We start from the raw sequence: 56,115 nt of genomic DNA on the forward strand, positions 1-56,115 counted from the left end.
GGGTGCCGAACACGCATCACAAAGCTGATGAAGCGGCACTTCCGCGAGTCGGCTGCCGACTGGCTCGCTCCGGTGGCGACGCGCCCAGGGTGAGGGTGGGGGGTGGGATGGCGTGGTGGGCGTGTCAGTCTGCTCGGTAGCCGGTGTGAAGGAGTGAGCGGTGAGTGGTGTGCTGGTGGCGGCGGTGCTGGCCGGGCCGTCGGTGACCGAGCTGGATTCGGCGGTGACGGCGGTGCACCGCGGCGGTGAGCTGATGGGCGTGATCTCGTTCGCGGCATCAGGCGCGCTGGTGGCCGTGCGCAAGCGCCTCGACCTCTTCGGAATCGCGGTGCTCGCCATCGCGACCGCGCTCGGCGGCGGCATCGTGCGCGACCTGCTCATCGGCCGCACCCCGCCCGCCGCGTTCACCGACCTGACCTACCTGTGCGCGGCCCTGGTCACCGCACTGATCCTGTTCTTCATCGCGCCCTCCCCGCGCCTCACCAAGGGCCCACTGGAAATCGCCGACGCCATCGGCCTCGGCCTGTTCTGCGTGACGGGCACGGTGATCGCCGACTCGGCGGGCGTCGGCGCCCCGACCGCCGCCCTGCTCGGCATGACCACCGCCATCGGCGGCGGCGTCCTGCGCGACGTACTCAGCGGCGAAGTCCCCAGCGTCCTGCGCCCGGACCAGGACCTCTACGCCATCCCCGCCCTCTTCGGCGCCGCCACCACCGCCGCCCTGCTCCACTTCGACCTCTACCACGCCTGGACCGGCCTGCTCGCCGCCGCGGGCGCCATCGGCTTCCGCCTGTTGGCCCGCCACTATCAATGGCACGCCCCGTTGGCCCGCCATGCCCGCGACTGACCCCACCCCGACACACGCACCGCACCGCACCGCACCGCGGACGATCGCTCAGCGCACCGCGATCCCCGCGCGCAACCGGCGCACGCCTTCGTCGATGGTCTCGTCGCGCTTGCTGAAGGTGAAGCGCACCAGGTGTTTCCAGTCCTCGGCGTGGTCGGCGAATACGCTCACCGGCACCGCGGCGACGCCGAGGCGGGCCGGGAGGTCGCGGCAGAACGCGAGTCCGTCGGTGGCGCCGAGGGGGCGGATGTCGGCGCACACGAAGTAGCCGCCGGAGCTCGCGTGCACACCGAAACCGGTGTCGCGCAGGGCCGCCGAGAGACGCAGCCGCTTGTCGGCGAGCCCGTCGCGCAGGGCACGCACCCAGTCCTGTTCGGCATTCAGCGCGTGCGCGACGGCGGGCTGGAACGGCCCACCGCCCACGAAGGTGAGGAACTGCTTGGCCGCGAGCACGCCGTCGAGCAGCGGCGCGGGCGCGCACACCCAGCCGATCTTCCAGCCGGTCACATTGAAAGTCTTTGCCGCACTGGACACCACGACGGTGCGCTCGCGCATTCCGGGCAGGGTGGAGATGCTCACGTGTTCCACCCCGTCGTAGACGAGATGCTCGTAGACCTCGTCGGCCAGTACCAGCAGATCGTGCTCGCGGGCGAGTTCCGCGATGGCCGTCAGGTCGGCGCGATCCAGCACCGATCCGGTCGGATTGTGTGGCGAATTCACCACCACCATGCGGGTTTTCGGGGTGATGGCGGCGCGCAGGCTGTCGCGGTCGAGCACGAAACGGTCGCCGTCGGGGACCAGCCGCGCGGTGCGCCGTTGCGCACCGGCCAGCGCGACCGAGGCGGCGTAGGAGTCGTAGTAGGGCTCGATGAGGACCACCTCCTGCCCCGGCTCCACCAGTCCGAGCACCGCGGCGCTGATCGCCTCGGTGGCCCCGACCGTCACCAGCACCTCGCTCGCCGGGTCGTAGGTGGTGCCGTAGCGGCGGGCGCGATCGTCGGCGACGGCCTGGCGCAGCACCGGCATCCCGCGCCCCGGCGGGTACTGGTTGAGCCCGTCGGCGATCGCCGTCCGCGCCACCTCGAGCATGCCAGCGGGCCCGTCGGTGTCCGGGAAACCCTGGCCCAGATTCACCGCGTCGTGGCGGACGGCCAGCTCGGTCATCTCCGCGAAGATGGTCGATCCGAACGGGCGCAGGCGGGCGACAGTGGGAGTTTCCGGCGGCATCTCCGCAGCGTATCCCACTTTTCCTCAGCGTTGCCGAACGATAGCGAACACCTATGTTTCACAAACGTTTTTCACCTTTGACCTGCGCTATTGTGCGGTGACCCAACCTCAGCTAGCCTCGCCGTGTTCTACCTCACACACCACGTCGTGGTGGCATATCGAAAGGGGCTCCGTATGGCCTCACCTCTGCTCGACTTCATCGCGCACCCGGCGGCGTCGGAGGTCGCCGGGTCGGCACTGCAGTTCATCCACGATCATCTGATCGCCAACCCGATCGTCGACTACTTCACCGGTTCGGCGACCCCGGACAACAACATGGGTTCTTCGACGGGCGATTTCAACCTCGGCTCGTCGACCGGTAACCACAACTGGGGCTCCACCTACCCGTAAGCCGGGTTTCGGCATCGGACCGGATCGCGCGGGTCCGGTCCGATGCTGGCCTCAGCGCAGCCGCGCGCCCGACAGCTTCGCCACATTGGCGAAATCGTAAGCAGCCCAGATCTTTTCCTCGCGCACCGTGAACCCGAGTACTCGCACCGGTCGCCCGAACGGTGAGTTCGGATCGGTGAGTACCAGCCCCGCCTGCCCGTTCACGGTGGCCGATCCCAGTTCCAGCGCCTGTTCGGCGAGGTGCCTGCGCCACAGTCCCAGCGCCAGGCGGGCGATCGTGTCCGCGCCCGCGACGACCTCCAGCGCCGTCTCGACGGTGCCGCCCGCGTCGCCGGTGAAACTCGCCTCCGGATGCAGGGTGGCCGCGACCACCGCGGCATCGCCGGTGGTCAGCGCGGCGAGAAAACGCTGGACCACCAGGTCGTGCACGTCGTCGACCACCGCTTCCGGTGCCCCGGCCACGGCCGTGCGCGCTTCCGCCGCCGCCTGCTCGGCCGAGTCCGGCGCGCTGTCGAGAATCCCGGCGATCTCCGCGAACGGCAGCCCGAGCCCGTCGTGCAGTATCAGCGCGACCCGCTGCGGCGGGGTCAGCGCCTCGAGCGCGACCATGGCGGCCATCCGGCACTCCGGATCCCGCACCACGTGATCCAGCGGACCCGGTCCGCTCCCGGTGACAATCGGCTCCGGAAGCCATTGCCCCACATAGTTTTTCCGCCGCACCACCGCGGCGCGCAGATGATCGAGGCAGATCCGCGCGACCTCCGAGGTGAGCCAGGCGCGCAGATCATCGATCTCGGACTGGTGCACCCCCGCCATCCGCAGCCAGCTCTCCTGCACCGCGTCCTCGGCGTCGCCCGCGCTTCCGGTGAGCCGGTAGGCGACCGAAAGCAGATGCGCTCGATGCGATTCGAACAGGTCGGCGAGAAGTGGGGAAACCATCGCGGCCGATCCTACGGAGCAGGCCACGCGCGTTTCCGACCGGCCCGTGCCACCATGGAGGGATGGCCGAAGTCGCGATGCGGGGCTGCTGATGGTGGACGACGCGCGCTTCGACTGGCTCGCCGACCTCATGGACCTCCGGCCCGAGCACCAGGTCCTGGAACTGGGCCCCGGCCCCGGCGCCTCGCTGACCCACCTGGCCACCCGCCTGCGCACCGGCCGTGTCGTCGGCCTGGACCGCTCCACCACCGCTACCACCCGGGCCCGCGCCCGCTGCGCCGAACAGATCGCGGCGGGCCGGGTCAGGATCGTCGACGGAGTCATCGGCACGACCCCACCCGAACGCCTGCTCGCCGAACTCGACCACCCCACCGCCGCCTTCGACCGGATCATCGCGTGCAACGTCAACACCTTCTGGACCGGCCCCGCCCGCGCCGAATGGACCCTGATCCGCCACTGCCTCGCCCCCACCGGCAGCCTCTGGCTCTGCTACGGCTACGGCGCCCCCACCGACCCACCCACCAGCGCCAAACCCACCCCCACCCAGCTCACCGACCGCCTCACCGCAGCGGGCTTCACCCCGACCCTCGTCACCTCGGGCGACCTCCTCGCCGCCCACGCAACATACTGAGCCGATTGCCTCGCTAGGTCTCGCGCGTGCGGCGGGCGGTGCCGCGGTGCGGGATGACGGTGGTGGGGTCTTCGGGCCAGGCGTGTTTGGGGTAGCGGCCGCGCAGGTCGGCGCGGACCTGGGGCCAGCCGGTGCGCCAGAAGGACGGGAGGTCGGCGGTGACGGCGACGGGGCGCTGGGCCGGGGAGAGCAGGTGCAGCAGGATGCCTGCGCGGCCGTCGGCGAGGGTGGGTGAGGCGGTCCAGCCGAAGATCTCCTGGACCTTCACCGCCAGCACCGGCTGGTCGGCGCTGTAGTCGAGCCGGATCCGGCTGCCCGAGGGGACCTCGAGGCGTTCCGGGGCGAGCTCGTCGAGGCGGGCGGCGGCGGGCCAGGGCAGCAGGCGGCGCAGGGCGGTGCCCGCGTCGACGCGGGCGAGATCGGCGCGGCGGCGGACGGTGGTGAGGTCCGGGGCGAGCCAGTGGTCGAGGTCGGCGAGCAGGGTGTCGTCGTCGACGGCGGGCCAGGGATCGCCGAGGGTGCGATGCAGGAAGGCGAGGCGTTCGCGCAGGCCGCGGGCATCGTCGTCCCAGCGCAGCAGCGCCAGCCCCTCCGTGCGCAGCCCCTCGCGCACCGCTCGCTCCAGCAGCGCTGGATCCGGTTCGCGCAGAGGCTTTTCCGACAGCACGATCGCCCCGAGCCGTTCCACCCGCCGCGCGACCACCGCCCCGGACTCCCACCGCACCTCCTCGGCCTCGGTCACCAGCCCCGGCGCCGCCGCCCTGGCCAGCCCCTCATCCGCGATGGCCGCCAACCGAATTCGCCCCTCGGCCCGCCCCGGATCCCGATCGGCCACCGCCACCGCCAACCACTCCGCGTCGGCCAACCCGGAGCCCGGCGACAACGTCACCGCGGTTCCCCCAGCCATCAGATACGAGGCCCCACCCGCCCGTCGCCTAGCCAACCGCTCCGGCTGCGCCAACGCGATCATCACCGCCGCGACCTCGTTCACCGCTCCCGCCGACCCGGACACCTGGGTGGCATCGCCCGCTTCGTCCGGGCTGTGCGGGGGATCATCGACCGCCCCACCCTGCGCGGCCAGCAGTCGGACCAGGCGTTGGACCTCCTTGACCCAGCGCGGTGGGCATTCGGTGCGCAGAGCGCGGAGGGCGGCGGCCGCGTCGGGGGTGCGGGCGAGGGAGTCGTCATCCATGAGGACGACCATTTCGGCGGCGGCGCGGGGCCCGACGTGGGTGGCGCCGTCGAGCAGGGCGCGGGCCAGGCGCGGGTGCAGGCCGAGGGCCGACATGGCGCGACCGCGCTCGGTGACGCGACCGGATTCATCGAGGGCGCCCAGGGCATGCAGGACGGAGCGACCGGCGGCCAGCCCGCCTTCGGGAGGCGCGTCCCACCAGGCCAGACCGGAGCCGTCAGGAGTTCCCCAGCAGGCCAATTCCAGTGCGAGACGGGCGAGTTCGGCGGTCCGGATCTCCGGTTCGGGGTAGGCGGGCAGGGTCTGATGCTCATACTCGGGCCAGCACCGCCAGGCCCGACCGGGTGCCTCACGCCCCGCACGACCCGCCCGCTGCTCGGCGACCGCGGCCGAAACCCGCACGGTCGCAAGGCCGGACAGCCCGCGCCGATGATCGATCCGCGGCACCCGCGACAGACCTGAGTCCACCACGGCCCGCACCCCGGGCACAGTCAGACTGGATTCCGCGACCGCAGTCGACAAGACCACCCGCCGCCGCACCCCCGCCCGCAATACGGTGTCCTGCACCGAACTCCCGAGCCGCCCGTGCAGCGGCACCACATCGACACCCCGCAGATCCCGCAACAGCCCCGCCGTCCGATTGATCTCCCCGACCCCGGGCAGAAACACCAGCACATCCCCCTCGGTAGCCTCCAGCGCAGCCCGAACAGCCCTCCCCACCTGCGCTTCAACCCGTTCCCGCGCCAGCGCGGGCACATACTCGACCTCCACGGGATACGCCCGCCCCCGCACCTCGAGCACAGGAGCCGAGTAGGCCGACCGAGGATTCGACGCCGCACGCACCGACGAAGCGTCTGGGTTCGAGCGCCCGGACGAAGCATCCGAGACCTGGCCCGACGACAAAGCATCCGACGCCGAGCGGGCCGACAATGTGTCCGAGGCCTGGCCCGACAACAAGGCATCCGACGCCGAGCGCGCCGACAAAGCGTCCGAGGCCGAGCACGCCAACGAAGCATCTGCGGCCGAGCTCGACGGCGAAGCATCTGAAGCCGAGCTCGCCGACCGAGCATCTGACCCTGAGTCCGCCGACGCGGTATCCGGATCGTCCGCCGACACAGCTGACTCCCCGGGGCCGAGGAGCGCCGCGAGGCGCCCCGCCGCGACCGTCGCCGACGTGGCGAGGACCCGCAGATCCGGCCTTAGCCCGGAGCGTGCGTCGAGGAGCAATGCCAGCAGCAGATCGGCGTCGAGATGCCGCTCGTGGCATTCGTCGAGGACCACCGTGCCCACCCCGGGCAGCTCCGGGTCCTGTTGCAATCGCCGGACCAGCAACCCCGAGGTCACCACCTCGATCCGCGTCCGGGCCCCGACCTTCCGATCTCCGCGCACCGCGTACCCGACGGTCTCCCCCACCCGCTCCCCGAGCAGCGCCGCCATCCGTGCCGCCGCCGCCCGCGCGGCCAGCCGCCGTGGTTCGGCGACCACCACCTTTCCCTCGGTCGCGGCCGCCAAGGCCAACGGAACCAAGGTCGTCTTGCCGGTACCCGGCGGCGCGACCAGCACCGCGACACCCCGCCCGGTCAGCGTCTCGACGATCTCGTCCAGCGCCGACCGCACCGGCAGTTCAGGCAGTTCAGGCAGTTTCATCGCTCACCAGTCTGCCTGCCCGCCTCCCCGGCCCCGCCCTCGACCAGCCCACGCACCGCCCAGGCCGGTGCCCGCCGCGGGACGCGGCACTCGAGTTCGCCGTCGGATCAGCGAGGAGGCACCGTCGGGGTCCTCGACACCAACGCTGGGCGATCCCGTTGCGCGGAAGAACCGCCTCGTCTCCAGGTCGGCGGGGAGATAGGCCTCGATCGCGATCTCATCCAGCGCCGTGTCGAAGGCGGCGCCGAGGGTGGTGACAGTGTTGACGAAGCACAGGTCGGTGCCCCGGAAGGTGAGGCGCAGGGACAGGGCGGCCTCCGTCGGATCGGGTGGTCCCGGCTCGGGTTCGGGGCCGTACGTGATCAGTTCCTCGTACAGCGCGTGCAGGTGGGGATCTCCGCTGCGTGCGGCCTGGTGGGCGAGCCGGGGTAGCAGGTAGGAGCGGACCTGGTCGAGGTTGCGCAGGCGGGGTGCGAGACCGTCCGGGTGCAGGCCGAGCCGCATCATGTTGATCGGCGGACGGGTCAGTTCGGGAGCGGCGCCGTCCAGGAATACCTCGACCGCGCTGTTGGCCAGCACCAGATTCCAGCGCCGGTCCACGGCGAGCGCGGGATACGGTTCGTGGGCGAGCAGCACCCCCTGAGTCTGCGCCGGACCGCCCGCGACGGCCACTACCTACCGGGTAATCGACGCACCCACCCCACCTGGGCGACAGTCACCCCATGACATCCGACAAGCACCGCGTGGTCGACGCCTTCCACCGCTTCGCCGCGGGCGACATCGAGGTCCTGCGCACCCTCCTGCACGAGGACTTCCTCGAACACAGCCCCGGAAACCCCAGCGGCCGAGACGCTTTCCTCGACTTCATCCGCACCGCCCCGTGGCAGGCGCCCAGCTGAGCCTCGAACGCGCGATCGCCGAAGACGACCTGGTCGTCCTGCACTACCGAATGACCCCACCCGGCACATCGAACAGCCTTGCCGTAGTGGACATCTGGCGCCTCGACAACGGCCTCATCGTCGAACACTGGGACGTCGTCCAACCCGTCCCCCACCCGACCCATCCGCCCCCGGCATGTTCTGAACGGGCCGAACCGGATCCGAAAGTACTCGAATCACGCCAAGCCATGAAGCGTGCCGGGATTGAGGAACTGGCGTCCCCACAACGCGGCCCGTTCAGCATTGGTGAGCCGCGCCTCATCGGCGGCGCCCGCCCACCCATCCCGGATGATGTCGATCATCCGGTTCACGATCCCGACGGCACGCGCTCGGGTGAGCCCGTAAATGTGTGCGCATTCGAGCAAACCCGCCAGCTGGCTTTCTCGCTCGCCATCCGGACCGTACGCAAGGGCCTGGTAGGCCGTCTCGCCACTGCGGGGGATGGGCGAAAGATCGTAGGCCGGTGTCAGCGCCAACATGCGGCCGTCCCAGAATGCCGCGTGGTTCCTCAGATGATCATCTGTATTCGAGATCGCCATATTGAACGCGATGCGCGTGAACAGCTCCTCGCCCGCGTCGGTGCCGTGTTCGCGCAAGCTCGCGAGCAGCATCGGGTAGGTGCCGTACCGCGCGGTCATCTCGCCCAGGCCGGACAGCGTCAAGCCCGACACAACGCGGGAACGCCTACCTCCGCCCGGTCGATCGAACCGTTCGACCAGCAGGACTCGTCTCCCCAGTGACGACACGACCTCGAACTCGGGCACAGTGATTCCGACGCGACGCGCCAGCGCGAGAGCGGCGGCTTCAGCGGGTACTACCGGGAAAGGGTCCGATGATGTCGAGAACTTCGCCAGATACTCGCGCGATTCACTCTTGATGAGCGCTTTCGGTCGAGCACCGCCCATCGTTGTTCCATCGACGAGAGCTTCGGCCAAGGCAGGTGGCAGCCACTCTCCGTCTTCTACGATTCGCGCGGCACGATGCAGATCGTCGAGCGATGCCGTGTCGTCCCGCGCGGCGTATTGGGCAGGGCTGGACTGAAAATCGTTCGCGCCGAATCGGTTCGATCCCGATCGAAGCAGATAGGTTTGTTCATCCAGTCGGGTGACGTCCGCCTGATACCCCCGCTCACCGGTGAGCGCGTTGAGCAGGACTCGTCGACCCCAGGCGTCGGGCGCACCGTCGCGCAGCGCCCCCGGCATCGCCAGATCCTCAGTCGGCGGGTAGGCCACAACGTCGAGGGGCAGCGTCGGCGACAAGCTCACCGCGTCCGGTCGCTCCAGGTATCGCCGACCGTATTCGAACCACAACCCATCGGGACGTCGGCGCAGCCTGCCGGCAGGGATGGGTTCCACCGCGGTGGCAAGCCAGGTCCAGACATACACGTACTCAGAAGTCGAGGCCATCATCGTCGCCCTTCGTTCCGGCAGCGCGGACTCGTACAGGAAGCAGCGCGAGGCGTTCCTCGCCGCGGAGCCGCATGCGAGTCAACTCGGCCTGGTCGGTGACCCCGTACAGGGCGACACCGGCGATCACCGCAACATTCAGGACGTTCCCGATCGACACGGCCGGCGACCCGGTCTCGATCGAACTGACGGTGCGCGCAGATACCCCCGCGGCCGAGGCAAGCTGTGCCGCGGTCCATCCTTTGACGATCCGCGCCTGCCGTACTTGCTGGCCCAGCACCTGCACCGCGTCGTCCGCCGCTGGATGTAGACCGATCCGCTGCCTTGGCATAACGAGACACTCCAGTCCGAGCCGATGCAATACTTCGTATCTAATGGTGAATTATTCTAAAAGTATTGCACACAGCACTGTGGCCCCGGAGTTCTTCGGGGCCACAGGGTGGTGGGTCAGGCGCCGCGGCGGGTTTCGATCGCGGCGGCGAGGCGGTCGAGCTGGGTGGCGGTGGTGGTCCAGTCGAGGCAGGCGTCGGTGATGGACTGGCCGTAGGTGAGGTCGGCCGACTTGCCGAGGGTCAGGTCCTGGCGGCCTGCGACGAGGAAGGATTCCAGCATCACGCCGACCACGCCCTGCTCGCCCGCGGCGAGGCGGTCGGCGATGTCGGTGACGACGTCGACCTGGCGGTTGTGGTCCTTGTTGGAGTTGCCGTGGCTGGCGTCGACCACCACGCGCTGGGCCAGCGAGGACTTCTCCAGCCGCAGCTTGGCCTCGGCGACCGAGGCGGCGTCGTAGTTGGTGCCGTTGCTGCCGCCGCGCAGGATGACGTGGCAGTCGGGGTTGCCCGAGGTGCGGATGAGCGCGGAGCGGCCGTCGAGGTCGGTGCCGGGGAAGACGTGGCTGGCGGCGGCGGCGCGCACACCGTCGACCGCGACCTGCACGTCACCGTCGGTGCCGTTCTTGATGCCGACCGGCATGGACAGCGCCGAGGACAGCTGCCGGTGCACCTGGCTGGCGGCGGTGCGGGCACCGATCGCGCCGTAGGAGACCAGGTCGGCGATGTACTGCGGGGTGATCGGGTCGAGGAACTCGCAGGCGACCGGCAGGCCGAGGGCGGTGATGTCGACGAGCACCTTGCGGCCGATGCCGAGGCCGGTGTTGACGTCGAACGAGCCATCCAGGTGCGGGTCGTTGATCAGGCCCTTCCAGCCCAGCGTGGTGCGCGGCTTCTCGAAGTAGACGCGCATCACCACGTGCAGCCGGTCGCCGAGCTCCTCGGCCTTGGCGGCCAGCTTGCGGGCGTAGTCCAGGGCGGCGGCCGGGTCGTGCACCGAGCACGGGCCGACGATCACCATGAGGCGGTCGTCGTCGCCGTTGAGCACATCGACGGTGGCCTTGCGGCCCTTGCGGACGGTGTCGGCGAGCGCGTCGGTGAGCGGGTTGACCAGGCGCACTTCGGCGGGGGAGCGCAGGGGGCTCACGCTCAGAGTGCGCTGGTCGTCGAGATCGGAATGCCGCGAATCGATATCGGCTGCGGTGGTCATGTGGGTCCTTTTCGTTGGAAGGCCGACCCACGGAGTTCGCTACCCGTCGAGCCGGTCAGGTGTCCGGCTCGGGTGGAGGAAGTCAGCGCGCAGGGTCGCAGACCGGCCCACCCAGGGCCGGGTCGCTAAACCAGAAATATGCGCGCTGCATGTCAGGGACTGTACCACCGGCGAATCGGCGCGGTCCCGGACACAGTCGCCGGAAGTGTGGACGATCACACCCGCACCGCCGCCCTCCTGAGCTCGGCGCCACCACGGTTCGGGCCCGCGACCAGCACTGTCCCGCGCTCGGCCGGGCGAGGGGCGGCCGAGCACGGGATCGAGACTCAGCCCAGCTGGCCGGGCACGTAGTGACCCGCCGGGGTGTGGGCGATGGCATTGAGGCGGTTCCAGGCGTTGATCATGGCGATCGCGGCGATGAGGGCCGCGATCTGATCGTCGTCGTAGTGCTTGCGGACCTGCTGCCAGGTGTCGTCGGTGACCTTGCCGCCGTCGGCGACGCGGGTGGCCTCCTCGGTCAGCGCCAGCGCGGCCCGCTCGGCCTCGGTGAACACGTCGGCCTCGTGCCAGGCGGCGACCAGGTGCAGCCGCACCGAGGTCTCGCCGGCGTGGGCGGCGTCCTTGGTGTGCATGTCGACGCAGAAGCTGCAGCCGTTGATCTGCGAGGCGCGGATCTTCACCAGCTCGTAGGTCGCCTTGGGCAGCGGCGACTCGTCGATCACCTTGCCCGCCATGACCATTCGCTTGGCGAAGCTGGCGGTGACCTTGTTGGCGTAGAGATCGAAGCGCGGTTCCATGATGGCTCCTTCGTCGTTCGGCGTGGGTTCACAGAGACGACGACGCGGCCCCGCGCCGTGTGACATCGGCGCGGGTGAGCCCGGTCACAGCAGGCCGCAGAGTTTCTCCGACAGCTCCCACAACGCCCCGGCGAGCCGCTGATCGCGTGAGGCGGCCGAGCTGGTGACCCGCTTCGGATACCCACGCAGTTCGAACAGCCCGTCGGGACCGTAGAAGGCGCCCGGCTCGATATCGGCGGTGGCGGCGAAGAGGGTGGGCAGCGCGCCCTGCTCGGCGCTCTGGGCCAGCGTGCGGTTGCCCAGGGCCATGAACCAGTCCTGGATGGACTCGGTGTGCGACATGAGCTCGGTCGCGGCGTAGCCGGGGTGCGCGGCGACCGAGACCACGGCCGAGCCCTCGCCCGCGAGGCGGCGCTGCAGTTCGTAGGCGAAGATCAGGTCGGCCAGCTTGGACTGGCCGTAGGCGAGCCAGCGGTCGTAGCGGCGCTGCTCCCAGTTGGGGTCGTCGAGGTTGATCTTGCCGATGCGGTGGGCGTTGCTCGACACCGTCACCACGCGATCGGTGATCCGGTCCAGCAGCAGGTTGGTCAGCGCGAAGTGGCCCAGGTAGTTGGTGCCGAACTGCATCTCGAAGCCGTCGGTGGTGCGCCGCAGCGGCAGGGCCATCACACCGGCGTTGTTGACGAGCACATCGACGCGCTCGACCGAGTCGGCGAAGGCGCGCACGGATTCGAGGTTGGCCAGGTCGAGCGCGCGGACCTCGGTCTCCCCCGGCAGACCCGCCGCGACCTGCTCGGCCTTGGCGACATCGCGGCAGGCCAGGATCACCCGCGCCCCCGCTCCGCTCAGCGCCCGGGCGGTGGCGGCACCGAGCCCGCTGTTGGCACCGGTGACGATGATCGTGCGGCCGGTCTGGTCGGGCATGTTCGCGGTAGTCCACTTGCTCACCCGCGGAATTCTAGTTACACCAGGCAAAAGCGCGAATCGGCAAGAGCCGGAGCGCAGTTCACGGTATCGACTCCTGAGCGGCGACACCCTACCCTCTATGGGATAGGGTTGCCTAACCTACGACGGACGCGAGTGAGGGCAGTACATGACGTCGACATCGGCCGCGGCAGACCTCCGTGAGGGCTATGTCCCGTTCCCGGCGGAGGCCGCCCAGGCGTACCGGGGCGCCGGTTACTGGTCCGGCCGCACTCTCGGTGACCTGCTGCGCGACTCCGCCGCGGCGAACCCCGCGCGCCCGGCCGTCCTGGGCGACACCCCGCTGACCTACGCCGAGCTCGACGCCGCCGCCGACCGGATGGCGCACGGCCTGCTCGCCCTCGGCATCGCGCCCGGCGACCGGGTGATCGTGCAGCTGCCGAACATCCCCGAGTTCGCGACCGTGCTGTTCGGGCTGCTGCGGGCGGGCATCGTCCCCGTGCTGACCCTGCCCGCGCACCGGCGCGCCGAGATCGAACACCTCACGGCGCTGTCCGGCGCGGTGGCCTACCTGATCCCCGATCGCCTCGGCGATTTCGACTACCGCGAGCTGGCCGAGACCGTGCGCGCGGCGGTGCCGGGTCTGCGGCACGTGCTCGTCGCCGGGGAGCCCGGTGCTTTCACCGCGCTGGATTCGGTTCCGCGCGAAGGTGATTCGCTACCCGAGGTGGATCCTTCCGAGATCGCGGTGATGCTGGTGTCCGGTGGCACCACCGGTCTGCCCAAGCTGATCGCGCGCACCCACGACGATTACGTCTACAACGCGACCGCCAGCGCCGAGGTCTGCGGACTGAGCGCCGAGGACGTCTACCTCGCGACGCTGCCCGCCGCCCACAACTTCCCGCTGGCCTGCCCCGGCATCCTGGGCACGGTGGCCACCGGCGGGGCGATCGCCTTCACCCTCGACCCGAGCCCCGAATCCGCCTTCGCCGCGATCGAGCGGCACCGGGTGAGCGTCACCGCCGTCGTGCCGCCGCTGGCCCAGCTGTGGAGCGCCGCGGTGGAGTGGGAGGACGCCGATCTGAGTTCGCTGCGCCTGCTCCAGGTGGGTGGCGCGCGGCTGGCCGAGGTCAATGCCCGCGATGTGGAGCCCGCGCTGAAGTGCACCTTGCAGCAGGTGTTCGGGATGGCCGAGGGGCTGCTCAACTTCACCCGCCTCGACGATTCCACCGAACTGGTGTGCACCACCCAGGGCCGCCCGCTCTCCCCCGCCGACGAACTGCGCGTGGTCGACGCCGAGGGCAACGACGTGGCGCCCGGCGAGGAGGGCGAACTGCTCACCCGCGGCCCCTACACCCTGCGCGGCTACTACCGCGCGCCCGAACACAATGCCCGCGCCTTCACCCCCGACGGCTACTACCGCAGCGGCGATCTGGTGCGTCAGCTGCCCAGCGGCCACCTGGTGGTCAGCGGCCGGATCAAGGACGTGATCAACCGCGGCGGCGAGAACATCTCCTGCGACGAACTCGAGGAGCACCTGCTCGCCCACCCCGCTGTCCGCCACGCCGCCGCCGTCGGCCTCCCCGACGCCACCCTCGGCGAAAAGGTCTGCGTCGTCCTGGTCGTCACCGGCGACCTCCCCACCCTGGTCGACCTGAAGTCCTTCCTCACCGACCGAGGCCTGGCCACCTATAAACTCCCCGACCTGGTCCGCCAGGCCGACGCCCTCCCGCTCACCGCCGTCGGCAAGATCGACAAGAAGGCCCTGCGCGCGACGTCGTAGCCCCGACGCCTCAACCGGGTGGAAGCGCCACCGTCCTCCGCGAACCGCCAGGGCGCGCATCGGGCTGTGACGTGGCCGAAGCGATCGTGTTCCGGCCCCGCGTCAATACCGCCGTGTCGCCGGTCATCGGGGTCGGGTCCACCGGCCCCTTCCATCCGCACCAGCCGCCGCACTCGGCGATCGTCCGGCTCTCGACGCCGCCGTCGTCGAACCGTGCGGTGATGTGGCGGGCATGGGCCGGGTGGTCACAGATCGGGCATCTGCCGAAGTAGTTGAGAACGATCTGGACGTCCGAGGCGACGACGGTCCGTGTGCGGTGGGTCATGATCGGGTCCTCCCTGTACCGGGAGCCTAGAGCGGCGGTGCGCTGATTCCGGTCGAACCCACCGTGCGGTCGATCACAGGTGGGTGGTCAGTTGTTTCCGTCGAGGAGGGTTCGGAGGGTGTGGGCGAAGGGTTCGGGTTGGCCGGGGTAGCCGGATTCGGGGCCGGTGAAGCCGCCGTGGTGGCTGGGGAACAGGACCGGCTGGTGGCCGAGCCGGGCGGCGACGGCCGCCGTGGTGCGGTGGGTGACGGTGTCCGTCGACTCCTCGCCGTAGCCGAGGACGATGCGGGTCGGGGCGGCGGTCAGGGCGGGGACGTCGGGGCGGTAGCCGAGGACGGGACGGAAACGCCGCGACAGCAGTGGGTGGTCGCGGGCGCCGTCGTCTTCGGCGGGGAGGCCGAACATCGCGGGGTCGGGGGCGGGGGCGGCGAAGTAGTCGTCGGTGAATTCGCCCTGCCAGGAGGTCATGGCGATGAAGGTGGCCATGCCCGCACCGAAACCCTTGGCCGCGTAGGCGTCGCGGTAGCCGTCGGCCGCGCGTTCGGCCGCCGCGGCATCCGGGAGGGCGGTGAGGAGCGGGGGCTCGTGGGCGACCAGGGTGGTGACGTCGTCGGGGTGGGCGGTGACGAGGGCGAGGGCGACGATGGCGCCGCCGCTGCTGGCGAACAGGTCGACCGGGCCGGAGCCGAGAGCCTCGATGACCGCGTGGACGTCTTCGGCGTGCACGGCGGGCACATTGTCGACCTGGCCGTCGGTGCGCACGCTGCGGCCGAGCCCGCGCGGGTCATAGGTGACCACCGTGCGCTCGGGGAAGTACGAGGCGAGCGCCGTGAACCCGCCTGCCTCCATCGGCAGGCCGATCATGAGCAGGGGTGCCCGGCCGGCGGCGGTCGGCAGCGGCCCGTGGACGTCGTAGGTGAGCGTCGCGCCGGGGACTTCGAGCTTGTGTGTCGTCATACCGGTAACGACGAGTCCCGCGCCGCGAACTCATTGGCGCCCGCCGGTTTGGTCACCACGACGGCCCCGCTACCCGCGCGACCGCCGAGCATGCCGACCGCCGACGTGATCCTCGCCGGGCGACGTCACCTTTCCCCGGTGGTAGCGACGGCGAACGGCGACTCGCCGCGAAGGATGAGCCGCCGTTCTCGCCGGGTGGTTTCAGGCCTTGACCACGTACGGGGCCACGCTGCCGAGCTTTTCGCAGGTCTCCTCGAATTCGCGTTCGGGGCGGGACTGGCCGACGACGCCCGCGCCCGCGCGCAGCCAGGCGCCCTCGCCGGTCTGGTAGACGGCGCGCAGCACCAGGGTGGCCTCGAGGGCGCCGGTGGGGGCGATCCGGACGACGGCGCCGGAGTAGAGGCCGCGGGGGTCGTGGTCGTTGCGGAAGACGGAGTCGACGCCCGCCTGCTTGGGGATGCCGGAGGCGGTCACCGAGGGGAACAGGACCGCGAGGGCGTCCCAGCTGGTGCGGCCGGGGGCCAGGGTGCCGCGGACGGTGGAGGCCAGGTGCTGGACGCTGCCCCGCTCCCGCACGGCCATGAAATCGGAGACGGCGGGCGTGCCGGGCACCGACACCGCGGCGATCTCGGCGAAGGAGGTCTGCACCGAGATGGCGTGCTCGACGATCTCCTTCGGGTCGGCCAGCAGGTCCGCGCGCGCGGCCACATCGGCTTCGGCGCCGAGGCCGAAGGCGCGGGTGCCCGCCAGCGGTTCGGTGGTGACGACGCGGTCCTCGTCCACCGAGGCCACCAGCTCCGGACTGAACCCGGCCGCCTCCAGCCCGCCCAGCCGCAGCAGGAACGAGCGGGCGGGGGTGTTGTTGGCGCGGCCGAGCCGGTAGGTGGCTGGCACGTCGACCGCGAACGGCAGGTCGACCTTGCGGGACAGAATCACCTTCTGATACCCGCCGGAACGGATCTCGGCGACCGCGGTGGCCACCCGCTCCTGGTAGCCGGTGGGGTCGAGGCGCACGTCGACCGGGGTCGCCTCGGGCAGCTCGGCGCCCTGCGACTCGGCGATCAGATCGTGGATATCGCAGGCCTCGGTGGGGGTGGCGCCGCTGATCCGCACGCCCGCCGCGTCGATGCGCACCTCGATGCGCGGGACCATGAGATTGACCAGCGGGGTGCGCTGGTTGAGGTAGGCGGTGGCGGCCAGCGTGTAGGCGCAGAACTCGAAACCGATCCAGCCGTAGGCATGGCGGCCGTCGAGCGGGAGTTCGGCCAGCGCGGCGTCGACGACCTCGGCGGGACTGCCGGTCCAGGCGCGGGCGGTGGTCTCGCCGTTCCAGTGCACGCGCAGTTCCCCGGCGTCGAGCTCCACCCCGCCGAGCGGATCGGCCGCGAACACCCACTCGCCCGGCTGCTCGTACATCACGTACTCACCGAATCGATCGGCCGCGGCCAGCCGCGCCATCGCTGCCGCCGGATCGGTCACATACTCCACCCGCACGGGCTGTTCCGTCGATGACACCGATCCTCCAAGGTAACGCTGACCTAACTTTGCCGAGTTAGGTTAGCATTACCTCGTGGGTTGACCAGCTCCATAATGGGTATTCTTCGCCACTCTCCAACGACGCAATGCGCTGTGGTCGAAGTTCGGTGCGCCGAGGCCGAACTGCGGCTTGAATGGAGGGATGATCGACAACGGTGGGCGGCGTGGCCGACGTGCGGGATCGTCGGCGGACTCGGTGGTCGCCCTGGTCGACGCGGCCTCCGGCGTGGAACGCGAAGTGATCGGCAGCTGGATCGCCGAGGGTGGGCTCAGCACCGAGATCGGCGCCACCGCACCGGTGACCCAGCTCGACCTGGACGCCAAGGCCATCACCAAACGCCTGGTCGGCAGGCAGGACGACCCGCTGGTGGTGCCCGTGCGGGTGCTGTGGCTGCCACCCGAACGCGACGGCGTGCGCCGGGTGACCTTCGCCGACCTGGCCATGCTGACCAACCCGCGCAAACCCAACCGGCTCGTCCAGCGCAGGCTGCTGCGCACCGAACCCGACCGGCACCGGGTGCTGGTGGGCGCGCCCGCCCGGCTCAGCGAGCTGCGCGCCAACAATCCCGAGGCGGCCGCGCTGCTGCGGGCGGGCACCGCCGACCCGTTCGCGCGCGCGGTGGTGCGCGCGGCGGTGGTGGCGCTCGAGCGCGCCGAACGCACCGTCATCGGGGATCGCTACAAGGTGCCCCAGCTGGTGGCCGAGGAGATCCTGGACTCCCCCGAATTCCAGCGCAAGCTCGACTACATCGCCGACGAGATCGGCTCCGAGCCCGACCAGGTGTATCGCAATGCCGAGAAGGCGCTGCGCGAACTGGTGGCCGCGCAGAGCAGGCTGGTCTCGGATCTGTTCACCCAGGCCATGCGCCCGGTGCACGCTTCGACCTGGAAGGTCGACACCGACCTGGGCGGCCTGGACGCGCTGCGCACGCTCAACCGCAAATACCCGTTGGTGTTCCTGCCCTCGCACCGCTCCTATGTGGACGCGTTCGTGCTCGGTGATGTGCTGGCCCGCAACGACTTTCCGCCCAATCACGTGATCGGTGGCGCGAATCTGAGTTTCTGGCCGATGGGCCCGATCGCGCGGCGCACCGGCACGGTGTTCATCCGCCGCAGTTTCGGCGACGACGAGGTGTACAAGGCGGTCGTCGAGGAGTACTTCGCGTATCTGCTGGCCAAGCGCTTCAATATGGAGTGGTACTTCGAGGGTGGGCGCACCCGCACCGGCAAGCTCCGGCCGCCGCGGTACGGATTGCTCAATTACCTCGCGGCCGCGGTGCGTTCGCGCCGGGTCGAGGACGTGATGCTGGTTCCGGTCTCGATCACCTACGAGCGGCTCAACGAGCTGGGCGCGATCGCCAGTGAGCAGTCCGGCGGCACCAAGAAGGCCGAGGGTATCGGCTGGCTGGCCAGATACGTGCGCAGCCAGCAGCATTCGGCCGGGCGCGTGTATGTGCGCTTCGGCGAACCGATCTCGGCGCGCGAGGGACTGACCACCCACGGCGACCCGCTGGACCAGCGCCCGACGACCATCCCGCTGCGCGACACCACCACCGGTGCCACCAGCAAGCCGGATGAGACCGAGCTGGGCGAGGTGGAGCGAAAGGCCGTGCAGCGGTTGGCCTTCGATATCGCGGTCGGCATCAACGAGGTCACCCCGATCACGGTGAACGCGCTGGTCACGCTCGCGCTGCTCGGCGTGCACGAGCGCGCGCTGACCCTCGGCGAGGTGCGCACCGTGCTCGACCCGGTGCTCGGGTACATCGACGCGCGCGGCCTGCCCAGCGGAGAGCTCGGCGCGCTGCGGGACGAGCAGGGTCTGCGGGTGGTGCTCGAGCAGCTCGCGCTGGCCGGGGTCGTGACGGTGTATCGCGGTGGGCTGGAACCGGTGTACGCGATCGAGCCGGGCGCGCATCTCGAGGCCGCGTTCTATCGCAACAGCGCGGTGCACTGGTTCGTCAATCGCGCCATTCTCGAATTGGCCGCGCTCACCGCGGTGGAGGCGCCCGGTGACGATCCGCTGCGCTCGGCCTGGAAGGCGGCCTTCGCGCTGCGCGATCTGCTCAAGTTCGAGTTCTTCTTCCCGGAGCGGCAGGAATTCGCCGAGCAGATCATCGACGAGGTGCGCCTGATCGTGCCGGAATGGGACGAGCACACCCCCGACGACCGGCTCGACCGCCAATTCCTCAACGCGCTCACCGATTCCGGCTTCGTGATGGCGCATCGCGTGCTGCGCTCGTTCTTCGACGCGCAATTGGTGGTGGCCGAACGGCTGGTGGCGCGCGCGGCCGACGCGGTGATCGACCGCAAGGAATTCATCGACGAGTGCGTGGCCGTCGGCAGGCAGATGCTGTTGCAGCAGCGCCTGCACAGCCCGGAATCGGTGTCGTCGGAATTGTTCACCAGCGCATGGAAACTCGCGGCCAATCATGGCCTGATCGGCCCGGCAACCGGGGACGCCGCCGTCGAATTGCTGGCGCGGCGTGCGGAATTCGCGCAGCAGCTGCGGGAACTCGGTGACCGGATCGCGCGGGCGGCCACGCTGGACCCGTCCAACCGGACGGCCCTGTGATGAGCACGCTCGAAGCGGCGGTGGCCGCGATCCGCTCGGGACCGCAAGGGGCACAGGTGGTCGCCGCCTTCGATTTCGGCGGCACGGTGGTGGACGGAATGCCGCGCCGGGGGCTGGTGCGGCGGGTCGCGCGGCGCGGGGATGTCCGGCGGGCGGCGCTGCTCGGGGGGATCCGGCGCGGGGGTGGCGACGGCGATTACGGGCGGTTCCTCCAGGCGGTCGAGCGGACCTGGGCCGGGGTGCCCGCGGACGAGCTCGCCGAGCTGGGGCGCGGGGCGTTCCGGCGGGAGATCTACGGGCGGCTGTTCCCCGAGGCGTGGCGGCTGGTGCGCGAACATCAGCTGGCCGGGCACACGGTGGTGCTGGTCAGCGAGTTGTCGGTGTATCAGGTGGGTCCGGCGGCCGAGCGGCTCGGGATCGAGCACGTGCTGTGTACCGGGCTGGCGGTCGAGGACGGCATTCTCACCGGTCATCTCGACGGGGTGCCGCTGTGGCGCACCGGAAAGGCCGCGGCGGTGCGCGAGTTCGCCGCGGCATTCGGTGGCGAGGTGGGCTACGCCTACGCCGACAGCGCGACCGATCTGCCCCTGCTCGAGCTGGCCACCGTCCCCACCGCCGTCGACCCCGACCCGGCGCTGGCCGCCCACGCCACCGAACACGACTGGGCGAGCCTCACCTTCCGTCCGCGCCGCGCCCCGCGCCCGATCGACTACCTGCGCACGGTCGCCGGTTTCGCCGCGCTGCTCGGCGGTGCGCTGACCGGGGTGCTGCGCACCTCCTACACGCGGAAACGCCAGACCATGGCCGACGCGCTCATGCACGACGCCACCACGGCCACGCTGCGCGCGATCGACGTCCGGTTGCGGGTGGTCGGCGCCGAACACGCCCGCGCGCCCCGGCCCGCGGTGTTCCTGTTCAACCACCAGAGCCAGTTCGACGTGATCATCGTGCCCAAGGTGCTCGACGGCGCGGTGACCGGCATCGGCAAGAAGGAACTGGCCAAGCACCCGCTGTTCGGCCCGCTCATGCGCTTCGTGGGCGTCACCTTCATCGACCGCGCCGACACCGCCCGCGCCAAAGCCGCGCTGGCGCCGGTGGTCTCGACCCTGCGCGACGGGCTGTCCATCGCGGTCGCCCCCGAGGGCACCCGCTCGTATACCCCCGGCGTCGGCCCGTTCAAGAAGGGCGCCTTCCACATCGCCGTGCAGGCCGGGGTCCCGGTGGTCCCGGTGGTGATCCGCAATGCGGGCGAAATCGCCTGGCGGGATTCGCCGATCGCGCGGTCGGGGGTGGTCGATGTGGCGGTGCTGGCGCCGATCGATGTGTCGGGGTGGGATCCAGCCGAGATGGACGATGAGGTCGAGCAGGTGCGCAGACTCTACGAGCACACGCTGCTGAACTGGCCGCAGGACTGATCCGAAGCGCCGCTGACCGGCAGTCGGTGGCGGATGGGCGGCCGCGTGGGTGTACGCGGCCGCCCGACGCTCAGCGCTCGAACAGCTGTTGGCCGAGGTAGTGCCCTGGGCCGGGGACTCCGGGTGGGATGGCGAAGACCGCCGAGCCGATCGGGGTCGTCCACTCGTTGAGCGCGTCGAATTCCGCCAGGCGTCGCTGGACCGGGAGGAACTGGGTGTCGATATCGCGCTGGTAGGCGACGAACAGCAGGCCCGAGTTCGACAGTTGACCCGGGGCCGGGGGTTCGTCGTAGTTGAACCCCCGGCGCAGGAACCGTTCGCCGTCGTGGGTGTGTCTGGCACGGGCGACATGGGAGCCGGGCGGGATGACCGGGATGCCGTTGCGGTCTACGGCGGCCAGGTCGGGTTCGTCGTGTTCCCGGGTGCCGGTGAGCGGTGATCCGTCGGAGACCCGACGGCCGACGGTCAGTTCGCGGCCGTCGGTGTCGAGTTCGTCCCAGGTGTCCAGGTCCATGGCGATGCGGCGCAGGACCAGGCCGGTGCCGCCGGTCAGCCAGGGCTGCGTCGTGCCGTCGTCCCAGACCAGCCGGTCGAAGTCGGCGGGCGGGATGCCCGCGGTGCCGTCGAGCTGGCCCATCAGGTTGCGCGGCGTCTGCCCGGGTGGGGCGTCCCGGAAACCGCGCTGGACCCAGCGCACCCGCACCAGCGAGCGCACATGTTTGGACAACACTCGCGTGGCGTGCACGACCGTGGTCGCCTCCTCGGCGCAGATCTGGAGGACCAGGTCGGCGCCGGTGTAGGCGGGGTCGAGCCGGTCGATCGGGAACGGCGGGAGGGGGCGCAGCCAGCTCGGCTGCCGCTCGGGCAGGCCCGCGGCGGTGAACAGGCCGGGGCCGAAGCCGACGGTGATCGTCAGGCGGGCGGGGCGGGCGGCGAGTTCCGGTTCGGTGTCGGCCAGGGCCGGGGTGCCCTGGGTGAGCCGGTGGGCGTCGTCGGTCCAGATCCGGAGCAGGCCGATGATGTCCTCGCGCGCCACACCCGGGGCGAGATCGAAACCGGCGAAGGCGACGTGGGCGGGCGGTGGGGTCGCGATGCCTGCCTGACGCGGCCCGTAGAAGGCGACGACATCGCGCGCACTGTCGACCTCCGCGTCCGTCCGCGCGAATCCCGCCGCACCCCACCCGATCCCCGCGGCCCCAGCCACCCCGACCGCCGCCGCTCCCCCGCCGAGCAGCCGCCGACGGGAGAGCCCGGGCTGTCGATCAGCCACGGTGAGCGGGGTTCTCGTCACCCGACACAGCGGTCTCGGTGCTCGCGTCGGTAGCACCCGGTGCGGTGTGTGCGGCGGGATGGCCGGAACCAGAGGACGCGTCGGGGTGGTCGCCGCCAGGGGCGTAGTTCTCGTTGCCGCCCGCGAAGTCGCGGATCTGGGCGGTGACCACGGTGGCGGAACCGTCGGCGAAGGTCAGGGTGAGCGAGGTTTCCGCGCCGGTGCGCAGGGGTTGCAGCAGATCCATGAACATCAAGTGTTCGGCGCCGGGGCGGAGGGTCACCTCGCCATGGGCGGGGATGGTGATGCCGCCTTCCTTGGGGCGCATGGTCTTCGCGCCGGAGCTGTCGGGCACGACCTCGTGGATCTCGACGCGGGCCGAGGCGGGGCTGGTGGCGGCGACGAGGGTCACCGGTTCGTCGCCGGTATTGGTGAGCTGGCCGAAGGCCGCGGACATGCCGGAATCGGCGGCCTTGATCCACTGGTCGGTCAAGGTGATCCGGTCGCTCTGCGCGGCGGGCGATTCGGAATCGGCGCTGGTGCAGGCGGTGGCGAAGACGGTAAGGACGGACAGGGCGGTCGCGGCGCCGAGACGGCGCGCGAGACGAGGGGTACGCGGAAACGCGGACACGGAAGGACTCCGATCGTGAGTGTGTGGGCCTCGGACCGGTCAGCACGGCGAGAATGCCCGCCGACGGCGACGGGAGTCGACCGGTGATCGGTACGAGGTGAATCGAGGAGGTACTGAATGTGCCGTGGCACCGCGTGTCCGGACGCGGAGAAATACACCGACCGCCTCGCCACGAGCTTCGGCGGTGCGACGCGGTGGCACCACCGGACCGGCTGACGGGCGGCGAGATTGTCCCGCCTCGCAGGCAGACCAGCGCTGAACAGCGGCCCGCAGGCGAGACCGGTCGCGGCTACTCCGAACCCGGCCGCGGCGGTATTCGAGACACGGCACTCGCGCGCCGCTCGGCACACGATCGGGCGCTCGGCCGATCGGCCAGCTATGCCGGTGCGAGCTGACGCGCGGGATGGCGCGTGGGGGGCGGGGCGCGCAGGCCGATGCCGGGGCACAGGTGGAGCAGGCGCCGGATCGCACGGTCGTCGGGGGTGATCAGGTGGGGCGGCGATGCCGCCGGGGAGAGGAAGCCGCGCAGAGCGAGGACCACGCGGCGCACGCTGGTAACAGCCCGGCGCGCACCGGCTTCGGCGGCGCGGATGGCCAGCGCGCAGACCGGGACCGCCGACGCGTGCGCGAGCAACATGGCGGCGGAGAAGGTGTGGTGGTGGGTGTGCCCGAAGGTGAGGGCGGTGTGACCGAGGGCCTGGCCTGCGGTGAGCAGGGCCATGGTCGTGGCGGGACCGGCCGAGCGGGGCAGGGCGGCCGCGACGACGCCGATCAGGGCGCAGGCGGCCAGGAGCAGGGTGATCGCGGTGCCACCGGGGGCCATGCTCGCGCCACCGAGTCCGTGCGCCAGCACCGCCACCGCGCCCGCGGCAGCACCGACCGCCGCACCGCGCACACGCGCGGCCTGATCGGTGGGCACAGGCACCCCGCCATGCTACGACCATCTGTCGTAGTTGCGCCGCTCAGCACCCGTGACCAGCGGTTTCCCTTTTGCCCGAAACGAATTCGCGCACAACGCTTGACCTAAACCATTGTTTAGGTTGGATGCTCATCTCACCACCGAATGAGGGAGAACATCATGACCACCATCGCCGCCACCGCCGACCGCACCCTGCCCGCCCTGAACCGGCCCGTCGCCGTGCTGGGTGGCGTGGTCGCCGCCGTCGTGCTGAATCTGATCGTCTGGGGAATCGGCGCCGCGGCGGGCGGGTCGTTCCTGGTCACCGACGGGGACACCGTCACCGATGTCGCGCCCGGTGGGGTGGTGATCATGTCGGCGGTACCGCTGCTGATCGGCCTGACCGCCGCCGTGCTGGTGTCCCACCTGTGGACCGGGGTGCTGCGGGTCGCCGAGGTCGTCGGCTCGGTGCTGTCCGTCGCGACCATCGCGCTGACGGTCGCCGCCGATTTCGACACCGCCTCCACCGTCGCGCTGTCGGTGATGCACGTGGTGCTGGTGCCGGTCATCGTGGTCGCGCTGGAAGGCGTGCGGCGCGGTATCGCCACCCGGTGACAAAAAACGAAGGGCCCCGCCGAATCCCGGCGGGGCCTTTCGCGTCCGGCGCTAGACCGAGCGGCCGAACAGCAGCTTCCACGGCATCAGCGCCGACTCGATCTGCACCTTGAAGCTCATCTTCGACGCGCCAACGGTCCGCTCCTCGAACCGGATCGGCACCTCGGCGATCGTGGACCCCTTCTTGATCGCGCGGTAGTTCATCTCGACCTGGAACGAGTAGCCGTTGCTGCGGATCGAGGCCACGTCGATGGCGCGCAGGGTGTCGGCCTTCCACGCCTTGAAACCGGCGGTGGCGTCCTTGACGCCCAGGCGCAGGATCAGGTTGACGTAGAAATTGGCCCAGGCCGAGAGGGCCTTGCGGTACCACTTCCACTCCTCGGCGGTCGAGCCGCCGGGCACGTAGCGCGAGCCGAGCACCACGCCGACATCGGGCGAGCTCAGCTTGTCGAGCATGGCCGGGATGACCTCGGCGGGGTGCGAGAGATCGGCGTCCATCTGGATCACCACGTCAGCGCCGTCCGCGAGGGCCTGGGTGATGCCCGCGATGTAGGCGCGGCCGAGGCCGTCCTTCTCGGTGCGGTGCAGCACGCTCACCACGTTCGGCAGGTCGGCGGCCAGCTTGTCGGCCACCTCGCCGGTGCCGTCGGGTGAGTTGTCGTCCACCACCAGCACGTGCAGATCGGGGACCGGCAGCGCCGTCAGCCGCTCCACCGCCACCGGCAGATTTTCCCGCTCGTTGTAGGTCGGCACAACAACGGTAACCCTCAAGGGTCGCCCTCCCTGCTCACCTGGTAACGCCCGGCGACCCAGGTTGCAGGGCGCCGCGGCATGTCATCGATTCGTTATGACGGTACTCGATCGACCTGACAGGAAACCGATCGGCCGGGCCGGGCCCTCACCACAGCCGCCCGGCGTGGACCAGCGCGTCGACCACCAGCGCGACGCCGAACACCACGAACAGCACCCGCACCACCGGCGGCCCGAACCGGGTGATCCCCCGCACCAGCACCCGGTAGACCCGGCGGGCGCGCGGGGTCCGGCGCAGGGCCAGGGCCAGCACGATCAGTGGCAACACCAGCGCGACCAGGCAGTACGCGGCCACGATCACCGGCCAGGCCAGCGGCAGCGGCCGCTGCGCCGACAGCAGCGCCAGCGCCGCCAGGTACGGCACCGAGGTGGGCACCTTGGCCAGACCGAGAGTGAAGCCCACCACACCCATCAGCCACGGCCGCTCGCGCACCGGCCGCACCCAGCGACCGCCGGTGGCGACGGTGGTGTTCACCGGCAGGGCCGCGACCACGATCAGCACCAGGCCGATCAGCAGTTCACCCCAGTACCGCAGGGTCGGGGTGAACTGGAAATCGAGCAGCCGGACCAGGAAATCGATGCCGAGCACGGTGCAGACACCGAAGGCGAAGGAGACGGTGAAGACCCCGCCGATGAAACTGAGCACCCCGACCACCGGCGAGCGCCGGGTCAGCCGCGCGTCGGCGACCACGGCCGTGGTGATGGCCACCAGCAGCACGTCGAGCGCGTCCAGCACGGCGAACCCGAGCAGCGTGATCAGCAGGACACCCATGACTTCCGCGACCCTACTCGGCCAGACCCACCCACAACCGGCGCGACCTGGTTACGCTTTTGGGTGGGAGCACCCGCGATCGTGAAGGGGAAGACCTCGTGGCAGAAATGTCCTTCGACCCGGCAGCGCTCGACGCCTATCAGCGTGCGGCAGCCCGGGTTTCCGAACTACTCGGCACAGCGGCCACCGACACCACCACCGCGGCGGGGGTCGATCTATCCGGATTGGGCGTGCTCGGACGCGAATTCGCGGCCGCCTGGAGCAAGGCGGCGGGTGATCACGCCGCGACCCTGAGCACCGCGGGCAATCTGGTCACCACCTACCAGGGCATCCTGGATCGCTTCGGCACCGCGGTCGTCGGCATCGACACCGGGCTGGCGGGCGATCTGGGCGCCGTCGCGGACGAGGTGGCGTGATGCGCACGAAATCGCTGGTCACCGAGAACACCCTGAGCACGATCTCGCCCGCCGAGGCCGAGGCCAAGCTGGCGCCGGTGATCGCCCTGCTCGAGGTGCCGCTGCTGGAACTGCGGAAATCGCTGGGCACCAACACCTCCGCCGACCCCGATCCGTCGGTGGTCTCGGCGCTGACCTCGGCCGCCAACGCCACCACCGCCACCGAGGACCCGCACCGCCTCGGCCTCTACGCGCTGGAATCCACCGAGACCGCGGCCCCGGCCACCCCCGCGCTGCGCCAGACCGCCACCGAGGTCTCCGCCGCCGCCGATCGCGGCCAGCGGCTGAGCACCCTGCTCGGACAGGCGCATTCGACCCAGGCCACCGCGGCCGCCAAGGTCGACGCGATCATCGCCGACTTCCGGGCCAAGGCCAAGGCCGCCGCCCCCGCGGTGAACAGCAACAACCTCGACGCCATCGTCGAACTCGCCGAGGAGGCCATCTCCGAGGCGGTCGGGGTGGTCGGCGCGGCCAGCACCGACATGGACCAGTACACCCGCGACACCTTGGACCTCACCAGCGATCTCGGCGGGACCAACGGGGTCACGGTGCCGCCGGGCGCCACCGAGGTCGCGCCGGGCGTGTATGTCCTCGGGACCGGGGGCACCTCGAACAACTACGCCTTCGACGACGACACCACCTCCACCGGCGACCCGGCCACCGACGCCCAGATCGCCTTGCAGAAGGCGCTGATCAGCGGCGGGGTGACCCTCGGCAGCGCGGCGATCGACGCGGGCGTGGAATTCGGCACGCACCTGATCGACAAGATCGCCGAGGTCGCCATGTACGGCATCGATTCCGGCACCGAGCTGGCGACCACCGGCATCGACACCCTGGCGGCGGGGGTGACCGGCGACACCACCACCACCCCGGCGGGCACCGCGCCGACGGCGCCGTCGGGCACCGGCGGCAATACGAACACGCTGTTCGGCGGACTCGGCGGGACCACCGACAAACCGGCGGCCACCCCCACGCCCAGCAAGCCGGAAACGCCGTCCACGCTGACGCCGACCACGCCGGAGCCGACCTACCAGGCCCCCAAGACCGAGGCACCCTTCCAGGCGCCGAACACCAACCAGGCGCCCAGCACCCAGCAGCCGATGCAGGGCGGGGTCATCCCGCCCGCCTCGCGTCCGCAGCAGGATCAGGAGACCGAACGGCCGTCCACCGCGCCCAAGCACGGCCAGCCGGGGGTCGTCCCGGCACCGGCCTAGGAGGCGCGCGTGGACAACCCGTTCGGGGCCTACTTCTCGTCGCCGGACGCCACGCCGCCCGCCCGGCGCCGACCGCAGGGCAAGCGGCGGCGCAGGCGACGGCGCGAGGCCGAGCCGCAGACCATCGGCACCACCCCGGAGACCTGGCCGCCGCCGGACCCCGAACCCTTCGACGACCGGCCCGCCCCCGCGCCGGTCTATGTCGAGCCGGTGTATCGCACCGATGCCGACGACGACGGGTTCACCGGCGACTGGAACGACTGGCACGACGCCGAGGCCGCCGTCGAGGAACCGGCGCGCCGCGACGACGTGGACTGGAACGACTGGGCCACCACCACCGCCACCGAGCAGAGCGGCGACCACGTCGAGATGCCGGTGCTGCCGCCGCTCAAGGACTACGGCGGGGGCGGCACGATCACCCGGCGGCCGCGCCGGTCCTTCGACGACGAGCGCTACGACGATCCGCACGGGCGCGCGAAGGCGGCCGCCGCGATCAAGGGCGTGGTTGGCGCGCTGGTGTTCGTGGTCGCACTCGGGCTGGCCGCCAATATCTTCCTCGGCCCTTCCGACCGCGCCGACGAGGCGAAACAGGCGGCCCTGGCCGGGGTTCCGGCGACCACGGCCGCCGAGGAGACCCTGGTCTCCCCCGCCCCGCCGCACGCGGTGGACGGGTGTGAGTCGTTCCGCAGCTCCTCGATCACCATCAGTGCCGATCGCGGCGACACCGCCTCGCCCCAGGGCGCCATCCTGGGTTTCGAGTACAGCTACTACGTCGACCGCGACGCCGCCAAGGCCCGCGCCTACGTCACCGACGACGCCCATGTCGGCGACGAGGCCGCGCTGGCCGCGGGCATCGCCACCTTCCCGGCCGGGGTCAAGTACTGCATCCACATCACCCGCGCCGACACCACCGATCCGTCGGTCTGGAATGTCACCGTGCAGCAGCAGTGGCCCGGCGACACCGCCATCGAGAAGATCAACCAGACGATGCGGACCACCGAGGTGTCCACCGGGCGCTACCGGATCACCAGCATCGATCACCGGAACTGAAACGCGAGAAGTCCCCCGCACCCGAGGGTGTGGGGGACTTCTCGTGGCGACCCTGACGGGACTCGAACCCGCGACCTCCGCCGTGACAGGGCGGCGCGCTAACCAACTGCGCCACAGGGCCTTGAGGTAGTGCTGGTGCAGCGTACGCCAGGCGGGCGGTCCGGGCGTAATCGTGCTGGTCGGCGGGGTTTCCGGCACGATAGTTGACACCCACGTCAAGTCCGATGACACTGTGACCGTGAGCACACCGGGGGCTGAGTCGTCGAGGAATCCCGTGACATTGCTGATCGCCAATCGCGGCGAGATCGCCCTGCGCGTGCTGCGCACCGCCACCGAACTCGGGCTCGGCACCGTCGCGGTGTACGCCGAGGACGACGCGCTCACCCCGCACGTGCACCTGGCCGACGAGGCGATCGCCCTGCCGGGCACCGGCGCCGCCGCCTACCTCGATCAGGACGCGATCCTGGCCGCCGCCAAGGAATCCGGCGCGCGCCTGATCCACCCCGGTTACGGATTCCTCAGCGAGAACGCCGCGTTCGCGCGCGCCTGCGCGGCCGCCGGACGCGTCTTCGTCGGCCCCGACCCGGCGGCTCTCGACCTGTTCGGCGACAAATCCGCCGCCCGGCGCACGGCCGTCGCCGCCCAGGTGGCGGTGCTGCCCGCCACCGACGGACCCAGCGAGCTCGCCGACATCCGCGCGTTCTTCGCCGAACAGCCCGGCGGCGTCATGATCAAGGCGCTGGCCGGTGGCGGTGGGCGCGGGATGCGGGTGGTGCGCGCGGCCGAGGAACTCGACGACGCCGTCCGGCAGTGCGCCGCGGAGGCCCAGCTCGGTTTCGGTGACCCGGCCGTCTTCGCCGAGGCCCTCTTCGAGCACGCCCGGCACATCGAGGTGCAGATCGTGGCGGCCGACGGGGTGGCCCTGGCCGTGGGCGACCGGGATTGCAGTGTGCAGCGTCGTCATCAGAAGCTGATCGAGATCGCGCCCGCGCAGGATCTTTCGCCGGAGCTGCGCCGGGAGCTGCACGCCGCGGCGGCCCGGCTGTGCGCGAGCGTGGACTACCGGGGACTGGCCACGGTCGAATTCCTGGTCTCCGGCGGTGACTTCGTGTTCCTCGAGGTGAATCCGCGTCTTCAGGTGGAGCACACCGTCACCGAGGAGGTGACCGGGATCGATCTGGTCGCCGTCCAGCTCGCGCTGGCCAACGGCGCCCGCCTCGACGACCTCGACCTGCCGCCCGGCGTCCGCGGCGAGGCCACCGGTGTCACCGGCGAGCCCGCCGCGGCCGACGGCATCGCCGTCCAGACCAGGGTGAATATGGAGGCACCGGCCGCCGACGGTTCCACCGTGCCCACCGCGGGCACGCTGACCGGCTTCGCCCCGCCCACCGGCCCCGGCGTGCGGGTGGACACCTTCGGCCGTCCCGGCCTCACCCCGAGCCCGCGCTACGACTCGCTGCTGGCCAAGGTGATCACCCGCACGCGCGGCCGGTCCTTCGCCGCCGCGGCGCGCAAGGCCGAGACCGCGCTGGCCGAGTTCACCGTCAGCGGGCTGGGGACGAATATCGGCCTGCTGCGGAAGATCCTCGCCGACAACACCTTCCGCGCGGGCACCGTCACCACCGGATATCTCGCCGAACGCCTGCCCGCGCTGCTCGCCGGGGCCGACCGGCCCGAGGTCACGGGGGCGGCCGTGGAGCTGTATCCGGGACAGGAGGCCGTGCGCGCCCAGCTCGCTGGCACCGTGGTCGAGGTCGCCGGGGAGGACGTCGAGGTCGGCGCCGGGGCCCAGCTGGTGGTGCTGGAGGCGATGAAGATGCAGCACGTACTGGCCGCCCCGGCGGCCGCGCGAACCGTGCGGACGCTGGTGACACCAGGTCAGGTGGTCTCCCCCGGCGACCCGCTGCTGATCATCGCCCGCACCGGCGCCGACGACACCGGCGACGCCCACACCGACCTCGATCCCGACCGGCCGCGCGCCGATGTCGAGGAGATCGCGGCCCGGCACCGGGTGACCCGGGACGAATCCCGGCCCGATGCCGTCGCCAAACGGCACCGCCTCGGCCGCCGCACCGCCCGGGAGAACATCGCCGACCTGGTCGACGACGGCAGCTTCGTCGAATACGGCGCCCTCACCATCGCCGCCCAGCGCAGCAGGCGCGGCGAGGACGACCTCATCGCCAACACCCCCGCCGACGGCCTGATCACCGGCCTGGCCACCATCGGCGCCGACCGCTTCGGCCCGGCCGCCGACGCCGTGGTGATCTCCTACGACTACTCGGTGCTCGCGGGCACCCAGGGCAAGAACAATCACGCCAAGACCGACCGCGCCTTCGAACTGGCCGCGCGCAAACAGCTCCCGGTGGTGCTGTTCGCCGAAGGCGGCGGCGGCCGACCCGGCGACACCGACTGGACCGGCATGGGCCTGGACGTGCCCACCTTCCGCGCGCTCGGCGCGCTGCGCGGCCGGGTGCCGCTGATCTCGATCGTGTCCGGACGCTGCTTCGCGGGCAATGCCGCCCTGGCGGGCACCTGCGACGTGATCATCGCGACGCCCGACACCAATCTCGGCATGGGCGGTCCGGCCATGATCGAGGGCGGCGGCCTCGGCGTATTCCGCCCCGAGGATATCGGCCCGATCGACGTGCAGCGCCGCAACGGCGTGGTGGACCTGGTCGCCCGCGACGAGGCGCACGCGGTGGCGCTGGCCAAGCAGTACCTGGGTTACTTCCAGGGCAGTGTCGACGACTACGCGGAACCGGACCCGCGCCTGGCCCGGCACGTCGTGCCGGAGAACCGCTTGCGCGCCTACGACATCCACCGCGCCATCGAGGCGATCGCCGATGTGGGCTCGGTGCTGGAGTTGCGCGCGGACTACGGGGTGGGGATCGTCACCGCGCTGATCCGGGTGCGGGGTGTGCCGTTCGGACTGGTCGCCAATTCCAGTCATCACCTGGGCGGCGCGATCGACGCCGAGGCCGCCGACAAGATGGGCGAGTTCCTCACGCTGTGCCAGTCGTTCCGGCTGCCGGTCGTCTCGCTGTGCGACACACCGGGTTTCATGGTCGGCCCCGAGGCCGAGCGGACCGCCACGGTGCGCCGGTTCAGCAAGCTGTTCGTCCTCGGCGCGCAGCTCGACGTGCCGTTCGGCATGGTGATCCTGCGCAAGGGCTACGGGCTCGGTGCCATGGCCATGGCCGCCGGGCATCTGCGCGCCCCGGACTTCACCGTCGCCTGGCCGACCGGCGAGATCGGGCCGATGGGACTCGAGGGCGCGGTGCGCCTGGGCTTCCGCAAGGAACTCGAGGCGGTCGCCGACCCGGCCGAGCGCGAAACCCTGTTCGAGCAGCTGCTCACCCTGGCCTATCAGCAGGGCAAGGCGCTCACCGCCGCCACCGGCTTCGAACTCGACGACGTGATCGACCCCGCCGTCACCCGCGACTGGATCGCCACCCTCGCTCGCTAGTTGACGCTGACGTCAACTTCAAATAGGTTCGCTCCATGGCACTCTTCGAAGTCTCCGAACGGGCTGAGAAATACCGGGCTGACCTGCTCGATTTCATGGACAGCCACGTCTACCCGGCCGAACCCGTCTACGCCGCGCAGATGCGCGAAGCCGGTGATCCGCACTTCCAGCCGCCGATCCTCGAAGAGCTCAAGGCCGAGGCCAAGCGCCGCGGGCTGTGGAATCTGTTCCACCCGCACCCCGGTCGCGGCCCCGGCCTGACCAACCTCGAATACGCGCCGCTGGCCGAGATCATGGGCCGCAGCGTGCTCGCGCCGGAGGCGTGCAACTGCAACGCCCCCGACACCGGCAATATGGAAGTGCTCGAACTGTTCGGCACCGAGGAGCACAAGCGCAAGTACCTCGAGCCCCTGCTCGACGGCACCATGGCCTCCGCGTTCGCCATGACCGAACCGGCCGTGGCCAGCGCCGACGCCACCAATATCGAGCTGTCGATGGTGCGTGACGGCGACGAATACGTGCTCAACGGGCGCAAATGGTTCGCCAGCAATGCCCTGCACCCACTGTGCCGGGTGCTCATCGTGATGGGCAAGACCGATCCCACCGCGGCCACCCACCGGCAGCAGTCGATGATGGTCGTCCCGATCGACGCGCCGGGTGTCACCGTGCTGCGCGGGCTGCCGGTCTTCGGCTACCAGGACCGCGAGGGCCACGCCGAGATCGACTTCAAAGATGTCCGCGTGCCGGTCACCGATGTCCTCAAAGGCGAGGGCGAGGGGTTCGCGATCAGCCAGGCGCGGCTGGGTCCGGGCCGTATCCACCACTGCATGCGCAGCATCGGCATGGCCGAGCGCGCGCTGGAACTGCTGTGCAAGCGGGCCCTGAGCCGCGAGACCTTCGGCAAGCCGATCGCCGCCAATGCCAATATCCGCGACTGGATCGCCGAGGCGCGCATCGACATCGAGATGATCCGGCTGCTCACGCTGAAGGCCGCGCATCTGATGGACACCGTGGGCAACAAGGCCGCGCGCACCGAGATCGCCGCGATCAAGGTGGCCGCGCCGAGTATCGCGCTGAAGATCGTCGACCGGGCCATCCAGGTGCACGGCGCCGCCGGTGTCACCGACGATTTCCCGCTGGCCATGGCCTGGGCGCACCTGCGCACCCTGCGCCTGGCCGACGGCCCCGACGAAGTACACAAGCGCGGCATCGCGCACCAGGAACTACGCAAGTACACGGAGCAGAACTGATGACCGGACTCGATCTCACCGGCCGCGCGGCCATTGTCACCGGCGCCTCGCGCGGCATCGGCCTCGCCACCGCCCAGGCGCTGGCCGCCGCGGGCGCCGACGTGGTGCTGACCTCGCGCACCCAGGAATCCGCCGACGCGGCGGCCGCCCAGATCGGCGGCACGGCGCTGGGCGTCGGCGCCCACGCGGTGGACGAAGACGCGGCCCGCCGCTGCGTCGACCTCACCCTGGAACGCTTCGGCCGCATCGACATCCTGGTCAACAACGCGGGCACCAATCCCGCCTTCGGCCCGGTGATCGACCAGGACCACGCCCGTTTCGCCAAGATCTTCGACGTGAATCTGTGGGCGCCGGTGCTGTGGACCTCCCTGGTCACCAAGGCGTGGATGGGTGAGCACGGTGGATCCGTAGTGAACACCAGCTCGATCGGCGGGTTCACCATGGAGCCGAATATCGGCCTCTACAACGCGTCCAAGGCCGCGCTCATTCACCTGACCAAGCAACTGGCACTGGAACTCTCGCCGAAGATCCGGGTCAATGCCGTCGCGCCGGGTGTGGTGCGCACCAAGCTGGCCGAGGCGCTGTGGCGCGAGCATGAGCAGGCCGTGGCGGGCGCGACCGCGCTGGACCGCATCGGCGAACCCGACGACATCGCCGCCGCCGTGGCGTTCCTGGTCTCCGACGCGGCGAGCTGGGTCACCGGCGAGACCATGGTGGTCGACGGTGGCCAGAAGCTCGGCCATGCCGGGATGTTCCGGCCGGGTTCGGTGTTCGGTGGCTGAGGACGTCGCCGGGATCGACCCGGCCGCGATCGAGAAGTGGTTCACCGCGCTCGGCCTCGAGCACACGGCACCGCTGCGCTTCGACCGGATCGGCCTCGGCCAATCGAATCTCACCTACCTGGTGCGCGACGGCGCCGACCGCCGCTGGGTGCTGCGCCGCCCACCCCTGGGACACCTGCTGGCCTCGGCCCACGATGTGGTGCGGGAGGCCAGGATCATGGCCGCGCTCGCGCCGACCGACGTACCCGTCCCCGCGGTGCTCGGCGTGCTCGACGACCCGGCCGTATCCGAGGCCGCGCTGGTGCTGATGGAATTCGTCGACGGCCAGGTGCTCGACACCATGCCCGCGGTCGAGGCGCTCACCCCGGCCCAGCGCGCGGCCGTCGCCACCTCGTTGCCGCGCACTCTGTCCCGCATCCACGCCGTCGACCTCGACGCGGTCGGCCTCGCGGACCTGGCGAGCCACCAGCCCTACGCCGCCCGTCAGCTCCGACGCTGGGGCGGCCAGTGGGAGCACTCCCGCACCAGGGACCGCCCCGAGATCGATGACCTCACCCGCCGCCTCGCCGCCGCGATCCCGGAACAGCGCGAGGTGACCCTCGTCCACGGCGATTTCCACCTGCGCAATGTGATCACCTCCCCCACCACCGGCGCGGTGGTGGCCGCCCTCGACTGGGAACTGTCCACCCTCGGCGACCCCCTGGCCGATATGGGCAGCTTCCTCGCCTACTGGGTGGAACCCGGCGAGGACACCGGCGGCGACTTCCCCGCCTCCGCCCTCCCCGGCTTCCCCACCCGCGCCGAGATGTCCCGCCTGTACCTGGACCAGACCGGCCGCGACCCCGCCGCCCTGCGCTACTGGCACACCCTCGGCCTGTGGAAACTGGCCATCATCGCCGAAGGCGTCCTCCGCCGCGCCCAAGACGACCCCCGCAACAAAGCCGCCGCGGGCACCCCCACCCCCGAACGCATCGACGCCGTCATCCACCAGGCCCGCACGGTCGCCGACGAAGCAGGCATCTAGCCACCAACGAAAAAATCCCCTCACCAGAATCTGGTGAGGGGATCGTGGTGGCCAGAGCCGGGATCGAACCGGCGACCTTCCGCTTTTCAGGCGGACGCTCGTACCAACTGAGCTACCTGGCCGCAGGCACCCATACTGAATGCCAAACGCGAAGCGCCGGAACGAACTCCGGCGCTTACTTGCGACCCTGACGGGACTCGAACCCGCGACCTCCGCCGTGACAGGGCGGCGCGCTAACCAACTGCGCCACAGGGCCTTGCTGTACTGCTACACAGTCCGAAGACTGTACCCCCTACGGGATTCGAACCCGCGCTACCGCCTTGAAAGGGCGGCGTCCTAGGCCGCTAGACGAAGGGGGCTCGTCCCGGATCTCTCCGGACCGGCTTTCAACGTTTCCGTTGGGAGCTCGCATAGCTTATGACAGGTGTGCGCAGACTTCCAAATCGGCTGGTCAGGCGCCCAAACCGAGGTCGTCGAGGCGCGCCTGCGCACGCCAGCCGTCGCTGCGGAAGCTCTGGATCCACAGCGGGGTCGCCATCGCCTCCACGATAACCTCCAGCACCTCGGCGAAACGTGCGCGCAGGTCGGCGGCCGAGCCGTTGGCGATCGGGTCGACCAGATAGCGCTGGCCCGCCAGGGCCGCGGACAGGGTGCGGGTGAAGCGGTCGGGGTCGGCGTCGGCGCGCAGCTGGCCGTCGTCGATGGCGCGCACCGCCAGCACCCGGGTGGCCCGGCCGACGATGCGGCCGCCGCCGTTACCCGCGTCGCGGTGGAAATCGGGCTCGATCACCAGGCGGTACTCGGCCTGCACGATGGTGTCGTGCTCGAGCCGCAGGGCGATCTCGTCGACCATGCCGTGCAGCACGTCGAGTGGGCCCAAGTCGGCGCGCGCGAGCCAGCGCTCCGCACAGAACCGGTAGCGCTCCACCGCGGTGTCCAGCACCGCGCGCGCGAGGTCCTCCTTGGAGTCGAAGTGGAAGTACATCGCCCCCTTGGTCGCCCGCGACCCTTCCAGAATGCGGTTGAGCGACGCCGCCGCGTATCCGCTCTTCCCGAACTCGACGGCCGCGGACTTGATTATCGCCGCGCGTGTCCGGCGCGCCCGCTCTTGCTGCCGTGCCATGCTCGAAACGCCTCCGAACGTTCGCTGACGCGAATAGTTGTTTAATTAGCCGGTACCCCGCCGACTGGTATGGTTCGCCGGCCCGGGTGCGCCGCAGGGGGTGCACACTCGGGCTCCACTACCTGTGCGAACCGTCTCCTCCTGCGGTGCCGATTACCCCTTTGCCAGAAGTTCGCGTGCCCATCGTGATCACCCCGGCACCCGAACCCTCGGTGAATTCCCCGGCCTGTCGCACCAGGCACATCCCGAAATTCACCAGGCGATCACCGTACCCGCATTCAGGGGTCGACACGCGGCAAATGAGGCACCCATCCGAACATCCGGTCCGGATATCCACCACAGCAACCGGACAGCGACCGAAATGGTTACATCGGCTACCAATTCCACAGGGGCACAATCCGGTTGACCTGGCCTTCTCCCCTTCGGCGAACCCCCCCGCGGTTCGCCGGAAGATCGCGAGACCGGCACCCCTACCGGACCACCTCATCGACCGGACACTCCTACCTCTACCAAACTTGTTGTCCGGCAACAGTATTCGATACACCACCGAAACGCGAAGTCCGAACGGCGATGAGTACCAGTCGTTTACCGCCCCATCCAGACCCTCGCGAGCCCCGCGCACCAGCGTCCACCAGCCCCGATCCCCGCCCGCGACGGCACCGGAAGACGGCTATTCGGCCCTCCGGCGCGACGTCCGCTAGACTCCCCACCGCGCCCCTTTAGCTCAGTTGGTAGAGCTGGTGACTTTTAATCACTAGGTCGTAGGTTCGAGTCCTACAGGGGGCACCACGGATACCCTGGGCGCGACCCGGGCACTACCGGGCACCCCTCTACCCAGGCGGAGCCGATGACCTCTTTCGACGATTTGCTCTCCCAAGTTCCCATCGCCCAGATCGCCGACCAGCTCGGCGTCGACCAGGCGACCGCGACCACCGCCGTGCAGGCGGCCCTGCCGACGCTGCTGGGCGGCCTGCAGGCCAACGCGGCCGAACCGCAGGGCGCCGCGTCGCTACTGGGCGCACTCGACCAGCACGGCGGCCTGGTCGAAGGCGCGGGCGCGGTGGATCTGAACCAGGTCGACGTGGCCGACGGCGCGAAGATCGTCGACAACGTCTTCGGCACGGAGAAGAACACCGTCATCAGCGCGCTGGGCGCCACCGGCGAGACCGGCGGCAACGACCTGATCGGCAAGCTGCTGCCGATCCTGGCCCCCATCGTGCTGGCCTACCTGGCCAAGCAGCTCACCGGCGGCGGGTCCGCACCGGCCCCGCAGACCCAGCCGCAGGCCTCCGGCGGCGGTCTGGGCGACCTGCTGGGCGGGCTGCTCGGCGGCGCCGGGTCGACCGGCGGACTGGGCGGGATGATCGGCGACGCCCTGTCCAAGAACGCGGGCGGAGCGCTGGGCAGCGTGCTCGGCGGCCTGCTCGGCGGCAAGCGCTAACACCCCGCGGCCCGCAGCGATAGTCCCTACGCTGCGGGCCGTACACCTACACTCGTCAGCAAGACCAACCGGCATCTGCCGACGATGTGGCCGCGCACGACAATGTTTCGCATCACACCTACGGTGCCGTAAGGTATGGCCGCATCGCGAGGTTCGACCGCAAGCACGACAGCGAAGGGTTTTTACATGGCAAGGGATCTGACTCAACTCGAACTGCTCACGGAGTTGGAGCCGGTTGCCGAGGAAAACGTCAACCGGCACCTGTCGCTGGCCAAGGAATGGCACCCGCACGACTACGTCCCGTGGGACGAGGGCCGCAACTTCGCGGCCATGGGCGGCATCGACTGGGATCCGGAGCAGTCCAAGCTCAGCGAGGTCGCCAAGGCGGCCATGATCACCAACCTGCTCACCGAGGACAATCTGCCGTCCTACCACCGTGAGATCGCCGAGAACTTCTCCCAGGACGGCGCCTGGGGCACCTGGGTCGGCCGCTGGACCGCCGAGGAGAACCGCCACGGCATCGTGATGCGCGATTACCTGGTGGTCACCCGCGGCGTGGATCCGGTCGCGCTGGAGAACGCCCGGATGATCCACATGACCAACGGCTTCGCCTCCCCCGCCGAGGTGGACGCGGGCTTCCTGCACTCGGTCGCCTACGTGACCTTCCAGGAGCTGGCCACCCGCGTGAGTCACCGCAACACCGGCAAGGTGTGCGACGACCCGATCGCCGACCGCATGCTGCAGCGCGTCGCCGCCGACGAGAACCTGCACATGATCTTCTACCGCAACCTGTGCGGCGCGGCCCTTGACCTGAGCCCCGACCAGGCGATCGAGGCCATCTCGCTGATCGTCGAGAACTTCCAGATGCCCGGCGCTGGCATGCCGAACTTCCGGCGCAACGGCGTGCTGATGGCCAAGCACGGCATCTACGACCTGCGTCAGCACCTCGAAGAGGTGGTGCAGCCGGTGCTCAAGAAGTGGAACGTCTTCGAGCGGACCGACTTCACCGCCCGCGGCGAGGCCACCCGGGAGCGGCTGGCCGGGTTCCTGGACAAGCTGGGCCAGGACGTCCTCAAGTTCGAGGAGCAGCGCGACAAGATGCTGGCCCGCGAGGCCAAGAAGCGCGAGCTGGCGGGCGTCTAGCCCCACCGACGACGAACGCCGCCCGCCGAGTGATCGGCGGGCGGCGTTCGGTGTCGCGGGGGGTTACTTCACCGGCAGCATGCTGTCGGTGCCGCCGACATCGGTGATCTTCCAGTCCTGGCCCGCGTCCACGGTGATGGTGAACAGCACGGTGTTGCGCTGCGGCTCGGGGTTCTGGGCGTTGGTGGTGCTCACGTCGATGAACGCGTCGACCCGGTAGACCTCGCCCTCCTGCGAGATCACCTTGGCGGTGATCGGGGTGGCGGCGGAGGTCCACTTGAGCACCGCGAGGATCTGCTCGAGCTTCGGGCTGGCGGCGTCGAACTTGTCGGCGACGGGCTTGGACGTGTTGGCCTTGAGGTTGGTGAGCCAGGCGTTGTAGTCCTGGTAGTTCACGTTGCCCGAGCCCACGGCGTAGTCCAGGGCGATCTGCTCGGCCTTGGCGTTGTCGGCGGCCTGCGCGTCGCGGTCGGACAGCTCCGAGCGCGCGGAACCGAGCAGCACGCCGAGCACGAGGGCGATGATCGCGAGCACGGCGATCACGCCACCCCCGATCAGCGAGGAGACCCGCAGCGCGACGGTGCCCTTCCGCGGCTCGGTCTGCTCGGCCTTCTTCGTCAAGTCGGTGGCGCCTTCGGTGCTGTCGGGCATGGCTAGTCGCTTTCGATTACGGAGGTGTCGGCAGACACAGGCTACTGACGACCGACCCGGATCGAGACATCGCGTCCCAGGTATTTCCGGTCGCCGCGGCGCTCAGGAGCAGCGCAAACCCCGAAAACGGGCCCACGGGCGATATCGATCACACCGGCTGGTTTTCGCCGCCGAAGCGCTCGCTGGGCCAGGTCGGGCCGCGACACCGATCAGCGGCGACGCGTCCCCTGCTCGGTGTGACGGACGGTACGCGGGTAATTTCGGCTGCTACCTCGGGCAATGAGACAATGGCGTGCGTGACTATCACGATGCCCCAGGCCCCCGCGGCGCTGCGGATCGGGCCGTACGCGGTCGATCCGCCGGTCGTGCTCGCACCGATGGCGGGCATCACCAATCTCGCGTTCCGCAAACTCTGCCGAGAATTCGGCAGTGACACCGCTATTTACGTCTGCGAGATGATCACCGCGCGGGCGGTGGTGGAGCGCAACGAGAAGACGCTGCACATGATGGCCTTCGACGCGGACGAGCATCCGCGCTCGATGCAGCTCTACGGCGTCGACCCCAAGACGCTCGGTGAAGCGGTGCGCATCGTGGTCGGCGAGGGCTGGGCCGATCACATCGACCTGAATCTGGGCTGCCCGGTGCGCAAGGTCACCCGGCTCGGCGGCGGCTCCGCGCTGCCCTACAAGCGCAGGCTCTTCGCCAATATCGTGCGCGAGATGGTCGCGGCGGCCGAACCGGCGGGCGTGCCGGTGACGTTCAAGTTCCGCATCGGCATCGACGACGACCACCACACCTACCTCGACACCGGCCGCATCGCCGAGGCCGAGGGCGCGGCCGCGGTCGCCCTGCACGCGCGCACCGCCGCCCAGCTGTACTCCGGCGCGGCCGACTGGTCGGCCATCGCCCGGCTCAAGGAAGCCGTCACCACCATCCCAGTGCTCGGCAACGGTGACATCTTCACCGCCGAGGACGCGCTGCGGATGATGTCGGAGACCGGCTGCGACGGCGTGGTCGTCGGGCGCGGCTGCCTGGGCCGCCCGTGGCTGTTCGCTGAGCTCAGTGCCGCCCTGCGCGGCGAGCCGATCCCGGCGGGGCCCACCCTGGGCCGGGTCGGCGAGATCCTGGTGCGCCACGCCACCCTGCTCACCGAGCACGACGGCGAGGACAAGGCCATGCGCGATATCCGCAAGCACATGGCCTGGTACCTGATGGGCTTCCCGGTCGGCTCGCAGCTGCGCCGCAGCTTCGCCACCGTCTCGCGGCTGTCCCAGATCGAGGAGCTGGTGGCCCAGCTCGATCCGGCCGTGCCCTTCCCCACCGACGCGCTCGGCCCCCGCGGCCGCCAGGGCTCGCCGCAGACCAAGGTGGTGCTGCCGGAGGGCTGGCTCGACGATCCCGAGGACGACACCGTGCCGACCGCGGCCGATGTGATGCACAGCGGCGGCTGAAACCCGCCCAGGTCGCGCGGGAAAAGTCATCGGTGCGCAACGAGATCGCCAGCGGTTCGTTTGCGCACAGGAGTGGCCTCTCGTGGCGGAATCGTTATCATTGCGGACATCGTTCCTCTCCGGCCCGACCGGAGCCGGGCCGATGACGCGCAGGCTGCGCCAGAGTGAGAAGTGAGGTTCGTTGGTGGGTGACGATCGGCGCGGGCGTACGCCCAGGTCCGGAGGTCGCGCCCCCTGGGAGCGCTACCCCACGGCAGAACCCACCGAGACCGAGAGCACCGGCAGACGGTCCCGGCACGCGGACGCGAGCCCGGACTCCGGTTCCGCGCCGCTGACCGTGCAGGATCTCGTCGACCGCGTCGACAGCGAACGCACCCGGCGCCGCCGCCCGGCCCCCGGACCCGAGCCCACCTCCCGCGCGGGCCGCCGCGCCCGCGAACAGGCCCCCCGCCCCACCCCGCGCGCCGATATCGCGCCGCGCACCGAACCGTCGCCGGTCGCCGAGGACATCGCGGGCACGGCCCCCTCCCCCGCCGACCGCACCGCGACCACCGCGCTGCCCGTCGGCGTGGTCAACGACCCGACCGACCCGGTCACCGACATCCTGCCCGCCATCACCGACAGCACCGCGCCGCCCAAGCGGGCCAGACCGGCCAAGACGGCCCCCGCCGACCCGCCCAAGCGTCCCGGCGGTGCCGACCGCTCCGGCGCCGACGGACACCGCCGCAGGCAGCTACGCATGGCGGGCCGGGTCTCGCTGACCTTCATGGCGGTGCTCGCCCTGGTCATCACCGGTGGCGGCTGGAGTTATCTGCAGGCCACCAACAACGGCTTCACCCAGGTCTCGGCGCTGGACGGCTCCACCGACGATGTCCTCGACGGTGACCTACAACTCGGTGACGAGAATTATCTGATCGTCGGCACCGACACGCGCGCCGGCCTCAATGCCAACGTCGGCGCGGGAACCACCGAGGACGCAGAGGGTGCGCGCGCCGACACGGTCATGCTGGTGCACATCCCGGAGAACCGTTCGCGGGTGGTCGTCGTGTCGTTCCCGCGTGATCTGGATGTCTCCCGGCCGCAGTGCAACGCCTGGGACAACGACAAGGGCGTAAACACCGAAGAAAAGGTCGCCCCATTCATCGGCGATAAGCTCAATGCCGTCTATGCCGTAGGCGGGCCGCGCTGCCTGGTCGACGTGGTGCGCAAGATGTCGGGCCTGAACATCGGCCATTTCATCGGCATCGATTTCGCCGGGTTCGAGGCCATGGTCGATCACATCGATGGTGTCGAGGTCTGCTCCACCAAGCCGATCATCGACGGTGTGCTCGGCACCGTGCTCGAGACGTCCGGTCGCCAGGTCATCGATGGGAAGACCGCGTTGAACTACGTACGTGCACGACACGTGGTCGGCGAGGAACGCAGCGACTACGACCGCATCCATCGTCAGCAGCAGTTCCTGTCAGCTCTACTGCGCGGGGCGCTGTCGAGCAAGGTGATGCTCGATCCAGGCAAGCTGCAAGGCTTCGTGGAGGCCTTCCGCAATTACACCTTCGTCGACCGCGTAGAGACCCAGGACCTGATTCTGCTCGGCCGCTCGCTGCAGAAGGTGAGCGCGGGCGCGGTCACCTTCATCACCGCGCCGACCGCGGGCACCACCACCTACGGCAACGAGATCCCGCGCGAATCCGACATCAAGGCGATCTTCCGCGCGATCATCGACGACCAGCCGCTGCCCGGCGAGGAGACAGCCCCGCCGATCACCTCATCGACCGCCCCCGCCCCCGCCACCGAGGCGCCCAAGATCTACGCGGTAAGCCCCGGTTCGGTCTCGGTGCGCGTATCCAACGGCTCCGGCCTCGGCGGTGTCGCCAGGCAGACAGCCAACCGGCTCGGGGCCGAAGGTTTCGGCATCTACCACGTGGGCAATTACGCCCTCGGCAGCAGCGAGACCACAAAGGTCCGTTACGCCGACGGTAACGAGGCTGAGGCCGCCACCGTCGCGAGCGCGATCCCTGGCGCCACGATCGAGCGTGCCGACGATCTCGAAGGCGGCATCGTCGACTTGGTCCTCGGCGAGAATTTTGCCGGTACGGTCCGCAACCCCACCTCGGTCGGCACCGAGATCACCGGCGCCACCTCCGGCGAGCCGATCACCGCCGCCCCGGTGGCCCTGCCCTCGGATCTCGAGCACATGAACGCGGCCGACACCAGCTGCGATTGAGCAGCCACGACGCCATGCGCCATTAACCCGGCGTTGGGTGACAGCGCTGCTGGTACCCACTAGGGTCAGCTTTCATGCGTGTGATCTACAACGAGCAGATGGCCGATCTCGCCAACCTCCTCGGCGAGATGGCCGGTCTCGCCGGCCAGGCGATGGAACGGGCCACCCAGTCGCTGCTGCAGGCCGACCTCACGCTGGCCGAGCAGGTGATCGGGGAGCAGGACCGGATCTCGGTGATGATCAGCGAGGCCGAGGAGAAGGCCTTCGCGCTGCTGGCCCTGCAGGCGCCCGTGGCGGGCGATCTGCGGCAGGTGGTGAGCGCGATCCAGATCGTCAACGATGTGAACCGGATGGGCGCGCTGGCGCTGCACGTCGCCAAGGTGACCCGTCGCCGCCACCCCAACCACACGCTGCCGGAGTCGGTCAACGGCTACTTCGCCGAGATGGGCCGGATCGCGGTGAACATGGGCGCGGGCGCCAAGGAGGTGCTCGAGACCCGTGATCCCGAGCGCGCCGCCCAGCTCAACCAGGACGACGAGGCGATGGACGACCTGCACCGTCACCTGTTCACCCTGCTGATGGACCGCGAGTGGAAATACGGCGTGGCCTCCGCCGTCGACGTCACCCTGCTCGGCCGCTACTACGAGCGCTTCGCCGACCACGCCGTGGAGATCGGCCGTCGGGTGATCTTCCTGGTCACCGGCGTGCTGCCGTCCGACGAGGACCTGGAGAACTGACGCACACGCGCAAAAAGGCCCGTGCAATCGCCCGGGCCTTTTGCTGCTTGCGCACTGAACTCGCACGAACATGGGTAACTCACCGGGTACGAGCGAACCCACCCACATCCACAGTCTTGCCGCCAACGCAAACCTCCCCGCGCCTCAGTCTGGCCTGAAGTCGCGGGGAGGCGGGACAGCTAGCCGAAGCGGCCGGAGATGTAGTCCTCCGTGGCGCGCTGGGTGGGGTTGGAGAAGATCTTCTCGGTGTCGTCGATCTCGATGAGCTTGCCGGGCTTGCCCTGCGCCTCGAGGTTGAAGAAGCCGGTCTGGTCACTCACGCGCGCGGCCTGCTGCATGTTGTGGGTGACGATGACGATCGTGAACTCCTTCTTGAGTTCGGTGATCAGGTCCTCGATCGCCAGCGTGGAGATCGGGTCCAGCGCCGAACACGGCTCGTCCATCAGCAGCACGTCGGGCGAGACCGCGATGGCGCGGGCGATGCACAGACGCTGCTGCTGACCGCCGGACAGGCCACCGCCGGGCTTGTCGAGCCGGTCCTTGACCTCGTTCCACAGGTTGGCCCCGCGCAGCGAGCGCTCGGCGACCTCGTCGAGTTCCTTCTTGTTGCGCACGCCCTGCAACTTCAGCCCGGCCACCACATTGTCGCGAATCGACATGGTGGGGAACGGATTCGGGCGCTGGAAGACCATGCCGATGGTGCGGCGGACACCGACCGGGTCGATGGCCGAGCCGTAGATGTCCTCGCCGTCGAGCAGCACCGCGCCCTCGACGCGCGCGTTCGGGGTCACCTCGTGCATGCGGTTGAGCGAGCGCAGCACGGTGGACTTGCCGCAACCCGACGGACCGATGAAGGCGGTGACGCTGCGCGGCAGCACGGTCAGGTCCACGCTCGACACGGCGTGGAAACTGCCGTAGTAGATGTTCAGATCTTTGACGTCGATCCGCTTGGCCATGGGAGTTGTCCGTTCGCTTCTATCGGTTGCGGGTGAGCAGCTTGTTGACACCGGCGGCGGCCAGGTACAGCACCGCGATGATCAGGATCAGCGTGAGCGCCGCACCCCAGACTCGTTCGCGGCCCGCGGCCTCCGGGTTGGCCAGCTCCTGGTACATCATCAGCGGCAGCGAGGCCATATTGCCGTCGAAGATGTTCTGGTTGATCGACTTGCTGTAGCCGACCAGCACCAGCACCGGCGCGGTCTCGCCCATCACGCGGGCGACCGAGAGCAGGATGCCGCTGATCATGCCGGGCGCGGCGGTCGGGATGACGATGCGCACGATGGTCTTCCACTTCGGCACACCGAGCGCGTAGGAGGCCTCGCGCAGCTCGTCGGGCACCAGCTTGAGCATCTCCTCGGTGCTGCGCACGACCACCGGCAGCATCAGCAGCACCAGCGCCAGCGAGACGGCGAAGGAGCTCTGCGGCATGCCGAGGGTGGCGATCCAGAGCGCGAAGATGAACAGCGCGGCCACGATCGAGGGCACACCGGCGAGGATGTCGACCATGAAGGTGGTGACCTTGGCGAGCTTGCCGCGCCCGTATTCGACCAGGTAGACCGCGGCCATGATGCCCAGCGGCACCGCGATCACCGAGGCCATCGCCGACTGCACGATGGTGCCGTAGATGGCGTGGTACACACCGCCACCGGTCTGGTCGGGCAGGATGCCCTTCTGCGAGTTGAACCACCAGTCCGCGCTGAGGATCGCGGTGATGCCCTTGCTGACCACCAGCCACAGCACCCAGGCCAGCGGGATCAGCGCGATCACGAAGCAGGTGGTGACCAGCGCGGTCGCGAGGTTGTTCTTGACCCGCCGTGCGGTGCTGACGTGACGGAACGTCGGCGCCTTGACCGGCTTGTCGAGCAGCGTCGTGGTGGCCATCAGCCGTTCACCTTTCCGCCGGAGGCCAGGCGGGCCAGCGCGTTGACGAGGAAGGTCAGCGCGAAGAGAACGAAGCCGGCGGCGATGTAGGCGCCGGTCGGCAGCGGGGAGCTGAACTCCGAGGCCGCCGAGGCGATCTTGGAGGCGAAGGTGTAGCCGCCGTCGAACAGCGACCACTCCCCGGGCACCGCCGCGACGCGCAGCACGACCAGGACCGCGATCGTCTCACCGAGGGCGCGGCCGAGGCCGAGCATGGAACCCGCGATCACGCCGCTGCGCCCGTAGGGCAGCACGGTCATCCGCACGACTTCCCACTTGGTGGCGCCCAGGGCCTGCGCGGCCTCGATGTGGGCGCGCGGCGTCAGCGCGAAGACCTCGCGCGCGACCGAGGTGATGATCGGCAGGATCATCACCGACAGGACCACACCGGCGGTGAAGATCGTGCCACCGCCGCTGATCGAGATCCCGCCCTCGGTGTGCGAGAACAGGAAGAACCAGCCGAGCTTCTCGTTGAGGAACTCCTGCACCGGCGCGATCTGCGGCGCGAGCACGAGGAAGCCCCACAGACCGAACACGATCGAGGGCACCGCGGCCAGCAGGTCGATCAGCATCGTGAACGGCTTGCCGAGCCGCGAGGGCGCGTAGTGGGTCAGGAACAGCGCGATGCCGACGCCGATCGGCACCGCCACCACCAGCGCGAAGATCGAGCTCAGCACGGTGACCATGAACAGGTCGCGGATACCGAACCGCAGGTTGTTCGCGTCACCGGTGGCGAACTCGGTGCTGGTGAAGAAGTTCGCTTCGTTGGCCATGAGCGAGGGGACCGCGCGGATCAGCAGGAACAACGCGATCAACGCGATGGCCGCGACGATCGTCGCGCCCGCCGCGGTGGCCATCCACCGAAAGATCGTCTCGGCATTGATACGACCGGTACGACCCGCATCCGGGGTCTTGTCGATTTTCGGTTCGGGCATAGTCGCAGTATCTCCGGCCGCCCGCGGGCCCGTCGAATTCGACGAGCCCGGCGCGGTCACCTCGGGGTGCATGGTCATGGCCGATTCGGCGATCTCAGGAGATGGCGTCGATCGCGGTGGTCAGCTTGGTCTTGAACGCGTCCGGCAGGGGCACGTAACCCGAGTCGGCGAGTCCGCTCTGGCCGTTGGTGACGACCGAGGTCAGGAACGCCTTGACAGCCTTGCTGGTGTCGGCGTTGGCGTACTTCGAGCAGACGATCTCGTAGGTCGCCATCATGATCGGGTACGCGCCCGCGGCGGTGGGCTTGTAGAACGAGCTGGTGTCGAGCACCAGGTCGTTGCCCTCGCCCTTGATCTTCACGCCGTCGATCGAGGCCGCGGCGGTCTCGGCCGACAGGGCGACCGGGTCCTTGCTGGCCGAGGTGATGATCTGGGCGATCGAGAGGTTCTGCGCCTTGGCGAAGGACCACTCGTTGTAGGTGATCGAGTTCTTGGTGCTGGCGATGGCGGCCGAGGTGCCCTCGTTGCCCTTGGCACCCTCGCCGACGCCACCGTTGAAGGTCTTGCCACCGCCCTTGCCCCACGCGCCGTCGGAGGCCGCGTCGAGGTAGAGCTGGAAGTTGTCGGTGGTGCCGGACTCGTCGGAGCGGAAGATCACGGCGATCTTCTCCGACGGCAGCGTCGCGTTCGGGTTGAGCGCCTTGATCTCCGGGGCGTCCCAGGTGGCGACCGAGCCGTTGAAGATCTTGGCGGCGGTCGGGCCGTCGAGCACCAGGTCGGTGACGCCGTCGATGTTGTAGGTGATGGCGATCGGGCCGAAGACGGTCGGCAGGTTCCACGCCGGGGCGCCGCAGCGGTCCTGGGCCTTGGCGGGCTCGTCCTTCTTGGAGCTCAGCGGGGAGTCGGAGCCACCGAAATCGGTCTGGCCGCCGATGAACTCGTTGACACCAGCGCCCGAACCGGACGAGGTGTAGTTGAGGGTGAAGCCGTCGCAGTTGGTCTCGTACGCGGCGACGAAGCGCTCCATGGCGTTCTTCTGCGAGGAGGCACCCGAAGCCTTGAGTGCCTGCTTGCCACCACATTCGATGTTGGTGTTGGCGACGGTGCCGCCCGCGGTGCTGTTGTCATCGCTGCCACAGGCGGCCAGGGTCATCGCGCCGACGGCGACGGCGCCGACCAGGGCGCTGGTGCGCTTGAAGTTCACTTTTCCTCCGACATTGCTGACAACTCGCTCGGTCCCTCACCGGCCCGGGCGAGTAGGGCGATGCGCGGCGCGGACAGCGCGCACATCAGGCGACGACTGTGCCGCCCAGAAGAAACGTAAGGTCGCACGGTTGACAGTTGGCCCGACGCGGGTGAACGGAGAATGAACAGCCCGGCGCCAACAGGATCACGGATGTGACGTTTGCCCTATTTTCACCGCGTGGTACCCGCTCAGCCGCGCGTTATTCAGCCACGACGCGGAATTCACCGTTGCTGTGAGGTGTCTCGCACTCTCACGCGCGGGCGTACGCGACGTCCACATGCGCCGGGGCGAAGCCGAGTTTCGTGTAGGTGCGCACGGCGGCGGTGTTGTCGGCCTCGGTGTAGAGCAGCACCTCGGTGAGCCCGGTGTCGTGCAGGTGGCGCAGACCGGCCAGGGTGAGCAGTCGGCCCAGGCCACGGCCCTGCGCGGCCGGGTCGATGCCCACCACGTAGACCTCGCCCGCTGGCGCGGCGTCGGGGTGGGCCTTGGTCCAGTGGAAGCCGAGCAGGCGGTCGGGATCGGCGGCGTCGAAGGCCAGGAACAGCCCGTTCGGGTCGAACCAGGACTCGGCGCGGCGGGCGGCGATGTCGCGCTCGGTCCAGCCGCCCTGTTCGGGGTGCCAGGCGAAGGCGGCGTTGTTGACGCGCAACAGTTCGGCGTCATCGGCGGGGCCCGTGTAGGTGCGCAGGACGAGGTCGTCCGGGACGGTCAGCTCGGGTAGCTCCGGGGTAGCCAGCGAGCGGCGCATCTGCCACAGTTCGCGGGCGGTGGCCAGGCCGAGGCGGGCCGCGAGGGCCTTGGCGGCGGGCAGGTCACCGTGTGCCCAGACCCGGGCGTCGTCGCCGCCCTCGGCCAGCGCGGCGCCGACGAGTTCGGCGCCGATGCCCGCCCGGCGCGCGGCCGGGTCGACGGCGACTTCGGCCATGGCGGGGTGTTCGTCATGCGCCGCAACGAGATTCGCGTAGCCCACCAGTTCGCCGTCGCGCTCGGCGAGTAGATGGCGGGTCGACGGGTCGGATTCGGCGAGGGAGAGCACGGCCTGCTCCGAGACCGGGGCGACCCCGTCGGCGGTCTTGGCCCGGTCGAGCAGCGCGCGCACCAGGGCGGCGGTGTCCTCGTCGACCCGATCGGTCCAGGTCGGATTTGCTGCGCCCATCCTCGCTACACGCTGCCGTTGTTGACCGGTGGTGACAGCGGCGCCTCGTCGTTGTCGACATCGTCGTCCGGGAAGCTCACCGCATCGCCCTTGGCGGGGGTCCGGGCCGGGCGCACCGCCTTGTAGCCGACATTGCGCACGGTGCCGATCAGCGACTCGTACTCGCTGCCCAGCTTGGCGCGCAGGCGCCGCACGTGCACGTCGACGGTGCGGGTGCCGCCGAAGAAGTCGTAGCCCCACACCTCCTGCAGCAGCTGGGCACGGGTGAAGACCCGGCCCGCGTGCTGGGCGAGGTACTTGAGCAGCTCGAATTCCTTGTAGGTGAGATCGAGCGGGCGGCCGCGCAGCCGCGCGGTGTAGGTGCCCTCGTCGATCACCAGCTCACCCAGGGTGATCTTGCCGGTGTTCTCCGGGCTGGCCACGCCACCGTTACGGCCGACCAGCAGCCGCAGGCGCGCGTCGAGTTCGGCGGGGCCGGTGCCGGGCAGCAGGATGTCGTCCAGGCCCCAGTCGGCGTTGACGGCCACCAGACCGCCCTCGGTGAGCACCGCGACCACCGGCACCGAGGATCCGGTGCTGCCCAGCAGCCTGCACAGGCCGCGCGCGGCGGCCAGATCGGTCCTGGCGTCGACCAGCGCGACATCGGCGCTACCCGCCTCCAGCAGCGAGGACACCTCGGTCGGCGCGGGCCGCACGTTGTGCGCCAGCAGCGCCAACGACGGCAGCACCGCGTCCGGGTTGGGGTCGGAGGTCAGTAGGAGCAGCTCCACCGGGCTCTCCTCCTATCTCGTGGCTGTCGCGGACGACAGCAGCCGCGTAGCTACGTCGCCGAAACACAGGTCAGTCGTGTGCAACATTAGCGCCTGGAAGGCCATGACCTCGCACCATGTGCCCGAGCCGATGTGTCGGCAGCTATAGAGTCACCCCCATGCGCAAGCTGATCATCGGGCTGCTGTGCCTGGCCGGGTTGGCGGTGGTCATCGATTTCGGCGCCGCCGCCTACACCGAATACGACGTGTCGCGGCAGTTGCGGGCCGGAGCCGAACTGTCGGCCGACCCCGAAGTGACCTTCCACGGTTTCCCCTTCGCCGCCCAGGCCATGAGCGGCCGCTACGACGAGGTCACCATCCGCGCCCGCAGCATGCGCCCGGACATCCCCGGCGAGATCGGCATGGAGGCCACCCTCAGCGGCCTGCACGCCCCGATCGGCCAGCTGCTCGACGGTGCCGCCCGCAATGTGCAGGTCGACCGGGTCGACGCCCGCATGCGCATCGAGCCGACCGAGCTGGGCAGGCTCTTCGGCATCCCCGACCTGCAGGTGCACACCCGTCCCGCCGACAAGTCCGACGGCACCGGCGGTTCCGGCGGCTCCGGCATGACCACCGCGGGCGCGCTCGTGCTCACCGGCACGCTGGCCACCGCCCCCAACGGCCGCGTGCTCGGCACCGGGGTGGTCCCGTCCAGCACCAGCACCCGGGTGCCCGTGCAGGTGCAGGCCGATCTGCTGCTCGACGGCGACCAGGTCCGCATCCAGGCCACCGGCTTCTACCGCGACACCAGCGGCCCCACCGACACCACCACCACGACCAAGAACGAGATCCCCGAGGCCGATCAGGCGGCGGTGCTCGAGCGCTTCAGCCGTACGATCGATACCAAGGAGTTGCCGTTCGGTGTCACGCCGACCGAGGTGTCGGCGCTCGGCGGCCAGATCGTCGTCGAGGGGATCGGCCGCAACGTCACCATCGACCTGGACCGATTGCAACGCAGATGATCGAACTAGCCATTCTCGCCGCCGTGGTGGTGGCCGCCGTCGTGGTCGGGCTGCTGCTGCGGCGCGGTCAGGGCCGGGTCCGCCCGGCCACCCTTGACCCGCAGACCGAACAGCGCGCCCGCCTGCTCGGCGCGGCCGGGGTCACCGGTTCGGCGCCCGCCGTGCTGCACTTCTCGGCCGACTGGTGCGGCCCGTGCGACGCGGTCCGCCGCGTGGTCGCCGGGGTCACCGCCGACCTCGCCGAGTCCCCGAACGCCCCGCGTGACATCGAGATCGACATCGACGCCGACCCCGCGCTGGCCAAGGAACTCAACGTCCTGTCGCTGCCCACGACCTTCGTCTTCGACGCCGAGGGCAAGGAGCGTTTCCGCATCTCCGGCGTGCCGAAGGCGGGCGATCTGCGCACCGCCCTGGAACCGCTGACGGTGTGATCTGACTCCCGGTTCCGGGGGGCCGGGACATTTCCCGGGCGGACCGGGTAAACTACTCCTCGTGCAATCCGACCACGAGCTGATGCTCACCCGACGCCGCACAGTTGACCTGTGTCGCCTCGGTGGTTGTTGCTGCCTGTGCCGCTGATCGGTCGGCATCTCGTTTCCCGAGATTCCTGACGCCGACCTCTGTTCGCCGCGCGAGTGATCGTCTAGATCCCCCGGCGAACTGGCAGATCCGAAGTCAACAGACTCATCTCAGCGCAGGAGTTCGCACCATGACCACTTCCCTCGATGCCACACCACGTGTCGATGTCCGCGGGCCACGCTTCGTGGCCTGGGTGACCACCGGCGTGCTGGTACTTGTGCTCGTCGCCGCCGCCTTCTCCCCCGTCGCCGCCGCGATCCTGATCGGCCTGCAGGCCGTGGTGTTCGCGATCGGCGCGTCCGGCGGCCCGGCCAAGCACCCCTACGGCCGGATCTACGCGGCGTTCGTGGCGCCGCGGCTGGGTCCGCCCACCGAGACCGAGCCAGTGCCGCCGCTGCGTTTCGCGCAAGCGCTCGGCTTCGCGTTCGCCGGTCTGTCCCTGCTGGGCTTCGCGCTCGGCTCCCCGATCGTCGGCGCGGTGTTCGCCGGCTTCGCCCTGTTCGCGGCGTTCTTGAACGCGGCGTTCGGGGTCTGCCTGGGCTGCCAGATCTATCCGCTGGTGGCCCGCTTCCGCCGGTCCACTGCCCCGGCACCGAACTGACCCCCTGCAAGTCATCTCTGAAAGGAACAACATGGCTCGCTCCGATGTCCTGGTCTCCGTTGACTGGGCCGAAGAGAACCTCAACGCCCCCGGCGTCGTCTTCGTCGAGGTCGACGAGGACACCTCCGCCTACGAGGGTGGCCACATCGAAGGCGCCGTTCGCCTCGACTGGAAGACCGACCTGCAGGATCAGGTTCGCCGCGACTTCGTGAACCAGGAGCAGTTCTCCGACCTGCTCTCGGCGCGCGGCATCAGCAACGACGACACCGTCGTGCTGTACGGCGGCAACAACAACTGGTTCGCCGCCTACGCGTACTGGTACTTCAAGCTCTACGGCCACAACGACGTCAAGCTGCTCGACGGCGGCCGCAAGAAGTGGGAGCTCGACGGTCGTCCGCTCTCGCGTGACGCGGTCGCGCGCCCGGCCACCCAGTACAAGGCCGCCGCCCCCGACACCTCGATCCGCGCCTTCCGCGACGAGGTCATCGCGGCCATCGGCACCAAGAACCTCGTCGACGTGCGTTCGCCCGACGAGTTCTCCGGCAAGATCCTCGCTCCCGCGCACCTGCCGCAGGAGCAGAGCCAGCGTCCCGGCCACATCCCGGGCGCGATCAACGTGCCGTGGAGCAAGGCGGCCAACGAGGACGGCACCTTCCGTTCCGATGCCGAGCTCGCCGAGCTCTACAAGGATGCGGGCCTGGACGGCGAGAAGGAGACCATCGCCTACTGCCGCATCGGCGAGCGTTCCTCGCACACCTGGTTCGTGCTGCAGGAGCTGCTCGGCCACCAGAACGTCAAGAACTACGACGGCAGCTGGACCGAATACGGTTCGCTCGTCGGTGCACCTATCGAGTTGGGAGCGTAATTCCATGTGTGCAGCACCTACCCAGGGTCAGGCCATCCCGTCCGGCGTCGACGTGGAGAAGGAGACGGTCATCACCGGTCGTGTCCTGAGCACCGACGGCCAGCCGGTGGGCGGCGCGTTCGTGCGTCTGCTCGACGGCAACGGTGATTTCACCGCCGAGGTCGTCGCCTCCGGCACCGGTGACTTCCGCTTCTTCGCCGCGCCGGGTTCGTGGACCCTGCGCGCGCTGTCCTCGTCGGGCAACGGCTCGGCCGAGGTCCGCCCCGAGGGCGCGGGCATCCACTCGGTGGACGTCGCGGTCGCCAAGTAGTACCGCCGCACAGCGGCCCTGGTAGATCTCCTACCAGGGCCGTTTGCGTATCCGTCGCCCGGGCTGACTAGACTTTCGGTCGTGGTCTCATCTTCCGATCCGGCCGAGCAAGCCAGTGACGTGACCGACGCGGCCGCCCCGCGGCGCAGCGGTGACGAGGCGGTCAATGTCGCCGCCGAACGAGCCAAGGAAACCGGTGTCCGCAACATCTCGGTGCTGCCGGACCTGCCGCTGCCGCCCGATACCGCGAATCTGCGCGAGGGCCCCGATCTGAACCACGCGATGCTGGCGCTGCTGCCGCTGGTCGGCGTGTGGCGCGGCGAGGGCGAGGGCAACCACCCCACCGAGGGCGACTACCGCTTCGGTCAGCAGATCATCGTCTCCCACGACGGCGGCGACTACCTGGCCTGGGAATCGCAGACCTGGAAACTCGACGCCGAGGGCGCCTACGCGAGCCCCGATCTGCGCGAGAGCGGCTTCTGGCGGGTCGGCACCGACGGTGACGACGAGATGCTCGAACTCCTGCTCACGCACAGCTCCGGCATCGTCGAACTGTTCTACGGCACCGCCCGCACCCAGTCGTCCTGGGAGCTGGCCACCGACGTGGTGATCCGCAGCCAGTCGGGCGCGGTCGTCGGCGGCGCCAAACGCCTCTACGGCATCGTCGAGGGCGGCGACCTGGCCTATGTCGAGGAGCGAGTCGACGCCGACGGCGCCCTCGAACCCCGCTTGTCCGCCCGCTTGCAGCGTTATATCGGCTGATCCCGTTCGCCGAAGGCCCCGTACACCGTGCGGGGCCTTCGCCGTGTCAGCCGGAAAATGGAGCGACCCCCGAGCCATTCGCGGGGTTCCGGAGAACTCCGCGACCCGGTCGGATGGGCCGGGGGCTCGGGGGTCGGGTGACTGCTTGGGATTCGCTCTCAGCGCACCGCTGGGGGTGATCCCACAGTGGGGCTGCTAGCGGGCAGCCACCTCACGCATCCGTTGAACATACATTCTTCAGACCACCTCCTCTCTTGTGTACTGATGAATCTATCGGGGTGCAGCGGGGTCGGCAATTGATTAAATCGCCGCTCTGACCTGGGTGGATTCGCGATCTCGGTCAGGCATTGCGGTGGGCTGCCGGGTCGATGTGGACGATGCCGGTGGATGTCACCGTCACCACGGCGTCGGCGCGGTGACCGGCGGGGAGCTGGTGGGTGACCACGACGACCGTGCGCTCCGGGCTCACCAGGTCGCTGTCCGCGTCGAGCAGGTCGCGCAGTAGACGCTCGCCTTCGGCAGCGTCGAGGTGCTCGGTCGGCTCGTCGAGCAGCAGGGTGTGCGCCGGGGAGACCAGGGCCCGCGCCAGCAGGATCCGCCGCCGCTGCCCACCCGAGACCGCCGCCGCTCCTCCCGTGAGCGTGGTGTGCACGCCCTTCGGCAGTCCCGCCAGCCAGTCGCCGAGACCGACCGCGCCCAACGCCTCCTCGGCCGCCTCCTCGGTGAGATCACCCCGCGCGACCCGCAGATTCTCCAGCAGTGAGGTGCCGAAGAGGTGCGCGTCCTCGGCGAAGAACGTCACCCCATCACGCGGTGTATCGAACAACCCCGCCCATTCCATCAACAACGTCGTCTTCCCGGCCCCGCTGGGCCCGACCACCACCACCCGCCGCCCCTCCGGCAGGTCAACCGCTGATCCGACGGGATCAACCTCCGGATGGGCGGTACCGGTGGCCGCAGTGCCTCCAGCGGTGGTGGTGCCGCGCTCGGCGTTCTGGAGGCGGTGGAGTGCCGCGCGGGAGGTGGTGAGGGTGGTGGCCGCCGTGGGGAGGGCGGCGACGGCTTCGAAGGCCGAGAGGGGGACCAGGACCAGGATGGTGAGGGCCATGGGGGTCATGCCGCCGGGGAGGCCGCCGGTGGGGCCGTAGGCGGCGATGCCGACGAGGAGGGCGCCGAGGGTGCTGACGCCGATCGAGAGCGGGGTGGCCGCCGCCGCCCAGGCGCTGTGCGAGGCAGCCTTGTCCTCGGCCGCCACCGCCCGCCGGGAGGCGTTGTCCGCCTGCTCGAGCGCGGCATCCAACCGGCCCGCGACCCGCAATTCGGCGGCGTGATCGAGCACCGTCATGGCCTCGGCCGTGAACTCGCCACGATCCGCCCGCACCGCCCGCTCGGCCTCCCGCCCCGCCACCGCCGACAACCACGGCGCCAGCACTCCCGAAACACCCAGCGCCACAGCCAGAATCACCGCCGCCAGCGGCGAGATGATCGCGATCAGCCCGACGGCCGCCACCGACAACACCACCGCGACCGCCACCGGCACGAACACCCGCACCACCACGGCCCCGAGATCATCGATATCGGCCCCCACCCGAACAAGCACGTCCCCACGCCGCAATTCCCGCCCACTCCCAGCAGTCACCCCACCCTGACCACCGAACATGTCCGCATGCGGCGACGCACGACTGCCCTCGCGCCCAGGTCGACCATCGCGCCGACCAGCCGCGTCATCGGCTGCCGGACCCAGCTCGGCGGCTCCTGGCAGCCCGATCGTCCGGCCTGCGACCGCATCGCCGGACACGGTCCGGCCCGACACGTGGCTGAGGACGCCCGTGGCGCGGTCGGGATCGCGCCACCACCAGATGTCCGAATGGGCCAGTGTGCGATAGACACTGGTGCGG

General features: G+C 69.9%; 52 protein-coding genes, 5 tRNA genes and 1 pseudogene (1 of these 58 only partly in view). 28 read left to right on the forward strand and 30 right to left on the reverse strand.

Annotation, left to right across the window (positions count from 1 at the left end; genetic code table 11):
• Positions 1 to 253: 253 nt before the first annotated feature.
• Positions 254 to 847, forward strand: a complete 594-nt coding sequence (locus WA675_RS20930; protein ID WP_442945690.1) for a trimeric intracellular cation channel family protein — start codon at positions 254 to 256, stop codon at positions 845 to 847.
• 48 nt (positions 848 to 895) lie between these two features.
• Here WA675_RS20930 and WA675_RS20935 read toward each other — a convergent pair whose 3' ends face one another.
• The gene (locus WA675_RS20935; RefSeq protein WP_336086389.1) at positions 896 to 2,074 is read right to left on the reverse strand and encodes a pyridoxal phosphate-dependent aminotransferase; all 1,179 of its coding nucleotides are present in this window, start codon (positions 2,072 to 2,074) and stop codon (positions 896 to 898) included.
• A gap of 174 nt (positions 2,075 to 2,248) precedes the next feature.
• Here WA675_RS20935 and WA675_RS20940 point away from each other — a divergent pair, with 174 nt between their 5' ends.
• A complete protein-coding gene (locus WA675_RS20940) occupies positions 2,249 to 2,464 on the forward strand; it encodes a hypothetical protein (RefSeq protein WP_336086390.1) in 216 nt (71 codons plus the stop codon).
• 51 nt (positions 2,465 to 2,515) lie between these two features.
• Here the strand turns inward: WA675_RS20940 and sigJ are convergent, their stop codons facing one another.
• Positions 2,516 to 3,403 carry an RNA polymerase sigma factor SigJ gene (sigJ, locus tag WA675_RS20945; RefSeq protein ID WP_336086391.1) on the reverse strand — a complete coding sequence of 296 codons (888 nt, stop codon included), beginning with the start codon at positions 3,401 to 3,403 and terminating at the stop codon, positions 2,516 to 2,518.
• Between the two features lie 91 nt (positions 3,404 to 3,494).
• Between sigJ and WA675_RS20950 the strand changes: the two genes are divergently transcribed.
• Positions 3,495 to 4,034 (forward strand): class I SAM-dependent methyltransferase, encoded by a 540-nt coding sequence (locus WA675_RS20950; protein ID WP_336086392.1) that lies wholly within the window; start codon positions 3,495 to 3,497, stop codon positions 4,032 to 4,034.
• A gap of 13 nt (positions 4,035 to 4,047) precedes the next feature.
• On the opposite strand, the gene hrpB is transcribed toward WA675_RS20950, so the two are convergent.
• Positions 4,048 to 6,873: an ATP-dependent helicase HrpB gene (hrpB, locus tag WA675_RS20955; protein WP_336086393.1), complete on the reverse strand. Its 2,826-nt coding sequence runs from the start codon at positions 6,871 to 6,873 to the stop codon at positions 4,048 to 4,050.
• A gap of 3 nt (positions 6,874 to 6,876) precedes the next feature.
• Complete coding sequence (locus WA675_RS20960; RefSeq protein WP_336086394.1) at positions 6,877 to 7,545, reverse strand: MmyB family transcriptional regulator; 669 nt, start codon at positions 7,543 to 7,545, stop codon at positions 6,877 to 6,879.
• Between the two features lie 50 nt (positions 7,546 to 7,595).
• On the opposite strand from WA675_RS20960, the gene WA675_RS20965 reads away from it, so the two are divergent.
• Complete coding sequence (locus WA675_RS20965) at positions 7,596 to 7,772, forward strand: nuclear transport factor 2 family protein (RefSeq protein WP_336086395.1); 177 nt, start codon at positions 7,596 to 7,598, stop codon at positions 7,770 to 7,772.
• Positions 7,754 to 7,840 (forward strand): annotated as a pseudogene (locus WA675_RS27435) (hypothetical protein); the annotation flags it as partial. The gene WA675_RS20965 and the pseudogene WA675_RS27435, both read left to right, overlap by 19 nt.
• Positions 7,841 to 7,987: 147 nt before the next feature.
• Here the strand turns inward: WA675_RS27435 and WA675_RS20970 are convergent.
• The 5 genes from WA675_RS20970 to WA675_RS20990 all read right to left on the reverse strand — a co-directional run bounded on the left by WA675_RS20970 (position 7,988) and on the right by WA675_RS20990 (position 12,501).
• A complete protein-coding gene (locus WA675_RS20970) occupies positions 7,988 to 9,220 on the reverse strand; it encodes a type II toxin-antitoxin system HipA family toxin (RefSeq protein ID WP_336086396.1) in 1,233 nt (410 codons plus the stop codon).
• Entirely contained in the window at positions 9,201 to 9,503 is a 303-nt protein-coding gene (locus WA675_RS20975) for a helix-turn-helix transcriptional regulator (RefSeq protein ID WP_336086397.1), read from the reverse strand. Before WA675_RS20975 ends, WA675_RS20970 begins: the two co-directional genes overlap by 20 nt.
• A 161-nt stretch (positions 9,504 to 9,664) precedes the next feature.
• Positions 9,665 to 10,756, reverse strand: a complete 1,092-nt coding sequence (locus WA675_RS20980) for a 3-deoxy-7-phosphoheptulonate synthase (RefSeq protein WP_336086398.1) — start codon at positions 10,754 to 10,756, stop codon at positions 9,665 to 9,667.
• 326 nt (positions 10,757 to 11,082) lie between these two features.
• Entirely contained in the window at positions 11,083 to 11,553 is a 471-nt protein-coding gene (locus WA675_RS20985) for a carboxymuconolactone decarboxylase family protein (protein ID WP_336086399.1), read from the reverse strand.
• 84 nt (positions 11,554 to 11,637) lie between these two features.
• Complete coding sequence (locus WA675_RS20990) at positions 11,638 to 12,501, reverse strand: oxidoreductase (protein ID WP_336086400.1); 864 nt, start codon at positions 12,499 to 12,501, stop codon at positions 11,638 to 11,640.
• A gap of 145 nt (positions 12,502 to 12,646) precedes the next feature.
• Between WA675_RS20990 and WA675_RS20995 the strand changes: the two genes are divergently transcribed.
• Positions 12,647 to 14,260 (forward strand): (2,3-dihydroxybenzoyl)adenylate synthase, encoded by a 1,614-nt coding sequence (locus WA675_RS20995; RefSeq protein ID WP_336086401.1) that lies wholly within the window; start codon positions 12,647 to 12,649, stop codon positions 14,258 to 14,260.
• Positions 14,261 to 14,270: 10 nt separating this feature from the next.
• Here the strand turns inward: WA675_RS20995 and WA675_RS21000 are convergent, their stop codons facing one another.
• The 3 genes from WA675_RS21000 to WA675_RS21010 all read right to left on the reverse strand — a co-directional run bounded on the left by WA675_RS21000 (position 14,271) and on the right by WA675_RS21010 (position 17,000).
• A complete protein-coding gene (locus tag WA675_RS21000; protein ID WP_336086402.1) occupies positions 14,271 to 14,585 on the reverse strand; it encodes a hypothetical protein in 315 nt (104 codons plus the stop codon).
• Positions 14,586 to 14,672: 87 nt separating this feature from the next.
• Complete coding sequence (locus tag WA675_RS21005) at positions 14,673 to 15,542, reverse strand: alpha/beta fold hydrolase (RefSeq protein WP_336086403.1); 870 nt, start codon at positions 15,540 to 15,542, stop codon at positions 14,673 to 14,675.
• A 201-nt stretch (positions 15,543 to 15,743) separates the two neighbouring features.
• Entirely contained in the window at positions 15,744 to 17,000 is a 1,257-nt protein-coding gene (locus WA675_RS21010; RefSeq protein ID WP_442945691.1) for a salicylate synthase, read from the reverse strand.
• Between the two features lie 220 nt (positions 17,001 to 17,220).
• Here WA675_RS21010 and WA675_RS21015 point away from each other — a divergent pair, with 220 nt between their 5' ends.
• Positions 17,221 to 19,650 carry a glycerol-3-phosphate 1-O-acyltransferase gene (locus tag WA675_RS21015; protein ID WP_336086405.1) on the forward strand — a complete coding sequence of 810 codons (2,430 nt, stop codon included), beginning with the start codon at positions 17,221 to 17,223 and terminating at the stop codon, positions 19,648 to 19,650.
• Complete coding sequence (locus WA675_RS21020; RefSeq protein ID WP_336086406.1) at positions 19,650 to 21,065, forward strand: HAD-IB family hydrolase; 1,416 nt, start codon at positions 19,650 to 19,652, stop codon at positions 21,063 to 21,065. Before WA675_RS21015 ends, WA675_RS21020 begins: the two co-directional genes overlap by 1 nt.
• A 70-nt stretch (positions 21,066 to 21,135) precedes the next feature.
• Here the strand turns inward: WA675_RS21020 and WA675_RS21025 are convergent, their stop codons facing one another.
• The 3 genes from WA675_RS21025 to WA675_RS21035 form a co-directional block, all read right to left on the reverse strand.
• Positions 21,136 to 22,335: a Dyp-type peroxidase gene (locus WA675_RS21025; protein WP_336086408.1), complete on the reverse strand. Its 1,200-nt coding sequence runs from the start codon at positions 22,333 to 22,335 to the stop codon at positions 21,136 to 21,138.
• A complete protein-coding gene (locus WA675_RS21030) occupies positions 22,328 to 22,966 on the reverse strand; it encodes a copper chaperone PCu(A)C (protein WP_336086409.1) in 639 nt (212 codons plus the stop codon). Before WA675_RS21030 ends, WA675_RS21025 begins: the two co-directional genes overlap by 8 nt.
• 376 nt (positions 22,967 to 23,342) lie before the next feature.
• Positions 23,343 to 23,891 (reverse strand): hypothetical protein, encoded by a 549-nt coding sequence (locus WA675_RS21035; protein WP_336086410.1) that lies wholly within the window; start codon positions 23,889 to 23,891, stop codon positions 23,343 to 23,345.
• A 153-nt stretch (positions 23,892 to 24,044) separates the two neighbouring features.
• Between WA675_RS21035 and WA675_RS21040 the strand changes: the two genes are divergently transcribed.
• Entirely contained in the window at positions 24,045 to 24,479 is a 435-nt protein-coding gene (locus WA675_RS21040; RefSeq protein WP_336086411.1) for a DUF6069 family protein, read from the forward strand.
• Positions 24,480 to 24,530: 51 nt separating this feature from the next.
• Here WA675_RS21040 and WA675_RS21045 read toward each other — a convergent pair whose 3' ends face one another.
• Together WA675_RS21045 and WA675_RS21050 are read right to left on the reverse strand one after the other, a co-directional pair.
• On the reverse strand, positions 24,531 to 25,250 hold the full coding sequence (locus WA675_RS21045) for a polyprenol monophosphomannose synthase (protein ID WP_336086413.1): 720 nt from the start codon (positions 25,248 to 25,250) through the stop codon (positions 24,531 to 24,533).
• Between the two features lie 127 nt (positions 25,251 to 25,377).
• Positions 25,378 to 26,061 (reverse strand): GAP family protein, encoded by a 684-nt coding sequence (locus WA675_RS21050; RefSeq protein WP_336086414.1) that lies wholly within the window; start codon positions 26,059 to 26,061, stop codon positions 25,378 to 25,380.
• A 98-nt stretch (positions 26,062 to 26,159) separates the two neighbouring features.
• On the opposite strand from WA675_RS21050, the gene WA675_RS21055 reads away from it, so the two are divergent.
• The 3 genes from WA675_RS21055 to WA675_RS21065 are packed head-to-tail and all read left to right on the forward strand — an operon-like array spanning position 26,160 to position 28,780.
• Positions 26,160 to 26,477 (forward strand): hypothetical protein, encoded by a 318-nt coding sequence (locus tag WA675_RS21055; RefSeq protein ID WP_336086415.1) that lies wholly within the window; start codon positions 26,160 to 26,162, stop codon positions 26,475 to 26,477.
• Positions 26,477 to 27,730, forward strand: coding sequence for a hypothetical protein (locus WA675_RS21060; RefSeq protein WP_336086416.1), 1,254 nt, complete (start codon positions 26,477 to 26,479; stop codon positions 27,728 to 27,730). The genes WA675_RS21055 and WA675_RS21060 overlap by 1 nt, the downstream gene beginning before the upstream one ends.
• 9 nt (positions 27,731 to 27,739) lie before the next feature.
• Entirely contained in the window at positions 27,740 to 28,780 is a 1,041-nt protein-coding gene (locus WA675_RS21065; RefSeq protein ID WP_336086418.1) for a hypothetical protein, read from the forward strand.
• Between the two features lie 44 nt (positions 28,781 to 28,824).
• Here the strand turns inward: WA675_RS21065 and WA675_RS21070 are convergent.
• Positions 28,825 to 28,901: transfer RNA gene (locus WA675_RS21070), tRNA-Asp, on the reverse strand.
• Between the two features lie 153 nt (positions 28,902 to 29,054).
• Between WA675_RS21070 and WA675_RS21075 the strand changes: the two genes are divergently transcribed.
• Genes WA675_RS21075 through WA675_RS21090 form a run of 4 tightly spaced genes read left to right on the forward strand, consistent with a single transcriptional unit; the run spans position 29,055 to position 35,302 of the window.
• On the forward strand, positions 29,055 to 32,246 hold the full coding sequence (locus WA675_RS21075; protein ID WP_336086419.1) for an acetyl-CoA carboxylase family protein: 3,192 nt from the start codon (positions 29,055 to 29,057) through the stop codon (positions 32,244 to 32,246).
• A gap of 35 nt (positions 32,247 to 32,281) precedes the next feature.
• Positions 32,282 to 33,496 (forward strand): acyl-CoA dehydrogenase family protein, encoded by a 1,215-nt coding sequence (locus WA675_RS21080; RefSeq protein WP_336086420.1) that lies wholly within the window; start codon positions 32,282 to 32,284, stop codon positions 33,494 to 33,496.
• The gene (locus WA675_RS21085; RefSeq protein ID WP_336086421.1) at positions 33,496 to 34,278 is read left to right on the forward strand and encodes an SDR family oxidoreductase; all 783 of its coding nucleotides are present in this window, start codon (positions 33,496 to 33,498) and stop codon (positions 34,276 to 34,278) included. Before WA675_RS21080 ends, WA675_RS21085 begins: the two co-directional genes overlap by 1 nt.
• Entirely contained in the window at positions 34,238 to 35,302 is a 1,065-nt protein-coding gene (locus WA675_RS21090; RefSeq protein WP_336086709.1) for a phosphotransferase family protein, read from the forward strand. The genes WA675_RS21085 and WA675_RS21090 overlap by 41 nt, the downstream gene beginning before the upstream one ends.
• 45 nt (positions 35,303 to 35,347) lie before the next feature.
• On the opposite strand, the gene WA675_RS21095 is transcribed toward WA675_RS21090, so the two are convergent.
• The 4 genes from WA675_RS21095 to WA675_RS21110 all read right to left on the reverse strand — a co-directional run bounded on the left by WA675_RS21095 (position 35,348) and on the right by WA675_RS21110 (position 36,425).
• Positions 35,348 to 35,424: transfer RNA gene (locus WA675_RS21095), tRNA-Phe, on the reverse strand.
• 60 nt (positions 35,425 to 35,484) lie between these two features.
• A tRNA-Asp gene (locus WA675_RS21100) sits at positions 35,485 to 35,558 on the reverse strand.
• 30 nt (positions 35,559 to 35,588) lie between these two features.
• A tRNA-Glu gene (locus WA675_RS21105) sits at positions 35,589 to 35,661 on the reverse strand.
• Between the two features lie 92 nt (positions 35,662 to 35,753).
• A complete protein-coding gene (locus WA675_RS21110; RefSeq protein WP_336086423.1) occupies positions 35,754 to 36,425 on the reverse strand; it encodes a TetR family transcriptional regulator in 672 nt (223 codons plus the stop codon).
• Positions 36,426 to 37,138: 713 nt separating this feature from the next.
• Here WA675_RS21110 and WA675_RS21115 point away from each other — a divergent pair.
• The 3 genes from WA675_RS21115 to WA675_RS21125 all read left to right on the forward strand — a co-directional run bounded on the left by WA675_RS21115 (position 37,139) and on the right by WA675_RS21125 (position 39,009).
• A tRNA-Lys gene (locus WA675_RS21115) sits at positions 37,139 to 37,214 on the forward strand.
• A 58-nt stretch (positions 37,215 to 37,272) separates the two neighbouring features.
• Positions 37,273 to 37,866 carry a DUF937 domain-containing protein gene (locus WA675_RS21120; protein WP_336086424.1) on the forward strand — a complete coding sequence of 198 codons (594 nt, stop codon included), beginning with the start codon at positions 37,273 to 37,275 and terminating at the stop codon, positions 37,864 to 37,866.
• A gap of 186 nt (positions 37,867 to 38,052) precedes the next feature.
• Positions 38,053 to 39,009: an acyl-ACP desaturase gene (locus tag WA675_RS21125; protein WP_336086426.1), complete on the forward strand. Its 957-nt coding sequence runs from the start codon at positions 38,053 to 38,055 to the stop codon at positions 39,007 to 39,009.
• A 63-nt stretch (positions 39,010 to 39,072) separates the two neighbouring features.
• On the opposite strand, the gene WA675_RS21130 is transcribed toward WA675_RS21125, so the two are convergent.
• Positions 39,073 to 39,660, reverse strand: a complete 588-nt coding sequence (locus WA675_RS21130) for a hypothetical protein (RefSeq protein ID WP_336086427.1) — start codon at positions 39,658 to 39,660, stop codon at positions 39,073 to 39,075.
• Positions 39,661 to 39,947: 287 nt separating this feature from the next.
• Here WA675_RS21130 and dusB point away from each other — a divergent pair, with 287 nt between their 5' ends.
• The 3 genes from dusB to phoU all read left to right on the forward strand — a co-directional run bounded on the left by dusB (position 39,948) and on the right by phoU (position 44,072).
• Positions 39,948 to 41,111, forward strand: a complete 1,164-nt coding sequence (gene dusB / locus WA675_RS21135; RefSeq protein WP_442945688.1) for a tRNA dihydrouridine synthase DusB — start codon at positions 39,948 to 39,950, stop codon at positions 41,109 to 41,111.
• 184 nt (positions 41,112 to 41,295) lie between these two features.
• Complete coding sequence (locus WA675_RS21140) at positions 41,296 to 43,335, forward strand: LCP family protein (RefSeq protein ID WP_336086428.1); 2,040 nt, start codon at positions 41,296 to 41,298, stop codon at positions 43,333 to 43,335.
• A 74-nt stretch (positions 43,336 to 43,409) separates the two neighbouring features.
• Entirely contained in the window at positions 43,410 to 44,072 is a 663-nt protein-coding gene (gene phoU, locus WA675_RS21145) for a phosphate signaling complex protein PhoU (protein WP_278264710.1), read from the forward strand.
• A gap of 179 nt (positions 44,073 to 44,251) precedes the next feature.
• On the opposite strand, the gene pstB is transcribed toward phoU, so the two are convergent.
• The 6 genes from pstB to WA675_RS21175 all read right to left on the reverse strand — a co-directional run bounded on the left by pstB (position 44,252) and on the right by WA675_RS21175 (position 50,099).
• Positions 44,252 to 45,028: a phosphate ABC transporter ATP-binding protein PstB gene (gene pstB / locus WA675_RS21150; protein ID WP_336086429.1), complete on the reverse strand. Its 777-nt coding sequence runs from the start codon at positions 45,026 to 45,028 to the stop codon at positions 44,252 to 44,254.
• A gap of 19 nt (positions 45,029 to 45,047) precedes the next feature.
• The gene (gene pstA / locus WA675_RS21155) at positions 45,048 to 45,953 is read right to left on the reverse strand and encodes a phosphate ABC transporter permease PstA (protein ID WP_336086431.1); all 906 of its coding nucleotides are present in this window, start codon (positions 45,951 to 45,953) and stop codon (positions 45,048 to 45,050) included.
• Positions 45,953 to 46,927 (reverse strand): phosphate ABC transporter permease subunit PstC, encoded by a 975-nt coding sequence (pstC, locus tag WA675_RS21160; protein ID WP_336086433.1) that lies wholly within the window; start codon positions 46,925 to 46,927, stop codon positions 45,953 to 45,955. Before pstC ends, pstA begins: the two co-directional genes overlap by 1 nt.
• Positions 46,928 to 47,021: 94 nt before the next feature.
• On the reverse strand, positions 47,022 to 48,131 hold the full coding sequence (pstS, locus tag WA675_RS21165; protein ID WP_336086435.1) for a phosphate ABC transporter substrate-binding protein PstS: 1,110 nt from the start codon (positions 48,129 to 48,131) through the stop codon (positions 47,022 to 47,024).
• 292 nt (positions 48,132 to 48,423) lie between these two features.
• A complete protein-coding gene (gene mshD / locus WA675_RS21170) occupies positions 48,424 to 49,329 on the reverse strand; it encodes a mycothiol synthase (protein WP_336086437.1) in 906 nt (301 codons plus the stop codon).
• A 5-nt stretch (positions 49,330 to 49,334) separates the two neighbouring features.
• Positions 49,335 to 50,099 (reverse strand): winged helix-turn-helix transcriptional regulator, encoded by a 765-nt coding sequence (locus WA675_RS21175; protein ID WP_336086439.1) that lies wholly within the window; start codon positions 50,097 to 50,099, stop codon positions 49,335 to 49,337.
• 158 nt (positions 50,100 to 50,257) lie between these two features.
• Here WA675_RS21175 and WA675_RS21180 point away from each other — a divergent pair, with 158 nt between their 5' ends.
• From WA675_RS21180 to WA675_RS21205, 6 genes are all read left to right on the forward strand, one after another.
• Positions 50,258 to 51,100 carry an LmeA family phospholipid-binding protein gene (locus tag WA675_RS21180; RefSeq protein WP_336086441.1) on the forward strand — a complete coding sequence of 281 codons (843 nt, stop codon included), beginning with the start codon at positions 50,258 to 50,260 and terminating at the stop codon, positions 51,098 to 51,100.
• Entirely contained in the window at positions 51,097 to 51,531 is a 435-nt protein-coding gene (locus WA675_RS21185) for a thioredoxin family protein (RefSeq protein ID WP_336086442.1), read from the forward strand. Before WA675_RS21180 ends, WA675_RS21185 begins: the two co-directional genes overlap by 4 nt.
• A 278-nt stretch (positions 51,532 to 51,809) precedes the next feature.
• The gene (locus tag WA675_RS21190) at positions 51,810 to 52,280 is read left to right on the forward strand and encodes a DUF4395 domain-containing protein (protein ID WP_336086444.1); all 471 of its coding nucleotides are present in this window, start codon (positions 51,810 to 51,812) and stop codon (positions 52,278 to 52,280) included.
• 31 nt (positions 52,281 to 52,311) lie between these two features.
• Entirely contained in the window at positions 52,312 to 53,145 is an 834-nt protein-coding gene (locus WA675_RS21195) for a sulfurtransferase (RefSeq protein ID WP_336086446.1), read from the forward strand.
• Between the two features lie 4 nt (positions 53,146 to 53,149).
• Positions 53,150 to 53,455 (forward strand): DUF1416 domain-containing protein, encoded by a 306-nt coding sequence (locus WA675_RS21200; RefSeq protein ID WP_336086448.1) that lies wholly within the window; start codon positions 53,150 to 53,152, stop codon positions 53,453 to 53,455.
• Positions 53,456 to 53,536: 81 nt separating this feature from the next.
• Positions 53,537 to 54,217 (forward strand): FABP family protein, encoded by a 681-nt coding sequence (locus WA675_RS21205; protein ID WP_336086450.1) that lies wholly within the window; start codon positions 53,537 to 53,539, stop codon positions 54,215 to 54,217.
• A gap of 340 nt (positions 54,218 to 54,557) precedes the next feature.
• Here the strand turns inward: WA675_RS21205 and cydC are convergent, their stop codons facing one another.
• Positions 54,558 to 56,115, reverse strand: the 3' portion of a protein-coding gene (cydC, locus tag WA675_RS21210; RefSeq protein WP_336086712.1) for a thiol reductant ABC exporter subunit CydC. 254 nt of this gene lie beyond the right edge of the window; the window shows 1,558 of its 1,812 coding nt (coding positions 255-1,812); its start codon lies beyond the right edge, outside the window; it ends in the stop codon at positions 54,558 to 54,560.

The organism is Nocardia sp. SSK8 (genome assembly GCF_037034205.1).
GTDB lineage: Bacteria > Actinomycetota > Actinomycetes > Mycobacteriales > Mycobacteriaceae > Nocardia.

What these genes read in the sequence shown, in the direction of transcription:
- WA675_RS21000 (WP_336086402.1), bottom strand. Translation starts at nt 14,585, where the DNA reads ATGACCCACCGCACACGGACCGTCGTCGCCTCGGACGTCCAGATCGTT.
- sigJ (WP_336086391.1), bottom strand. Translation starts at nt 3,403, where the DNA reads ATGGTTTCCCCACTTCTCGCCGACCTGTTCGAATCGCATCGAGCGCAT.
- WA675_RS20930 (WP_442945690.1), top strand. Translation starts at nt 254, where the DNA reads ATGGGCGTGATCTCGTTCGCGGCATCAGGCGCGCTGGTGGCCGTGCGC.
- WA675_RS20995 (WP_336086401.1), top strand. Translation starts at nt 12,647, where the DNA reads ATGACGTCGACATCGGCCGCGGCAGACCTCCGTGAGGGCTATGTCCCG.
- WA675_RS21200 (WP_336086448.1), top strand. Translation starts at nt 53,150, where the DNA reads ATGTGTGCAGCACCTACCCAGGGTCAGGCCATCCCGTCCGGCGTCGAC.
- WA675_RS20985 (WP_336086399.1), bottom strand. Translation starts at nt 11,553, where the DNA reads ATGGAACCGCGCTTCGATCTCTACGCCAACAAGGTCACCGCCAGCTTC.
- WA675_RS21060 (WP_336086416.1), top strand. Translation starts at nt 26,477, where the DNA reads ATGCGCACGAAATCGCTGGTCACCGAGAACACCCTGAGCACGATCTCG.
- WA675_RS21050 (WP_336086414.1), bottom strand. Translation starts at nt 26,061, where the DNA reads ATGGGTGTCCTGCTGATCACGCTGCTCGGGTTCGCCGTGCTGGACGCG.
- WA675_RS21010 (WP_442945691.1), bottom strand. Translation starts at nt 17,000, where the DNA reads ATGGCGCGGCTGGCCGCGGCCGATCGATTCGGTGAGTACGTGATGTAC.
- phoU (WP_278264710.1), top strand. Translation starts at nt 43,410, where the DNA reads ATGCGTGTGATCTACAACGAGCAGATGGCCGATCTCGCCAACCTCCTC.
- WA675_RS21040 (WP_336086411.1), top strand. Translation starts at nt 24,045, where the DNA reads ATGACCACCATCGCCGCCACCGCCGACCGCACCCTGCCCGCCCTGAAC.
- pstC (WP_336086433.1), bottom strand. Translation starts at nt 46,927, where the DNA reads ATGCCCGAACCGAAAATCGACAAGACCCCGGATGCGGGTCGTACCGGT.
- WA675_RS21020 (WP_336086406.1), top strand. Translation starts at nt 19,650, where the DNA reads ATGAGCACGCTCGAAGCGGCGGTGGCCGCGATCCGCTCGGGACCGCAA.
- WA675_RS21120 (WP_336086424.1), top strand. Translation starts at nt 37,273, where the DNA reads ATGACCTCTTTCGACGATTTGCTCTCCCAAGTTCCCATCGCCCAGATC.
- WA675_RS20935 (WP_336086389.1), bottom strand. Translation starts at nt 2,074, where the DNA reads ATGCCGCCGGAAACTCCCACTGTCGCCCGCCTGCGCCCGTTCGGATCG.
- WA675_RS21195 (WP_336086446.1), top strand. Translation starts at nt 52,312, where the DNA reads ATGGCTCGCTCCGATGTCCTGGTCTCCGTTGACTGGGCCGAAGAGAAC.
- pstB (WP_336086429.1), bottom strand. Translation starts at nt 45,028, where the DNA reads ATGGCCAAGCGGATCGACGTCAAAGATCTGAACATCTACTACGGCAGT.
- WA675_RS21005 (WP_336086403.1), bottom strand. Translation starts at nt 15,542, where the DNA reads ATGACGACACACAAGCTCGAAGTCCCCGGCGCGACGCTCACCTACGAC.
- WA675_RS20970 (WP_336086396.1), bottom strand. Translation starts at nt 9,220, where the DNA reads ATGATGGCCTCGACTTCTGAGTACGTGTATGTCTGGACCTGGCTTGCC.
- pstA (WP_336086431.1), bottom strand. Translation starts at nt 45,953, where the DNA reads ATGGCCACCACGACGCTGCTCGACAAGCCGGTCAAGGCGCCGACGTTC.
- WA675_RS21085 (WP_336086421.1), top strand. Translation starts at nt 33,496, where the DNA reads ATGACCGGACTCGATCTCACCGGCCGCGCGGCCATTGTCACCGGCGCC.
- WA675_RS20940 (WP_336086390.1), top strand. Translation starts at nt 2,249, where the DNA reads ATGGCCTCACCTCTGCTCGACTTCATCGCGCACCCGGCGGCGTCGGAG.
- WA675_RS21185 (WP_336086442.1), top strand. Translation starts at nt 51,097, where the DNA reads ATGATCGAACTAGCCATTCTCGCCGCCGTGGTGGTGGCCGCCGTCGTG.
- WA675_RS21090 (WP_336086709.1), top strand. Translation starts at nt 34,238, where the DNA reads ATGCCGGGATGTTCCGGCCGGGTTCGGTGTTCGGTGGCTGAGGACGTC.
- mshD (WP_336086437.1), bottom strand. Translation starts at nt 49,329, where the DNA reads ATGGGCGCAGCAAATCCGACCTGGACCGATCGGGTCGACGAGGACACC.
- WA675_RS21180 (WP_336086441.1), top strand. Translation starts at nt 50,258, where the DNA reads ATGCGCAAGCTGATCATCGGGCTGCTGTGCCTGGCCGGGTTGGCGGTG.
- hrpB (WP_336086393.1), bottom strand. Translation starts at nt 6,873, where the DNA reads ATGAAACTGCCTGAACTGCCTGAACTGCCGGTGCGGTCGGCGCTGGAC.
- WA675_RS21015 (WP_336086405.1), top strand. Translation starts at nt 17,221, where the DNA reads ATGATCGACAACGGTGGGCGGCGTGGCCGACGTGCGGGATCGTCGGCG.
- WA675_RS21130 (WP_336086427.1), bottom strand. Translation starts at nt 39,660, where the DNA reads ATGCCCGACAGCACCGAAGGCGCCACCGACTTGACGAAGAAGGCCGAG.
- WA675_RS20950 (WP_336086392.1), top strand. Translation starts at nt 3,495, where the DNA reads ATGGTGGACGACGCGCGCTTCGACTGGCTCGCCGACCTCATGGACCTC.
- dusB (WP_442945688.1), top strand. Translation starts at nt 39,948, where the DNA reads ATGGCGTGCGTGACTATCACGATGCCCCAGGCCCCCGCGGCGCTGCGG.
- WA675_RS21125 (WP_336086426.1), top strand. Translation starts at nt 38,053, where the DNA reads ATGGCAAGGGATCTGACTCAACTCGAACTGCTCACGGAGTTGGAGCCG.
- WA675_RS21080 (WP_336086420.1), top strand. Translation starts at nt 32,282, where the DNA reads ATGGCACTCTTCGAAGTCTCCGAACGGGCTGAGAAATACCGGGCTGAC.
- WA675_RS21110 (WP_336086423.1), bottom strand. Translation starts at nt 36,425, where the DNA reads ATGGCACGGCAGCAAGAGCGGGCGCGCCGGACACGCGCGGCGATAATC.
- WA675_RS21190 (WP_336086444.1), top strand. Translation starts at nt 51,810, where the DNA reads ATGACCACTTCCCTCGATGCCACACCACGTGTCGATGTCCGCGGGCCA.
- WA675_RS20980 (WP_336086398.1), bottom strand. Translation starts at nt 10,756, where the DNA reads ATGACCACCGCAGCCGATATCGATTCGCGGCATTCCGATCTCGACGAC.
- WA675_RS20965 (WP_336086395.1), top strand. Translation starts at nt 7,596, where the DNA reads ATGACATCCGACAAGCACCGCGTGGTCGACGCCTTCCACCGCTTCGCC.